This window comes from Arthrobacter sp. AQ5-05, from assembly GCF_003287975.1.
GTDB lineage: Bacteria > Actinomycetota > Actinomycetes > Actinomycetales > Micrococcaceae > Paeniglutamicibacter.
In genome coordinates this window covers 1-48,333 of record NZ_QMKQ01000027.1, presented here as the reverse complement: position 1 = coordinate 48,333, position 48,333 = coordinate 1, and the positions used below count along the sequence as shown (strand labels likewise).

Genomic DNA, 48,333 nt, shown 5'->3' with positions numbered 1-48,333 from the left:
GCCCGGAAATGGGGTGGGAAAGCCTGCCGCCAGTGGTCAAAACCGGTTGCCGCCGGTGGTCAGTTCAATTGCCGCTGGTGGTCAGCGGGGATTGCCGCCTACGGTCACTTTAGAACTTCCGCTGACACACTCAAGGAGACTCGCCTTTTCGGGTTCGACCCCGCGCCCTAATCGGTGGCGGTCGATGCTCCACGAGCGACCCTGCGATCAAGCCAACCTGGTGCATCGAGGATGCGGGATCATTTGGCAGCTGTCGTTGATGGAAGCGCCATGAGGCCGATCCGGTCCAGCGATCCGGTCGCACGATCCAGAAACCGGCTGAGTATTTGCTTCTGTGGAGCCAGCAATATTGCCAGTGGGGACCATCCCGGGAAAACGCGAGTATTTCCCGTGTGAGCCACGAATGGCATTGCTGGAGGCACTTGGCCGTCGACGGGTGGCCTTTCCCGTGCGGTGAGTCCGCAGCGCCGGCGATGGACCGCTTGCCCTGGACTATCCGATGGGCGTTTCAGGGCCCTGGGCATGTATGGCCGGTTCAATCCTGCCCGCGGTTTCTTGAGGCGAACCGGCGACTGTGTCCCGGCTTCCACGGCGAAGCGGTCATGGGACGGACATCCACAAACCCCTCTGGACCGATTCCGGAGGCTGGAACGTGCGAAAGAAGGTCGGCACCGTTCAGCATTGGTGGATGTCCCCGGCACCACGCCGGCGTTGGGGGACTTTCAAGTCATGGTCTGTTGATCCGGAACCGTCGGTCCACGGAGACACAGCCGGCATTGATCATTTTAGATGGCGATGATCATAGATCCGACAACGGCAGCGCGAACATGGACCAAGTCTTGCCCTGGAATGGGAAACCAGCTGGCGAGGCGGGGATGGACCAGCTGCTTCCGGGGCAAACCCCTTGTCGGCTCTGGGGCATTTGACTCCGAGCGCGACAGATACTCGCGGAGGACGAGTCGGTGAAACTCACTTGCAGCGGGTTGTCGGCGCAAGCCGCGGACGTTGGCCAAATTGTTCCGCACCTCGTATATGAACGAAGTGGAGCCCGGTTAGGCGGGAGTATCAAATACTCCAGATGTCGACGGTTCTCCTGGGTTCCTTTGATCTTCTGGAACCTTCCAGCTGCGGAACAATGTATCAGCATCGATTGTGATCGTAACCGGCTCGATCGTGGATGCTATCAAGGCATATGTGGAATTCTCTGGAGAGCTAAATAATAAACAAATGATTTACATTGTTTATACTTACGGGTTGTTCCAGTGTCCATCGTTGGGGACAACAACCTCACCCTGGTGGGAGGTAGGGGCTTAAAAAGCTCGGTGCAGCCATCCCGAGGGAGTGGCTGCACCGAGTGGACAGAAAAGTCGCGTGCCTTACAGGAAAGCTGCGAATTCCTTTTCCAGGACGGGCTTCGGCTTGGCGCCGATGGAGGTGGCAACGTGCTCGCCGCCCTGGAAGACGTAGACGGCCGGGATGCTGGTGATGCCGTACTTGGCGGCGATGGCCGGGTTGTCATCGACGTTGATCTTGACGACGTCGACCTTCTCGGCGTGCTCTGCGGCGATCTGCTCGAGGATCGGGGTCAACTGGCGGCACGGTCCGCACCACTCGGCCCAGAAATCGACGATGACCGGCTTGGTGGCCTCGAGGACCTCGGTCTGGAAAGTTGCGTCGGTGACGTCTTTGGTCTGGCTCATGGCCTGCACCTTTCGTAGAGGATCTCTTCCCCGTGCTGGGGATAGAAAATTAGTTGGAGACTGTAACTGCGTTTGCCGTTGCTGCGGCTTCGACATCGGCAAGGTAGTGCTCGACGTCCAGGGCCGCGGCGCAGCCCGAACCGGCGGCCGTGATGGCCTGGCGGTAGGAGGAGTCGATGACGTCGCCCGCGGCGAAGACGCCCGGCAGGCTGGTCTTCGAGGTGCGGCCCTCGACGGCGATGGTGCCCTCGTCCGTCAGGTCCAGGACGTCCTTGACGAGGTCGGTGCGCGGGTCGTTGCCGATGGCCACGAATATGCCGGTGACCGGGACGTCTTGGCGGGCGTCGGTCTTGAGGTTGCGCAGGGTCATGCCGGTGACCTTCTGTTCGCCGGTGATGCCGACGACCTCGGAGTCCCAGATGAATTCGATCTTCGGGTGTGCCAGGGCGCGGTCCGCCATGATCTTGGAGGCGCGCAGGGTGTCGCGGCGGTGCACCACGGTGACCTTGGAGGCGAACTTGGTCAGGAAGAGGGCTTCCTCCATGGCCGAGTCGCCACCGCCGATGACGGCGATTTCCTGGTCGCGGAAGAAGAAGCCGTCACAGGTCGCGCACCAGGAGACGCCGTGGCCGGCCAGGCGCTTCTCGTCGGGCAACCCGATCTCGCGGTAGGCGGAGCCGGTGGACAGGATCACGGCGTGGGCGCGGTACACGGTGCCGTCGCCCAGGGTGACGATCTTGATGTCCCCGGCCAGTTCGACGGCGGTGACGTCGTCAAAGAGGATCTCGGCGCCGAAGCGTTCGGCCTGCTTTTGCATATTGTCCATCAGGTCCGGGCCCATGATGCCCTCGGGGAAGCCCGGGAAGTTTTCCACGTCGGTGGTGTTCATGAGCTCGCCGCCGGCGGTCACCGAACCGGCGATGACCAGGGGCTTCATGTTGGCGCGGGCCGTGTAGACGGCAGCGGTGTAGCCTGCGGGGCCGGAACCGATGATGATGACGTTGCGGATGGCGTCTTGTGCTTCTGTGGCCACGGGTGTGCAAACCTTTCATAAGTGCGGTCTTGTTTCAAACACACCGCGGGGAAGAGGGGCTATGCGGCATAACAGCGAATGCCTTGGTGGTATTCCCGGCCCTGTCCGGCTAGGAGACGCGGAACTCGCCGATCTGCAGTCCGTACGGGCGTGAGGCGTTGGCTCCCGACGCGCGGCGCGGCAGCTCGGTGACGTTCAGGAAGACGTATTGTCCTTGGGCGCTGGCGCCGTCCTCGCCGCTGACCGGTACGGTGACCGTCGGACCCGTGAAGGAACCGCTGGAAACCATCTTGGCATCGGAAAGGTTGTTGGTCTTGCCCACGCGGATCTCGAAGGAACCGCCGGAGCCGTTGAGGCCCTCAAGCTGGATCTCGGAGATGTCGGACTGCTTCTTCAGCTCCACGATGAACACCATGTTGGAGGCCAGGCCGCCGAACTGTGGGGATGTGTAGGAATAGGACTTGTACAGGCTCGCCGGGTTGCCATCGATGGCCTTGGCCAGCGTGTCGTCGGTGTCCGAGTTGAGGTCCTGGTTTCCGGGGACCAGGCGCGTGATGTCCGCGATCTTCGGCTTGACCGCCTCGGCGCTGGGGGACTGCGAGGTCTCCCCGCTGCCACTGCCGGATTCGGAGGCGCTCTGCGTGGGGGTGCCGGTGGCCACGGGCGAAGGCTTGCCTCCGCCGAGGGTGTTGTAGGCGAAGACGACGGCCAGCACCAGGACGGCGCAGAGCAAGGCGCCGACCAACAGGCGCGTGGTCTTCTTGCCGCCCTCGCCGGCATCCTCGTCCTCGTAGTCGTCGGCAAGCGGCTCCGAATAGGACTGGGCCGCCACCGGGAAGCTGGAGGGCACGCGCTGGCCCGAATCGTCGACGGTGATGCCGCGGGACTTCTGCGCCGCGGCCAGGGCCGCCGCCGAGGTCACCACGGGCTCCTCGGCATGGCCCGGCTGCTCCATCCTGGTGACCTTGGGTGCGGGCTTGGCGACGGGCGGAGCCGGCGGAGTGACGGGCGCTGCCATGGTGGGGGCGGGGGCCTCCGGGGAGGGAACAACCGGGACCGCAGGCGACGGTGCCGAGGATGCGGGCACCGCGGGTGCCTGTTCGGTGCTCGAGCCCACCGTGGCGGGCGGCGCGACAGGCGCTGCTGCCGGGGGGACCTGCTTGCCGCGGGTGAAACGGCCCTTGATGTTGTTCAGCTTCTCGTTGAGGCTGATCTCCGGAAGCCTGTCCAGCATGGCCGGACGCTGCTCTTCCTGGGCACGCTGGTCCTCGTAGTACTCGGCGTCGTCCGCGTAGCTGGCTGGCTCCGAGGAGCGGGACACGCCAAAGATCTCGGTGCCCAGGGTGTCGGTGTAGAACGGCTCGACGTATGTCGAGTCGGCCTGGACCACCAGGTCAAGGAGGTCGGCCGGTTCTGCGAGGTTTGTCACCAGATAGGTGTTGCCCTCGGAAATGCCGAGGTCAAGAACCTGCACCGCGGCGTAACGTTCACCGGTGGCGATTTCGCGCGCGCTCGTGGCCAGCTGCGAGGCATTGGCCGTTGAACCGACGAGTATGCTCACCGGACGGTTGAGCACCTGGTCGATGCCACTGAGTACCTGGTCTCCGTCTGCCGAGGTCAAGACCGATTCGGTCACCTGGTAGCGGCCGCCAAGCACGGCGCCAGCGTCGATGGGCTGCGACACGATTCCCTCCCGGGATTACTTTGCGTTGCCGGCACCCTCATGGGTGCCCCGTTCCATGTTACCGGGCCGGGGATGGGATTTCGTGAAGAGCAAGCCCGATGTCGCCGGTGCGGCGGGCACGTGAAGCCCGCTTGCCAGGGCACCTAGCGCCGCAGCACAGGGATCCGGCGGGCGAGCGGGCCGAGGAAATTATCCAGCTCCTCGGAGCGGATCAGCCGCAGCAAGACGATGTAGACCACGGCCATGACGGAACCGACGACGGCAATCGAGATCATGGCCGAACCGATGGAACTCCATGCAAATCCCCAGCTGTATCCGCCCAGCAGCCACAGCACACCGGAGCCCGCCATACCCGAAAGTGCGGCCATCACACCGATCCGCACATAGCTGTCGATCACCTGGGCGACGCCGTAGTCCCCGTATCGGCGGACGACCAGAACGTGCGCGATCACCGCGGAGAGCACGTTGGTCGCCCCGTAGATCAGGGCCACGGCCCGGGCGATCTCCGTCGCGGGCAGGACCTGCACCGCACCGAAGGCCAGCACGACGCACAGCACGGCGATGACCGTTTGGATCAACATGGGCGTCTTGGTGTCCTCCTCGGCGAAGAAGACCCGGATCATGAAGAAGTGGATCGACTTGAATGGCAGCCCCAGCGTGGTGAGCAGCAGCAGCTGGCCGATGGCGGCGCCCTGCAGCATCGCGGTGGAGGAACTGCCGGCAAACAGCCGGCCCAGCGGCCCGGCCAGCACGATGAATGCCACCGTGGCAAAGACGATCGGCACGGCGGTGGTGCGCAATCCGCGGGAGAGCAACGGTGCGATGTCCCCGCGGCGCTTCTCGTGGAAGGCCTTGGTGAACTCGTTGAAGAGCATCGTGGCCAGGGTGAGGGCAAAGATCGAGTGTGGCAGCACCGTGATCAGCTGGGAGGTGTTCAGCGCCTGTTCGCCGGGAACATTGGCGCCACCGAAGGGCATGCCCTCACGGGCCTTGGTGGCGGCGGAGACGAACTTGGAGTTCACCAGCGAGGCGATGTTGCCGACCATCATCGAGCCCAGGGTCCAGGCGGCAAGCTTGCCCACGTGGCGCAGGCCCATGCCGCGCCAGGAAAAGTCCGGGCGCAGGTTCAGCCCGATGCGGCGCAGCGGCAGGAAGAGGGCCAGCGCCTGGACGAGGATGCCCAGGGTGGCTCCACCGGCCAGCAGGACCGTCTGGGAGGTCGTCCAGCCATCCAGCTGGTCGTTCCCGCCGCCGTAGGAGCCAAAGAGGACGATGAACGTGCCGATGGTGAGGATCTGCACCAGGTTGTTGGCCACCGGGGACCACATGTAGGCGGTGAAGCGGTTGTGGGCGTTGAGCACCTGGCCGATGACCGCATAGACGCCGTAGAAGAAGATCTGCGGCAGGCACCAGTACGCGAACGTGGTTCCCATGGCGATCATGGGTTCGGTCCAATCCAGGGTCAGCACCTTGATCAGCGGCCCGGCCATGGAAACGAGCAGCACCGTGGCCAGGCCCATCACCACGATGGTGAGGGTCACCAACTTGGAGGTGTACGCGGATCCGCGGTCGGAGGCCTTCGAGGCCTTGATGAGCTGGGGGACCAGCACCACGTTGAAGATGCCTCCGGCCAGCAGCATGAAGATGATCGTCGGGATGACGTTCGCCTTCTCGAAGATGTCGGCCATCGTGGTGCTCGAGCCGATGGCAACGGCCAGCAGCGCGGTGCGGATGAATCCGAGAATGCGGGAGACCATGGTGCCCGACGCCATCAGGGCGTATGCCTTGGACTGGCGTTGGGCCTGTTGCTCGGCCGGTGCCTGCGGGATCTTGGGTGGCGTGCCTGGGCGCGCGGGGTGCTTAGATACCTGGGACATAGTTGGGGAGTACTTCGCGCGCAAGATCGGCGATGCGCCGCTCATTGGGGAAGGACAGGCGTTTGCCTAGATCGAGCAGGGGAACCCAGGCCACGTCCACGGCTTCGTGGTCGGGGTCGTTTTCAATGGTCAGTTCGCCGCCCGTGGCACGCAGCAGGAAATGGTGCACGGTCTTGTGGACGCGGTAGTTGGTGACGGTGAACCAGTAGTCGACAGAGCCCAGCGGTGCCAGGATCTCCCCGGCGATCCCGGTTTCTTCCTCGATCTCGCGCACCGCGGCCTCTTCGTTGGTTTCCACGCCCTCGGGGTGTCCCTTGGGCAGGCACCATTCGAGCCGTCCGCCGCGGTTGTAACGGGCAATGATGGCCACCGGCAGGCTGGGAAGTGACGTGTCGATGACGACGCCGCCGGCCGAAACTTCCTCCACGGTGGGTAGCGGGTGGTGGCCGGGGCTCACCTGCGCCTGCGCATGCGCCATTGACGCAGTCAACGGCGTGCGCTTCGGGGCGCTGGGAACTGGATGGGCCATGGCAACCACTCTATCGGTTCCGCGGCGCTTAGTGGCTTGCCCCGCCCGGCCTCCGCGTGTTATTCGTGTCTTCGTTACGGGGCGGCGATGTGGCGGCGTGTGGAAGCTAACGCCGAATTGAAGTGGCCGGGATCATGGCACTATCCAGAAAGTCTGGCACCCTTAAAGAACTATGCAGCAACTACCGTCCCCCCAGGTTCTCACCGAACTATTGCCCCCCGTCATCTTTGAACTGGGACAGCGATTCGTCGACTCCGGTTTTGAACTCTCCCTGGTGGGAGGCCCGGTGCGGGACCTCTTTCTTGGCAGGGTGTCCCCGGACCTGGACTTCACCACCAGCGCCTCCCCTGATGAAACCCTGGCCGTGGTGGCCGGGTGGGCGGATGCCACCTGGGAAGTGGGACGCGCCTTCGGCACCATCGCCTTGCGCAAGGACCAGCACACCATCGAGGTGACGACCTACCGGGCCGACGCGTACGACCCGTCCTCGCGCAAGCCCATCGTGGCCTTCGGCGACAAACTCGAAGACGATTTGTACCGCCGCGACTTCACCATGAACGCCATGGCCCTTCGCCTGCCGGGCCTGGAGCTGGTGGACCCCTACAACGGGGCCGTCGACCTGGCCGCCGGCGAGGTCCACACACCCGGGGCGCCGTCGATGTCCTTCTCCGACGACCCGTTGCGCATGATGCGCGCGGCGCGTTTCGCCTCCCAGCTGGGGATCGACGTGGCTGCCGACGTGCGGGCCGCCATGTCGGAAATGGCCGAACGCATCAAGATCATCTCGGCCGAGCGGGTCAGGGACGAGCTGGTCAAGCTCATCAACGGCGCCAACCCGCGCGCGGGCATCGACCTGCTGGTGGACACCGGGCTGGCCGACATCGTGCTCCCGGAGGTCTCCGCCCTGCGCCTGGAGATCGACGAGCACCACCGCCACAAGGACGTCTACCAGCATTCCCTGACGGTGCTCGAACAGGCCATGGAACTGGAAAGCGATGCCGACGGACCGGTTCCCGGGCCCGACTTCGTGCTGCGCTTCGCGGCCCTGATGCATGACATCGGCAAGCCGGCGACCCGCAAGTTCGAGCCCAACGGGGCCGTCAGTTTCCGTCACCACGACGTGGTCGGCGCCAAACAGGTCAAGGCGCGAATGCGCGCCTTGCGCTTCGACAACGACTCCATCAAGGCCGTTGCCCGGTTGGTCGAGCTGCACATGCGCTTCTACGGATACGGCGATGCCGGATGGAGCGACTCGGCGGTGCGCCGCTACGTCCACGATGCCGGGGGCCTGCTGGAGCGCCTGCACCGGTTGACCCGTTCCGATGTCACCACCCGCAACCGCAAGAAGGCCGACCGGCTCAGCTTTGCCTACGACGATCTCGAGGCCCGCATTGTCGAGATCAGCGAGCAGGAGGAGATGGCGGCCGTTCGCCCGGACCTCGACGGGCAGCAGATCATGGAGTTGTTGGAGATCAAGCCCGGCCCGGTGGTGGGACGCGCCTACAACTTCCTGCTGGAACGCCGCCTGGACAACGGCCCGATCGACCGGGACGAAGCGGTATCCGTGCTTCGCGAGTGGTGGGCGCAGCAGCCGGAGTCAACCGGGCAGTAGTCCAATCAGATCCTCGAAGGGTCCCGTATCGGCGTGTCGAAAGAGACACGCCGATACGGGACCCTTTCCTTAAAGTTTTCCCAAATTGATGTGGCGCAATGTCGGATCGTTGTGTACAGTGGAACCTGTGATTGAGAAGTCTCAATGAGACATCGAGATCGAATAGACAATATTGGCGCCAGGTGTTTCTGGCATGTTCTTCCAGAAAAGGAGGTGGGAATGATGATTAATTCAATGAATTTCGACGGCTTCTATGTGCTCCGTCATGGCTTCGGCGGCTTTACCGCCCGAGCAACTTCCCCTGCCTCCGGAATGGCGCCCTGCTAGTACTTCCCTAGCTTTTCAAAGTTCCCGAGGCTGATGAGTCATTAATCGACCAAATCCTTGAGGAACTTTCATCATGTCTACCCAGATCACTTCGATCACCACCCAGGCTGCTCGCTCCGCCGAACTAATATTCGCCGGACCTGAAGCGTTGCATGCCCGCACCACTCGGCCGGCCGAACAGGCCGCCTTCCGCACCTCCAACAAGGTCGAGGGGAGGTAACCACCGTGGCTGCAAAAAACCGAAAGCCGAAGAACAAGGCTTGGCTTCAGACGCAGTTCAACCCGGACAACCGGGATCGTGAACTGCGTAACCACCTTCCGATGGACATGGTCTTCCGCGTGCGGTGAGTGAATTAGGATCGGGCATCCACAGCCGATCCGGAATTCAGCTCACTCACCGACACAGGAGCAAGACCCATGGAAACAACTGAAACCCACAGTGCAAAGCCCGCCGGCTTCACCGGCGGGCTTTGCCGATTAAACGGACGCTTCGCTTGGCTCTGTCGAATCGATGACCGTGCCCGGGTCCAACTGCGCACGCCAGTGGCGCAGGAACGCCAGCCCTGCATGGTCGTGAATGACATCGTCGTCCAGGCCAAGATCCCTGGCCGTGAGCACGGGGTATGGTTTCCCGGCAGGAATGCCATCACCCGGGCGTACATCCACGTGGCTGACCTCGTGCCCGTGCGCAGCCAGCCAATCGGCCATGGCATAGTCCGTGCGCGAATCGCCGACGGTGAACCACGCTGCGGGCACAATCCCGTCGGAGGCCAAGAGGTCCAGGGTGCGCCTGGCACCAAGGTCCTTGCCCAGTGCCACCGATTCGATGTCCGTGGAAATGATGGTTGGGTCCACCCGGTATTCGATCCCGTTGTTGGTGCCCGCCATGCTGACCTCGAGGCGCTCCACGCCAAGACCCAGGCGAGTCATCGCTTCCAGTGCGGCCGCGTCGAAGTCCGCCTGGACGCGCCGGTACTCGGTGTTGTCGGCGTCGATGTTTTGCTCCACCGAGACCATGGCGCGCTTGGTCTCGTCAAAAAACATGTGCGACCCAAAGGATGAAGCCACCAACTCCCGAATCTCATCCGAGTAGTGCCCCGGAACAGCGAGCTCGTGGTCGACATGCACCTCGCCGGCGCCTGTCGAATCGAAGGTGAACCAGGTGGCACCCTTCTCGCAAATCGCGTGGATCTTCAACGTCGAGGCCATTCCCGCCGCGATCATGGGTGCCATCACCTGCTGCTTGATGAAATCATCCGATCGCCCCGTGTTGAAGACAACGGGAATTCCGGAGACTGCAAGATCCAGAAGCAGCCCTATGATTTCCGGGGCGACGTCGCGGGTCACTGGCGAGGCGATCGGTCCGTCGACATCGAGAAGCAAGGCAAATGGCGGTGTTGTGGTCATGTTCTTCATTCTCCCATCGCACCGTTGCGGAACTGAATCACCGCAAATCCACCGACAGGCGGCCGCCATCGATGTTGCCCATGACCGGGATGCCGGTGGAGCGAGTCTGTTCCTGGCCAAGGAAAGAAACCCACACTGCTCGACACCCGGATCGTTGTTCCGGGGGAATTCTTCCTCTGGACGGATAGGGCAAGGCGCTCCGGTCCCCGAGAGGGAGCCGGAGGGACGTTGCCGGCTCCCTGTGCCGCGGACTGACGACAGGCCAAGGTCTCAGCGCCGGCAGCGAGGGAAACCATGTGGTTCTTGCTTTCGCCGACACGACGTCCGACCTACCGATGGGGGAGCGTTTCGAATAGGCCCCCACGGCCCCGCATTCAGGACGTTTACAGCGTTGCGGTGATAGCTTGAAGGGGAATCAAGGAAAACCAAAAACCTTGGTCTTCCTCATCCCCCGAACACCGGGAATCCAGATAGGGGACACACGATGACAGCGACGCCAGAAACCGACATGAGTGATCTAGCGATTGCCTCACGGGCCGTGCTCAAGCCCATTTCCGAGATCGCCGCGACCGCGGGGATCCCGGAGGACGCTCTCGAGGCCTACGGTCGGTACAAGGCAAAGGTCGATCCGGCACTCTTGACGGCACGCGGCGTCAAGCCAGGAAAAGTGGTCTTGGTCAGCGGCATTTCCCCGACCCCTGCCGGTGAAGGGAAATCCACCATGGTGGTGGGCCTGGGGGATGCGCTGGCCGCCACCGGAACCAAGACCATGATTGCCCTGCGCGAACCGTCCCTGGGTCCGATCTTCGGCATGAAGGGCGGAGCCACCGGCGGAGGCTATTCGCAGGTCCTGCCCATGGATGAAATCAACATGCATTTCACTGGGGACTTCCACGCCATCACCAGCGCCAACAACCTGTTGATGGCGTTGCTCGACAACCACCTGCACCAAGGCAATGCATTGGGCATTGACCCGCGACGCATCACGTTCAAGCGCGTCCTGGACATGAACGACCGCGCCCTGCGCAACATCGTCATCGGCCTTGGCGGCCCCACCGAGGGCGTCCCGCGCGAAACGGGATTCGAGATCACCGTGGCCTCGGAGGTTATGGCGGTCTTCTGCCTGGCCAACGGCCTCGAGGATCTGCGCGACCGCCTCGGACGCATGACCATCGGCTACACCTATGGCAAGGCCCCGGTCACGGTCGATGACCTCGGCGCAGCCGGAGCCATGGCCATGCTGCTCAAGGACGCGATCAAGCCCAACCTTGTCCAGACCATGGCCGGCACACCCGCTTTCATCCACGGAGGTCCGTTCGCCAACATCGCCCACGGCTGCAACTCCGTAATAGCCACCAACACCGCACGCTCGCTGGCCGACATCGTAGTCACCGAGGCCGGCTTCGGCGCAGACCTTGGCGCCGAAAAGTTCATGGACATCAAGGCCCGATATGCGGGTTGCGACCCCAACGCGGTCGTCCTGGTGGCCACCATCCGGGCACTGAAGATGCACGGGGGAGTGGCAAAGGACGGTCTCAAGGAAGAAAACGTCGAGGCCGTGCGCCTGGGCATGGCAAACCTCGCCCGGCACGCCTCAAACATCAAGAAGTTCGGGATCCAACCGGTCATCGGCCTGAACAAGTTCGTCACCGACACCGACGACGAACTCGCGGTTGTCACCGATTGGGCCGCCGCGAACGGCATCGAATGCGCCGTGGCCGATGTATGGGGCCAGGGCGGTGCGGGGGCCGAGGACCTGGCCGCCGCCGTCCTGCGCGCCATCGCGGCACCGAGCAACTTTGCCCCGCTCTACGAATTGGATCGGCCCGTCGAGGAAAAAATCCTGACAGTGGTCCGCGAGATCTACGGAGGAGACGGAGTCGAGTACTCGGCCGGGGCCATGCGGATGCTTGAACAAATCCACGCCAACGGGTGGGACAACCTTCCGGTGTGCATGGCCAAGACCCAATACTCGTTCTCCGACGACCCCAAGCTCCTGGGAGCCCCCGAGGGATTCACGCTGCAGGTCAGGGATCTCATCCCCAAGACCGGTGCCGGCTTCATCGTTGCAATCACCGGCACGATCATGACCATGCCGGGCCTTCCAAAAATCCCGGCCGCCATGCGCATGGACGTCGACGAAAACGGAAACGCAGTGGGCCTGTCATAGGGCGACGGCAGCGCAGGAACTGCGACGTGTCTTGAAACCGGCAAGAACGAGCTTGAATGCCAAAGCCACCACCTACGTGGTGGCTTCGGCATTTGGCCCCCGGGAGCGCGGGGCGTGAAGTGCCTAGCGTTCGATGTCGCCGCGGATGAAGGCCTCGACCTTTTCCTTGGCGATGTCGTCGTTGAACTGCTCCGGCGGGGACTTCATGAAGTAGGACGACGCCGAGACCAGCGGTCCGCCGATGCCACGGTCCAGGGCGATCTTGGCGGCACGCACGGCGTCGATGATGACACCGGCGGAGTTCGGGGAATCCCACACCTCGAGCTTGTACTCCAGGGACACCGGGGCGTCGCCGAAGTTGCGGCCCTCAAGGCGGACGAAGGCCCACTTGCGGTCATCGAGCCAGGCGACGTAGTCGGACGGGCCGATGTGCACGTCGTCCGCTTCCAGCTTGGCCGAGGTGTTGGAGGTGACGGCCTGGGTCTTGGAGATCTTCTTGGATTCCAGGCGGTCGCGCTCAAGCATGTTCTTGAAGTCCATGTTGCCGCCGACGTTCAGCTGGTAGGTGCGGTCCAGGACCACGCCGCGGTCCTCGAACAGCTTGGCCATCACCCGGTGGGTGATGGTGGCGCCGATCTGGGACTTGATGTCGTCGCCCACGATCGGGACACCTGCAGCGGTGAATTTGTCGGCCCACTCCTTGGTTCCGGCAATGAACACCGGCAGGGCGTTGACGAAACCCACGCCGGCGTCGATGCATGCCTGGGCGTAGAACTTGGCCGCTGCGTCGGATCCGACAGGCAGGTAGCAAACCAGCACGTCGACCTTGGCGTCCTTCAAGGCCGCAACCACGTCCACCGGCTCGGCGGAGGATTCGGTGATGGTCTCGCGGTAGTACTTGCCCAGGCCGTCAAGGGTGTGGCCGCGCTGCACGGTGATGCCCGTGGTGGCAACATCGGCGATCTTGATGGTGTTGTTCTCGGAAGCGAGGATGGCGTCGGCCAGATCCAGTCCGACCTTCTTCTCATCCACATCGAAGGCCGCAACGAATTGCACGTCGTTGACGTGGTATTTGCCAAACTGGACATGCATCAGTCCGGGAACGGTGGCCTGCGGGTCCGCGTCACGGTAGTACTGGACACCCTGGACCAACGACGTGGCACAGTTGCCCACGCCAACGATTGCAACCCGAATCGGATTTTCCGACACCTTTGTCTCCTCAAAATCAAAAACTTCCAAGCAGGGGAAGACCCGCCGCCCGGCACACTTTCAATGCTAAGTGAGAAGCCGTGCCGGTTATTCCCCAGGGGTGTCCCGCGAGGGTGAGGGCGGGCCCCGATCAGGTCCGGGAGCCCCGTTCGCTCAGCCAGCAACGCCGGATCCGCAACAGCATTGCCAATGCCGGACGCGGCAAGGTGGTGCGGACCCGCTGCCGGAAGGCAACCTCCTTCACCATTGCCAATTGCGCATCTGACGTGGTCAATGTCTGATTCATGGCGCGCTGCGCGTAATGGGCCATGGCCGAGGCGAACTCCGGGCCGCGACGGTGGAAGTAGTTCTCGCGCAACCACGCACGATTCGGAAAAGAAAAGTGCAACGAAGCCGCGTCATCTAGGGTTCCGAGCAGGCCCGAACCACGGAAAACCGAGTTGAGCATCGCATCATTGAGCCCGAAGTCGGTCAGCACCAACACCGGCAGCCCGCGGTCCACCGCCTCCAGGGCCGCTGTGGAGGAAACCGTCAGCAACGCGGAACCTGGAGCCAGCGATTTCTCCATGGGGCCGGTCACGAACTCCACATGCCCGTTCCCGATCTTCCCCGCGGCGACCAGTTCCTCCCACAAGCTGTCGTAGGGATGGGCCTCGAGGTGGGTCTGGGGCTCCCCGGCCCGGGCACGGAGCTTGACCAGGACCCGAACCGCCGGGTTCAGCCTCGCCACCTTCTCCAGGGCCAGCAGGATCTCCTGGCGCTCGGCACGCTGCACCGGGACCTTGGCCTGGGCCGCGAACACCACGGTGTCGATGGCGAATGGTGCCGGCTGCGGGAACCCCGCGGTCTTCAGGAACGGCAGCTTGGAGACCAGGACGTCGGGGCGGTGCCCGGATTCCGCCTCCGCCAGTTGCAGGAATTCGCGGGCCTCGGCATGGGAATGCACGATGAACGCATCTCCGCTGCGCCGATAGGCCCATCCCTTGGCGGTGGCCGGGTAGGCGACTCCGGGCAACGCCGAAATCAGTGCGGAGGGGCGCATCGCGTTGGCCCTCGAGCGCAGGAGCTTGGTGAAAAGCTCGCTGACCACCGGTCCGGTGGCCGCGGCAAAGATGATGTGCGCATCCAGCGAGCGGTAGTCCAAGGCGGCGCGCGGCAGCACCGGGATCTGCACGTCCTGGAAGCAGGTGCCCGAGGTGGCGGCGGCGACCTGGTCGGGCGTCGGCGCGATGGGAGTGCGCACCAGCACCACGCGGCGGTCCCATTCCGGGCCCAGGGCATCGAGCGTGGTGCAGGCGAGCTTGAGGTAGGAATCCGAGTCGGCCACCGCAACAATGCTGGGCCTGGCAACGGGTGTGTTCATGTGGGCAGCAGCTCCAGGGACGAGGACAGGTGGGAACGAAGTTCTTCCGTGGCGGCGGGGGTCCACCAGGCGCCGGGAACCTGCTTGCCGATGATCCGCACGCCCGATCCGCCCAGCAACAGCCGCAACGAGGGCAACGCGGTGGAGGGCAGGGCACGGACCACCTGGCCGCGGCGCAGGGCGCGCAGGCGCATCTCGATCGGGATGGTGTGCTCGCGCACCGCGATCTTCTGGTGCGCGGCCAGCAGACCCAGGAATTGGGGGGATTCGCGGCGGTGCGGGAAGTAGGCGACCGGCCCGTCGAGGGTCAGCGAATGCAGCCAGCGGAAGTACGGGTCCGGGTGGATCAGCCCGTCGGCGGCCATCGCGGAGCCGACCACCACTGTGGGTTCGGCGATCCGCTCGGCCACCGGCTGGGTGTTCAGCCACTCGAAACGGTGCGATTCCAGGTGCCCACCAAGCTCGCGGAACCTGCGTGCCACCCCCGGCTCCACCGGCAGGGCCGTGAAGACCAGCAGCCGAGAGGCCCGGGCCAGGGCGCGCAGCCGGTACCAGCTGGCTATCCCCAGCGCGCGGCGCGCCGGGTTGGGATTGGAGCGCGGGCGCACCAGAGCCGTCGGTTCGCTCGCCACCAGCGCCCGGATGAGCCCGAGCGTGGCCAGCCCGTCGTCGATGACCACGATTTCCTGCACCGCGATGTGGCCCAGCAGTGCGCGCTGGACCCGGCCCGAGTAGGCGTCCCCGGTCACCCAGCGCCGCGCGCCGGCCGATCCCGGGGCCGGGGGCACCTGGGTGGGGGGCGCGAACTCCACGCCCGCCGGTGCCCGGGCCATCAGCGTGGCCAGCGTGGCATCCAGCGTCGTGGTGCCCCCGCGCGGGTGGATGCGGCTGGAAGTGCCCAGCAGCCCGGCGCCGTGCGCCTCGATGGCGGAGAGCAGCTGCAGCGGGGACTCGACCCAGACCTCGGCGTGGCCGAAGCGGGGTCGGGCCACGCCGGAATCAGCCCGGTACTCAGCGGGATGCACGGGAGGCCCCCTCCTGCAGCGTGCGTGCCAGGCGCTGCAGCGAGCGGGTCCCGACGCGCAGCGCGCGGCGCTGCAGCCGGCTGCCCCAGTGGCGGCGGCGGCGCGGGTGCGCCCAATGCGGCGGAAGATCCAGTGCGGCCAGCCGGCGGCGCTTGAAGTGGGCGCCGAAGCGCGAGTAGTTCGCCTCCAGGAACTCGGCGGCGCCTTCGCGCAGCCCGGGCAGGTTCTCGTATTGCATGCAGTAGGCGACGGCTCCCAGCAGCGCGGTGAGCTCATCGTTTCCCTCGGCGTCCGCCGGGGCGTCGAGCCCGGCCACGAGCAGGGCGTCGACGATCGAGACGGGGATGCGGTTGGAGTTCTGGTAAGGGCTCAGCTCCTGCAGCAGCTCCGCGGTGCCCACGGCGATCACCGGGGTGCCAAGCATGTACCTGGCGCTGAGCAGGGCTGTGGAGAAGCAGGAGACCACCACCAGCGGCTTCATGAGCGTGATGACGGTTTCGGCCAGCAGGTCGGTGTCCAGGATCTCGAAGCCCAGGCCCAGGGATTCGGCGCGGGCCCGCAGCTGCAGCGCGGCGGTGGGCCCCGCGCTGGGGTGCGCCTTGAACACCACCGACGAGGCCCCGGCATCGCGGGCGGCCAGCAGCATCCGGTGGTGCAGCTCGAGTTCCGCGGCCGTATCGAGGATCCCCAACGACCCCAGGTACTGGCCCACCACCAGGGCGGCGTCCCTGGGCAGGGCGAGGCCGGCCGGCTCGACTGCGGCCGCCAGTTCGGTGAAGACCGCCGCCAGCGCCTCGAGCCCGAGCACCTTGCGTTGCACCGGGGTTTCGAGCAGCAGCATGGGCTCCAGGCCCGGGACCAGGTCGATGTGGATGGTTTCGCGCAGGCGCTGGAGCATCGCCACCGGCAGCTTGTTGCGCGTGGGGCCGTAGGACATCAGTCCGTCGGAGTGCACAGAGATCGGCGCGTCGAAGAAGATCCTCGCCAGCGCCTGGGCCGGATTCACCTGGATGGATTCAAGCACCAGCGACACCGGGCCCCGACCAAGGTCCCAGCGGTGGCGCAGCAGCTTCTCGAAGAGCGGCAGCTCCTCGTTCCGGGGATTGAATTGCCCGGGGCGGCGCGGCCACAGCAGTTCGCCCAGGTCCACCACGTCGTCAAAGCGCGCGGCCAGGAGCTCGAAGCCCGGGTTCTGCCGCAGTGGCGTGGTGATTTCGGGCAGCTGGCTGCCGTTGGCCAGCACCAGGATTCGGCGCTTGGCGGCCGGCAGCAGCCCGGCGTCGATCATGGCGGCCAGCGAGACGAGTTGGAAGTAGGTGGATGCCTGGACGAGTTGGATCATGAGCTTGCCTGCCTGGTGTTGGCCGCGGGGGTGAGCGGGGACAGTGCCTTGCGGCGCTTGGCGTCGAGTTGGGCCAGCCCGTCGTGCAGCAGCTCCGCCGGCAGTGCCGAAAGCCTCGCGGCGATGCCCGCGCGCAGGGCCTGGCGCAGCGACGGCGGCCAGGCGGAGGCACGGCCGAGGTGGTGGCAGGACACGGCAAGGAATTGCCGCAGCGCCTTCGGGGCGTGCACCAGGTGGGCCGGGTCTCCCAGCACCAACTCGAAGATGTCACCGAAGGCGGCCAGGAAGTCGAGCTGCCGGTCGTCGAAGACCTGGGTGAGGGAGCCGGGAAGCCCGCGGCGGTAGAAGATCCCCGGGGCGTTGAGCACCGCGTAGCTTTCGGCGCGCAATGCCAGTTGCCAGAACCACGGCCGGTCCTCGGCCGTGCGCAGCGCCTCGTTGAACCGCGGGGCCGCGGTTTCCAGCAGTCGGGCGCGGTACATGCCGGCCCATGAGTACGGGTAGTCGATCATGGTGGCGCTGTCGACGGGGGAGATGTCCGCGGCCGGGTCCAGGGCGATGTTCCGGTTGGCCTGCGGGGCGCGGTACAGGGCCCGGCTCCCGCCGGTGACCCGCACGTGGTCGCAGCGCACGAAGTCCACGCCCAGGTCCTCCAGGCCGCCGGCCAGCAGGGCAAGCTGTGTCGGGGCCATCCAATCGTCGGGGTCCAGGAAGGAGATGAATTCCCCGGTTGCCTGCGCAAGCCCGGTGTTGCGGGCCGCGGAGACCCCGCGATTGGCCGGGTGCGTGATGATCCGCAGCCCCGGAAGCTTCGAGGTGAATTCCCCGGCGATTGCAGCGGTGGCGTCGGTGGAGGCATCATCGATGACCAGGACCTCGAGCTCCCGGGCGCCCAGCTGCTGGCGTGCCAGCGAGGCCAGGGTGTCGCCAATGAAGTCCTGCTGGTTCATGGCCGGAACGATGACGCTGATGAGCCCGGGGATGCGGGCCTTGGCGGAGGGACGTGCGGCTGTGGAAGGCATGGGGATCTGGGGGTGGTCCTTAGGTCTGGAAAAGCTGGTTGGCGGCGTTTGGCCGCCTCATGCCGTGGGGGTGCCCGCCGGAAGGCGGACACCCCCACGGTCCTGAAACCATGCGGAAAAGATGACCGCTTAGGCGTCGACGCGGCGCAGGCGGCTCAGCGGTGCCAGCTCGCCCGGGAAGACGCGCTTGACGCCGTCGCCCATGGCGGATTCGAGGATGCGGATGTCGCGGATCAGTGCCTCGAAGCCCTTGGGCTCCAGCGAGGAAGCCTGGTCCGACCCCCACATGGTGCGGTCCAGGGTGATGTGGCGTTCGACGGTGACGGCGCCCAGGGCGACGGCGGCCAACGAGATCTGCAGGCCGCGTTCGTGGCCCGAGTAGCCGACGGGCACCTGGTAGCGCTCCTGCAGGGTGGTGATCATGCGCAGGTTGGCTTCTTCGGGAGGCAGCGGGTAGGTGGAGGTTGCGTGCATGATGACCAGGTTGGAAGTGCCGAGGGTTTCCACGGCCTTGTCGATCTGCTCGATGGTGGACATGCCGGTGGAGAGGATGATCGGCTTGCCGGTCTGCGCCAGGGCCGTCAGCAGCTCGATGTCGGTGACCGAGGCGGAGGCGACCTTGTGGGTCACCGCGCCCTGCTCTTCCATGAACTCGACCGAGGGGACGTCCCACGGGGAGGCGAAGGCGTGCAGGCCCTGCGCGGCGGCGTAACGGATCAGTTCCTTGTACTGGGCTGCATCGAATTCGACGCGGTAGCGGTAGTCCATGTAGGTCATGTCGCCCCACGGGGTCGAGCGGATCTTGTCGCGCATGTCCATCGGGGTGGAGATCTCCGGGGTGCGCTTCTGGAACTTCACGGCGTTGGCGCCGGCCTTGGCGGAGACGTCGATGAGCTGCTTGGCGATCTCCATGTCGCCGTTGTGGTTGATGCCGATCTCGCCGATGACGTAGACCTGCTGGCCGGTGCCCAGCAGCTGCTCGCCGATGGCTACGGGTGCGGTTTCGGTGGTGGTGATAGTCATGGGGACATGCCTTTCATGTGTTGCCGGACCGTTCGGGGATTGAATGGGTGAAGGTCTCGGTGAGGATTGGTGGAAAACTGTGGGGGCCTAGTGGGCCAGGGATGGTTCCAGTGGCCCTGATGCCGGGGCGGATGCAGCCACGGTGATGCCGGCCAGGATGAGGTCGGCCGCTTCGCGGACCGCGCCGTGGCCGCCGTTGGTGGAAAGCCGGTGCCGGGCCGCTGCATGGACCGATTCGCGAGCGTCGGCCACGGTCAGCGGCCAGCCGACCTGGCTCATGGCATCCAGGTCGTTCACGTCGTTGCCCAGGTAGGCGACGCGTGCCGGGTCCAGGCCGTGCCCGGCGATCCATTGGTTCAGCACGGTGGCCTTGTCCGCCACGGCTTGGGCGACGTCCACGCCGAGCTTGGCGGCCCGGGCGGTGACCACGGGGTTGGTTTCGGTGGAAAGGATCAGCAGGTGGATTCCTGCCTTCTTCAGCAGCGAGATGCCCATGCCGTCGGAACGGGAGACCCGCACCGCCTCGGTGCCGTCCTGGCTGAGGTAGGCGGTGTCTTCGGTGTGGACACCGTCGAAGTCGGTGACCAGTGCGTCCACGTCGATCCCTGCGGCTGGCGTGTTCCCTGAAAGCCGCCAGCGGGCCAATTCCAGGTCCGCCTCGGTGTCGATGTCGATGCCGTGTTCCTCGGGGACCCGGGCCAGGGCCAGGGACCCGAAGAAGCGATGCTCCGCCTCCAGGAACCCGGCGGTGTCCATGACGTAGAACGCCCCGGTTTCGCGGAAGCGCGGCTCGCGGTCCTGCCGGCGCGGACGCCGGGCGGCGTCGTGGCCGCTGGCATGGGCGGCGCCGGTCTCGTCGCAGCTCCAGTGGAACCCGTGGTCCGGGACCACCGCGAAGCTCACGTCCGCTGCTCCGCTGGCGACCGTGGTGATGGCCCCCTGCAGGTCCGCCGGGTCGATGACCGGCGAGGTGCATTGGATGAAGACGGTGATTTGGGGGAGTACGTCCAGGGTGCCCAGGGCGTGCAACAACACCGATTCGCTGCTTGCGGTATCACCGGCGATATCTGCCGGGCGGTCGATGACTGTCGCACCGTGGGCCAGGGCCTCGGCCTTGATCTCCGGGTGATCCGTGCTGACCACGACGTCGAGAACTGACGGCGTGGCAAATGCGGATTCAATGGCCCGTGCCAACAAGGTTTGGCCGCCGATCCTGCGCAGGTTTTTTAGCTTGATCCCCTTCGATCCTCCACGTGCCGGGATGATGACCAGGGTCTTTGCTTCACTGTTCGTGCTCACAACCAAAGACGCTATCGGCGCGAATCAACCAGCTGGCCGCATTTAGGTTAACGGCAGACGACAACTGCAAGGCCAGTGGGCGCGGGGCGGTTGGGCATGGACGTAGAGTGGCTCCATGAGTGGACTCGAGGACCGCATATCGCTGCGTGGCTTGGTGCTTTCCGATGCCGCCACCATGGCGCAATGGGCAGCGGACCCGGAGTTTTGCCGCGCCGCGGGATGGTCGACGGACCTGGAGCCGCGGGCCCACCTGGAGTTCCAGCGCAAGATCGTGCTCGATCCTCCGGCGGGCTTGGTGCGGCTCGGAGCCGAGTTTGCAGGTGGTCTGGTCGGCTACGTGGACCTTCACGGCAGCGAGCCGCGGCGCCGCGAGCTGGGGTTCTTGATCGGGGAACGCCGGCTGTGGGGCAGGGGACTGGGGCGCCGGGCCGCTGCCGCGGCCCTGGGCCACGGTTTTGTTCGGATGGGCCTGGATGAGATCTGGGCCGAGGCACTGGAAGCGAATGCGGGTTCGATGCGCATCTTGCTCGGACTCGGTTTCAGGTCCACCGGCACGGGGGACACGGATGAATACTTGGGTGTTCCCGGCGTGTACCGGCGCTTCGCACTTTCCGCCGGGGAGTGGGCCGCTGGAGACCGGGATATCGCGGGCGTACCTATGATGGAAGAACCGAATGTTCGTCGACAGCAAGGAAAAACGTGAGCGACAAAGTGCTGGCAGACCCGCTGGCCCTGGAGAACCAGGTCTGTTTTGCCCTGTCGCTGGCCTCGCGCAGCGTGATTGCTGCCTACCGGCCGGTCCTTGAGCCGCTGGGCCTGACCCACCCGCAGTACCTGGTCATGCTGACCTTGTGGGAACATGAACCGCTGTCGATCAAGGAGCTGAGTGCGCTTCTCCACCTGGACCCCGGGACACTTTCACCGCTGGTCAAGCGGATCGAGGCGCTGGGATACGTGCAACGCAGCCGCAGCGCCGCGGACGAGCGGATCCTGCAGGTCATTCTGACCGAGAAGGGCAGGGCCGCGCGCGAGCTGGCCCTCGAGATCCCGAAGGAAATGATGCAGCGCCTGGACATCGATCTCGAGGAACTCAACGCGCTCCACGGAACCATGAAGAAGCTCATTGACGCCGCCATGAGGTCCCAGCACTAGGCCATTTGTCTTGCCAGGGCCGGGATCCGGCCAATTAGTTGGTGCACCAATCATTCGAATACAATTGAAGGTGACAGCCGCACGTCCGCGGAGAATCCGTCACGCAGCAGCAGACCGGATCCCCACAGAAAGAGACTGAAAACCATGAGCGACAAGAGACTGCCCATCGTCAAGGACACCACCGGGCTGAGCCTCGTCTACCGCGCCTTGTGGCGCCTGCAGTTCGTGGGGTTCTTCTTCTTCGGCCCGGCCGAGCTTCCCCCGCACCGAGACCCGAAGGAAAAGCTGAAGCGCGAGCGTGCCCGGAAGGTCCTTGCTGCGCACGAAGCTGCCGGAACCCAGGCACCCGACGAGGTCATCGCCACCGCCAACCGCTGATCCGCGCAACCCACAGCGCGACGCATGGGAAACGCAACTTTGTGCATGCTTTGTTGATCCAGCACGGCAACAGCAACAACATCTCAAGAGCGGCCCGAAAACCCTTGAGCCGCCTGCGGAAAGCTTGGCGCAAGATTGCAAGAAAGATGTTCCCTTCCTTGTGGTTCGACCCGGAAAGTTGATCCTGCACCGGCCGCTGGGGCCGGCGCAGGACTTTTCGAGGATTGCACCATGAACAAGATGACAAAAGGCGCACTCGCAACCGGCCTTGGCGTGGCCCTGCTGCTTGGCGGAGGCGGAACACTCGCTGTCTGGAACAGCACGGTCGAAGCCAACGCCGGGAAGATCGTCACCGGCGACCTGGAGCTGACGGCGGGCCAGGGGACCTGGAGCAACGCTTCCGGCCAGACCATCGACCCCTCCACCTACAAGGTGGTACCGGGAGACCAGCTGCGCTTCTCCCAGCCCGTCACGGTGGAGCTCACGGGAGAACAGATGCGGGCCTCACTCACAGTTTCCGACAAACTCGCTTCCTCGGCCTCCTACCTGAGCGTGGCGAACCCGGTCCTCACCGATGTGCATGGCGCCACCGTTCCCGCGGAACTTGTCCCGGCATCCAGCGGCGTCTACACCGCCTCGGTGCTCGTGACGTTCCCGGCATCGACCACCGGCACCACGGGTGCCCACACAACCAACGACCTGGGCAAGATCGGCTTCAAGCTGGAGCAGAACGCCCCGACGAACCCCACTTCCTAGGCGACGAGGCAAATCCGGGTCGCCGGGAGACCGCCATGGGCACAAAAACCGCACTGAAAACCGGGGCGCTTCTGGCGGTCGCCGCCATCCTGGGGCTTGGCACCGTGCAGGGCACGCTGGCCGCCTGGAATGCGGCGGCAGCCTCGAAAACCCAGACCGTTGCCACCGCCCAATTCTCCCTGTCCATCAAGGCGGAGGGCGCCGCGGCGCAACAGCTGTCGGTATCCGGGCAAGAAGTATCGCTGCCCGGGACCACCGGCCTGCTGCCCGGAACTTCCCGCACCACGGCCCTGACGCTCACCAATACGTCCGACGCGGGCAGCGGGACGCTGGGGGCCGCGGTGCAGGTCGGGAGTCCGAGGGTTTCCGGGGCCCTGGCTGCTTACCTCGGCACCGACATCTACCGAGCCCAGGGCACCGATTGCTCGGTGGACGCCGCCCCAAGCCAGCTGGAGTTGGCCCAGGGCAAGAGTGCCGTGCTGTGCCTGCGGACCACGCTGGCCGGCAACGCGCCCGCAACGCTCGGGGGAGCGGGCGCGAAAATCACTTTTGCCCTGGGGGCCACGCAACACCCCTGATCCCCCAGCCACCAACGCAACGAGGTTCACGCCATGACCAGGCAGCCATCAGCATCCCGATCTTCTTCCGCTTCCGCGCCCCTGCGCCGGGCGGGAACCGCGACCAGCTTCATGCTGCTGGTGGCCGCGGCACTGGCCGCGCTGGTGCTCGTCGTGGTTCCGCTGCTGACCGGATCGCAGACCTACTCCGTGCTGACCAGCTCCATGAAGCCCAACTACGGCCCAGGGACGCTGCTGGTCGTCAATCCCGCACCCTATGGATCGCTGAAGGTGGGGGACGTGGTGACCTACCAGGTGGCATCGGGCCGTCCGGAGGTCATCACCCACCGCATCGTGTCCATCGCCGCAGACCAGGAAGGTCACCGGACGCTGGTGACCAAGGGAGACAACAACGATGTTGCCGACAAGCTGCCGGTCACCGAGGTGCAGGTCCGCGGAGAGCTGTCCTACGCCGTCCCGTATGCCGGGTTCGTGGCCAATTGGCTGGGCACCCAGAACCGCGGCGCGGTCGGCCGGATTGCCGCGGCGGGACTCATCGGATACGGGGTATTCACCATGTTCCGCGGATTGCGTGCCCGCCGGCGCGCGGCGACAGGCAACGCCGCATCCCTCGGCCCAGACAAGGTGTCGGCATGAGGGCCGGGCGCGTGCCGGGCCTGCGACTGGTGGCCATCGCATTTGCGGCGGCGGTGGTCCTGGGACTTGGTGCCACAGCCGCCCAGGCGCTCTGGTCGCTGGGGGGCACCGCCTCCACCGATGTCACAGCCGGCGCCTGGGCCCCGAAGGGTGTCGATGCCGCCACGGTGTCCTGCTCCCGGACGGATGGCAGCTCCTATTCGGACCTGACCCTGTCTTGGGCCGCGGTGGATGCCTCCGGATACTCGGTGAAGACGGTGCACAACGCGGTGGCCGTGGCCGAGACCACCTCGGCAACCACGGCCACGCTGCGCCTGCCGCGCACCTCGCTGCAGGGCAAGGACATGTTTGCCGTGAGCATCACGCCCAGCGCATCCGGGCTTGAGGGTCCCGCGGCCCGGATCGACGCCGTACTGACCAATGCGGCACAGGGTGCAAAGGTCGTGTGCACGCCGGCCAAGTAGCCGGCCGCCCGCACCGGGCTACGCGCCGATGTAGGCGGCCAGGTGCTTGCCGGTCAACGTGGAGCGATCCGCCACCAAATCGGCCGGGGTCCCCTCAAAGACGATGCTGCCGCCGTCGTGGCCGGCACCCGGGCCCAGGTCGATGATCCAGTCCGCGTGGGCCATGACCGCCTGGTGGTGTTCGATCACGATGACCGACTTGCCCGATTCGACCAAGCGGTCCAGCAGGCCCAGCAGTTGCCGGACGTCGGCCAGGTGCAGGCCCGTGGTCGGCTCGTCCAGGACGTAGATCCCGCCCTTCTCGCCCATGTGCGTGGCCAGTTTCAGGCGCTGGCGCTCGCCGCCGGAGAGCGTGGTCAGTGGCTGGCCCAGGCTCAGGTAGCCCAGGCCCACCTCGACCAGCCGGGTGATGATCTTGTGCGCGGCCGGCAGCTTCGCCTCTCCCTGCGCGAAGAACTCCTGCGCCTGGGACGCCGACATCGCCAGCACCTCGGAGATGTCCTTGCCGCCCAGGTGGTACTCCAGCACCATCGAATCGAAGCGCTTGCCCTCGCACTCCTCGCAGGTGCTTGAGACCCCGGCCATCATGCCCAGGTCGGTGTAGATGACCCCGGCGCCGTTGCAGGTGGGGCAGGCGCCCTCGGAGTTCGCACTGAACAATGCCGGGTTCACGCCGTTGGCCTTCGCAAACGCCTTGCGGATCGGCTCCAGCAACCCGGTGTAGGTTGCGGGGTTGGAACGGCGCGAGCCCTTGATCGCGCCCTGGTCCACCGTGATGACTCCCTCGGTCCCGGACACCGAGCCGCGGATCAGCGAGCTCTTTCCCGACCCGGCGACCCCGGTCAGCACCGTGAGCACGCCCAGCGGGATGTCCACGTCCACGTTCTTGAGGTTGTTGGTGTTCGCCCCGCGGACCTCGAGCGCTTCGGTGGAGGTGCGCACCCTCTCTTTCAGCGTCGCGCGGTCATCCAGGTGGCGCCCGGTGATGGTGTCACTGGCGCGCAGGCCTGCAACGGTGCCCTCATACATGAGCTGCCCGCCGGCGGATCCGGCCTTCGGGCCCAGGTCCACCACATGGTCGGCGATGGCGATGGTCTCGGGCTTGTGCTCGACGACCAGCACGGTGTTGCCCTTGTCGCGCAGGGCCAGCAGCAGCTCGTTCATCTTGTCGATGTCGTGCGGGTGCAGCCCGATGGTCGGCTCGTCGAAGACGTAGGTGACGTCGGTGAGCGAGGAGCCCAGGTGGCGGATCATCTTGGTGCGCTGCGCCTCGCCGCCCGAGAGCGTGCCCGAGGGACGTTCCAGGGAGAGGTAGCCCAGCCCGATGTCGACGAACGAGTCAAGGGTGTCCCCGAGCGCGTCCAGCATCGGGGCGACCGAGGGTTCGTTGAGCCCGCGCACCCAGGAAGCCAGGTCGCTGATCTGCAGGGCGCAGGCGTCCGCGATGGATTTGCCCTCGATCTTCGAAGTGCGGGCGTGCTCGGCCAGGCGCGTGCCGCCGCAGGCGGGGCAGGCGGTGAAGGTGACGGCGCGTTCCACGAAGGCGCGGATGTGCGGCTGCATGGCCTCGAGGTCCTTGGCCAGGTGCGACTTCTGCAGTTTCGGGATCACTCCCTCGTAGGTGAGGTTGATTCCCTCGACCTTGATCTTGGTGGGCTCGCGGTAGAGCAGGTCGTCGAGCTCCTGCTTGGTGAACTTGCCCAGCTTCTTGTCCATGTCGAAGAACCCGGAACCGGCAAAGATGCGCCCGTACCAGCCGTCCATGGAGTATCCCGGGACGGTCAGGGCGCCCTCGGCCAGGGACTTGGTGTCGTCGAAGAGCGCGGCGAGGTTGAAGCCATTGACCTTGCCGCGGCCCTCGCACTCGGGGCACATGCCGCCGGTGATGGAGAAGGAACGCCGTTCCTTGATCTTCTTCCCGCCCTTTTCCATGGTGACCGCACCGGCTCCGGAAACGGAGGGGACGTTGAAGGAGTAGGCCTGCGGGGAACCGATGTGCGGCTGCGCCAGCCGGGAGTAGACGATACGCAGCATCGCGTTGGCATCGGTCACGGTGCCGACCGTGGAACGCGGGTTGGCGCCCAGGCGTTCCTGGTCCACCAGGATCGCGGTGGTCAGCCCCTCGAGGGTGTCGACCTCGGGGCGGGCCAGGGTGGGCATGAAGCCCTGCACGAACGCGCTGTAGGTCTCGTTGATCATGCGCTGGGACTCGGCGGCAATGGTGCCGAAGACCAGCGAGGACTTCCCGGAGCCGGAGACACCGGTGAACACCGTCAGCCGGCGCTTGGGGATCTCGACGCTGATGTCCTTGAGGTTGTTCACCCGTGCCCCGCGCACACGGATCACCTCGTGGCTGTCCGCCGCATGCGTGGCCGCCGCCGCACTGGTCTTGGTCTCGCTGCTCATCAGTTCTCCATTTGCCGCCGGTCCCGCATCGCCGGAACCCCCGCTGCCTACATTAGTGCCCCGGCAGGTGCGCGGACTTCTTGAAAACCGCCCGATTCCCTTTCCCATGCCTGGCGCCAATTTTCGAAGGCGATTGCACCGAGTGGCAGAGGGCGTCTGCGCTGCGCCGGTGCGTCCGTAAGGGGAACGCTCTGTGGGAGGCCGAGAGGTTCGGAAGAACTCCTGGCGTGGGTTCTTGGGTAGTGTCAGCTCCGGTCCTGCGGTGAACGACGCAAACTATGGCAAGAACGGAAGGGGGCGGGCTAGTGATGAATACAGATCCATTACCAGCCCGCCCATGGGGGTTATTTTACTATTGTGGCCGTCTCAAGCTGTCCTACGGCCCGGTACTGCAGGTACTACCGGTGTTGCTGGTACTGCTGTGGTCGTCTCAAGCTGTCTGACGACCACGCCCTCCGGGTACTGCTCTACTGATCTACTGCTGGTATTGCTGCGGTCGTCTCAAGCTGTCCGACGACCGGGTACTGCTGGTACTGCTTTACTGCCGGGGTTGCTGGTACTGCTGTACTGCTGCGGTCGTCTCAAGCTGTCCGACGACCACGCCCTCCGGCTACTGCTGTACTGCATTTACTGCGGGTACTGCTTTATTGCCGGGGTTGCTGGTTCTGCTGTACTGCTGCGGTCGTCTCAAGCTGTCCGACGACCACGCCCTCCGGCTACTGCTGTACTGCCATTTACTGCGGGTACTGCTTTATTGCCGGGGTTGCTGGTTCTGCTGTACTGCTGCGGTCGTCTCAAGCTGTCCGACGACCACGCCCTCCGGCTACTGCTGTACTGCTGCGGCCGTCTCAAGCTGTCCGACGGCCGGTTACCACTGTGCGGGTTTCCCCCAAAAAGGAAGCAACTGCACCTTCCTCAATCGGGAGAGGTAAATCGCTATTCTCCCCGCATGCCAAGAAATATAGTAGTGCTTCCTGAGAAAATCAAATCCTCAAATTTCCCAGGGTCTGGTGGAAGAGTTGTACACCAAGGAACAGAGCTCGCTGGCCTACAGAACGCCCCAGCAGGGGTGCCCAGGGACGACCTGCAGCAGCGGCCCATTGCGTATTTCCGTTCCCTTACCATCAGGAACCCATTCTTTTGCTGCCGAAATCGGCGCAGTCCCGCAAGGGGCCTGTCCGATTTTCCACTTGTGAGCGTCCCGTAATCCGGTCGTTCACCGGAGCGCGTGCAGAGGGCTTCGGAATTTTACGAAACTGCATGGTTCCGCAGGCGTCATATTCCCGTCTACCGTGCCCGAGAAAAAGCCCGGTGATGCGGAGTCTAAACGCTGCACGCAAATTCATGGCCGGACTCCCGATCGCATACGCAAACGTATCCTCCAATGGCCGGGACGCGACTTCCCAGATGAATGCCCTTCGTTCCCTTGGGTTGCCACAGAAGAGGGCTTTCACCGAGCCAGGCCTCAGCGGTGCCAACAGGGCGCGGCCCGTTCCGCCGTCCGCAAGACCGATATGCGCACGGGAAGGATTGCCGGTTGGGGCGGCGTTCAATTTCCTTGGCGCAGCGATGCACACGAGTTCTGAGATTCAGTGCAGCCGCTTTCGGAAACGACGCCCGTTGTCCGCGGCACTTCGGCCCCGGCTCAAATGTGCGCCGCGGGGACAAAGTACCCTTGTGGGCCGCTGCGCGCGCGACTAGGTTCGGAACATGTCCGGTTCCACAAACCACCGCGCGGCCAAGCACCGGCCCAGGAGGGTTGGCGGGAACATGCTGCTGCGCCTGCTGCGTGTCCACCTGGCGCCCTACCGGAACCTGCTCATCGCGGTGGGCCTTTTCCAGGCAGCGCAGTCCATCGCCTCGCTCTACCTGCCCAGCCTGGTGGCGGACATCATCGACAATGGCGTGGCCGTGGGCAATGTGCAACACATCCTGTCCACCGGCATGCTCATGCTGGGGATCACGCTGGTGCAGGTGGCCTGCGCCATCGCCGCGGTCTACTTCGGGGCCAGGACGGCGATGTCGCTGGGCCGGGACCTGCGCGGGGCGATCTTCCACAAGGTCTCCGGGTTCTCCGAGCGCGAGGTCTCGAACTTCGGAGCACCGTCGCTGATCACCCGCACCACCAACGACGTGCAGCAGGTCCAGATGGTCGTGCTGATGACCTGCACGCTCTTCGTCGCCGCCCCGATCCTTGCCGTGGGCGGGGTCGTCATGGCCATGCAGCAGGACCTTGGCCTGTCGTGGCTGATGGCTGTTTCCGTGCCGGTGCTGCTGGTTGCCGTCGGGCTGGTCATCTCCCGGATGGTTCCGCTGTTCCGGCTCATGCAAAAACGCATCGATGTGGTGAACCGGGTGCTGCGCGAGCAGCTGACCGGCATCCGGGTGATCCGCGCGTTCGTGCGCGAGGAGGACGAAAAGGCCCGCTTTGCGGCGGCCAACCGGGAACTGACCGACGTGTCGCTGGGGGCCGGGCGGCTGCTGGCGCTGATGTTCCCCATCGTGATGATGGTGCTGAACGTCTCCAGCGTCGCGGTGATCTGGTTCGGCGGGCTGCGCGTGGCCTCGGGTGAGATGCAGGTCGGGGCGCTGGTCGCCTACCTCAGCTACCTGCTGCAGATCCTGATGGCGGTCATGATGGCAACCTTCATGGGGATGATGCTGCCGCGTGCCGCGGTCAGCGCGGACCGGATCGGCGAGGTGCTTGGCACCGAATCCTCGGTCAAGGCCGCCTATCCGGCCGTGCGCACGCTGCGGGAAATCGGGACCGTGGAATTCTCCGGGGTGTCCTTCTCCTACCCGGGCGCCGAGCAGCCGGTGCTGCACGACCTCGATTTCGCGGCGGCCCCCGGCCGGGTCACCGCCATCATCGGTTCCACGGGCTCGGGCAAGAGCACCCTGGTGAACCTGGTGCCGCGGCTCTTCGACGCCACCGCGGGGAAGGTGCTGGTGGACGGGGTCAACATCAGGGACCTGGAACCCGACCTGCTCTGGAGCAGGATCGGGCTCATCCCGCAAAAGCCCTACCTCTTTGCCGGCACGGTGGCCTCCAACCTGCGCTACGGCAAGCCCGATGCCACCGACGAGGAACTGTGGGAGGCTCTGGACATCGCCCAGGGGCGCGACTTCGTCGCGGCCATGGAGGGTGGCCTGGAAGCGGCGATCGCCCAGGGTGGCACCAACGTCTCCGGCGGCCAGCGCCAGCGACTGGCCATCGCCCGCGCGCTGGTGAAGGATCCGGAAATATACATCTTCGACGATTCGTTCTCCGCCCTGGATTCCTCCACCGACGCCCGGCTGCGCCTGGCGCTGAAGAAACACAGGTCTCAGGCGACGATGCTCATCGTGGCGCAGCGCGTGGCCACCATCCGCGATGCCGCGGCGATCATCGTGCTGGAGGGCGGGCACGTCGTGGGCCACGGCACCCACACCGAACTGCTGGAATCCTGCCCGACCTACGTGGAAATCGTCGAGTCCCAACTCACCGCGCAGGAGGCCTCATGAGCGAATCGACGGGCAAGAAGGCCACCGCCGAGCGCATGCCCGGCCCGCCACCGGCCCGTGGTCCGCGCTTCGGGCCGTCCATGCCCGCGGAAAAGGCCATGAACTTCCTCCCCTCGGCGAAGAAGCTGCTGCGCCGGCTGGCCCCGCACCGCCTGGGGCTGGCCGCGGTGCTTGTCCTGGGTGTGCTCAGCGTCGGCTTCAGCGTGCTGGGGCCAAAGCTCTTGGGCCAGGGCACCAACCTGATCTTCGAGGGCGTGATCTCCGCAAAGCTTCCTGCCGGTCTCACCCAGGACCAGGTCATCGAGGGGCTGCGTGCAAGGGGGGACAACTCGCAGGCCGACCTGCTCTCCGGGATGCACCTGACCCCGGGTGTTGGCGTGGACCTGCATGCGCTGGGTCTGGTGCTGCTCGGGGTGCTGGCGCTCTATGTCTTTTCCTCGCTGCTGGCCTGGCTGCAGGCCTACGTGCTCAACGAGGTGGTGCAGGGGACCATGTACCGGCTGCGCCAGGATGTGGAGGAGAAGATCAACCGGCTGCCGCTGGGCTACTACGACAAGATGCAGCGCGGCGAGCTGCTCTCGCGCGTCACCAACGACATCGACAACGTCGCCCAGTCGCTGCAGCAGACCTTCAGCCAGATGGTGACCTCGCTGCTGACCGTCATCGGCGTGCTGGTGATGATGCTGCTGGTCTCGCCGATCCTGACGGTGGTCGCCGCGGTGACCATCCCGCTGACCATCGTGATCACCGCGCAGGTGGCCAAGCGCTCGCAAAAGATGTTCGTCGCCCAGTGGAAGCACACCGGCGAACTAAACGCCGACATCGAGGAAAACTACACCGGCCACGCGCTGGTGAAGGTCTTTGGCCGGCAGCGCGAGACCAATGCGGTCTTCGACGCGAAGAACGACCAGCTCTACAAGGCCAGTTTCGGCGCCCAGTTCGTCTCCGGGATCATCCAGCCCTCGATGATGTTCGTGGGGAACCTGATCTACGTGGCCATCGCCGTGATCGGCGGGATGTTCGTGGCATCGGGCTCGATGCGGCTGGGGGACGTGCAGGCGTTCCTGCAGTACTCGCGCCAGTTCACCCAGCCGCTGACGCAGCTGGGCAGCATGGCCAACCTGGTCCAGTCGGGCATCGCCTCGGCCGAGCGCGTCTTCGACCTGCTTGAGGCGAAGGAGCAGTCCGCGGACCAGGTGCCCGCCCAAAGCCCTGGTCCGGGCGCCGGAAAGCTGGTCTTCGAGGACGTGTCCTTCAGCTACAGCCCCGGGGTCCCGCTGATCGAACACGTCTGCCTGGTTGCCGAACCGGGCCACACCATCGCCATCGTCGGGCACACCGGGGCCGGGAAGACCACGCTGGTGAACCTGATCATGCGCTTCTACGAGCTGGACTCCGGGCGCATCACCCTGGACGGGACGGACATCGCGACGATGACCCGCGATGACCTGCGCCGGCGCATGGGCATGGTGCTGCAGGACACCTGGCTTTTCGGCGGCACGATCCGCGAGAACATCGCCTACGGCCGGCCCGGGGCCACCGAGGAAGAGATCATCGCAGCAGCCACCGCAACCTATGTGGACAGGTTCGTTCGGTCTCTGCCCGAGGGCTACGACACGGTGCTCGCCGACGATGCCGAGAACGTCAGCGCGGGCGAGCGGCAGCTGATCACCATCGCCCGCGCCTTCCTGGCCAAACCCAGCGTGCTGATCCTGGACGAGGCCACCAGCTCGGTGGACACCCGCACCGAGGTGCTGGTGCAGCAGGCCATGGCCGCGCTGCGCAGCGACCGGACCAGCTTCGTGATCGCCCACCGGCTCTCCACGATCCGCGACGCGGACCTGATCCTGGTGATGGACGCCGGGCGGATCGTCGAACAGGGGTCCCACGCCGAGCTGCTGGCGGCCGGCGGCGCCTACTTCGAGCTCTACAACGCGCAATTCGCGCTGCCGGTGGACGAGGAGATCTAGCGGGAGTTTGCTTGCCAGCCACTCCCAATGTCGCATCACGCCTATTCAGGTATGGTTTATGCCACCCGCAAATGCAGGCCCCAGCTTTCTTCGGGGCCTGCTTGGCGAGCTCGAAGACCTCGGCAAGCCCTGCAGGGGTCTCGATCTCCTCGGTGAACATGCGCCGGGCCTCGGGCCGGTCGCCGGGCGAAGGGATGAGCCTGACGATTTCCTGGACGCTGGCCAGCCGTTCGAGGAGTTCGCGCACGCAGTGGCCTGTGTCGGCATGCTTGGCTTCGCGGCGCTGCAAGTGGACGGCCTGCAGGACCAAGAAGCGGGTGGAGTGTGGGTATGGATGCTGTGTTCGGTGCAGTGGTGCAAGGGCGAGAACGAGACGAAGTGCAGGTTCTTGAGTTGCCGGACTGTTACGCGTCGCAGTGGATGACCGCGAGTAGTCACCAGGCCTGACGACGAGGTGTTTGCTTCCAGATTTCCCTGTCGGCCCCTTGACGTTCTTCGTCGGCGGCGTCAGGCTGACGACAGACCCTTGTTCTTGGATTTCCGCCCGAGGACTTAAAAGACGAACGACCCGGTGCCAGTTTCTAAGGCCGCACCAGGTCGTTCTGACGCGAAATCGAGTCGCGCTCTGCTTACCGTAAGCCACGATCCGGCCACTGTCGAATATCAGCTCTCACGCCGTGAACTTGATTGCCCTCTTTGCCAGGGCTTGCTGCGGCCCTGGGGCTTCGGGGTGGCGCGGATCATCCGCTGCGGAACACCGGTGGAAAACCGCTGGTTCACCCCGCGCAGGGCCATTTGCTGCGGCTGCGAAGCCACCCATATTCTGTTGCCCGCCGAGTTTGCCTGCCGCCGGGCCGACCACATGGAAGTGCTTGCTGAGGCCGTGGAATTGAACGCCGTCGAGGGGCTGGGGCATCGGAAAATCGCTGCGAGGCTTGGGCGGCCCGAGAGCACGGTGCGGGACTGGATCCGCACTTTCAAGACCAACATCCCGGCCATCACCGAGGCCTTCACCGCCCGGGTGCACCGGGCGACCGCCGAGGCCCTGGGATTCTGGCCGGCACCCGCAAAGACCGCCATCGCCAATGCGTTGGGCATGCTGATGGCCCACGCCCGGGTCCTGTCCCACCTACACAGCACGGCCCGGGGCGTCGTGGTCACCCTGACGTGGCATTCCGCTGCCCTGTTTGCGCATGGGCCGTGGTTCTTCAGTGAGGTTGGGTGGCCCGAAAGATGCAACACCAGCCCGCCCTGCCGCTGAAGCGGTAAATGGGCGAAGGTGGGGTTCACGTGTCGTTTCCGGTTCCCAGGGGGCGGCACGGACCCGTGTTTCACCCCACCGGAAGGATCTTTTCGATGATGAGTGCCTCAACCCACCTACCCGCCGGGCTTGGTGCTGCCCCGCAGCCACCTGCCTCCGTCCCGCAGGTCCCCGCGGACGCCGCCGTATCGGAGCCGGCGCCTACGGGTTCCCCGGTACCGCAGAATCCGGCACCGCGGGCCACCACCGTGCTGATGCGCAAGGAACACCGCGAGAAGATCGCCCTCTTCCGATACCAGGTCATCCGGGCCGCGGCCGATGCGTCGTTGACCACCCGGCAACGTGGGCCACTGGTCCGGTCCCTGGCGCAGGTTGATCATCCGTGGCCGTTCGGTGGCACGCGCCGCTACTCCCGCGAGACCCTGGACCGCTGGATCGGGGCCTGGCAGTCACGCGGCTTCGACGGGCTGAAGCCCGACGAACGCGCCTCCACCCCGGTGACCGATTCGACCGTGCTGGCCCTGGCCGAATCTCTGAAGCGGGAGAAACCGCATCGGACCGCGGCTCAGGTCAAGAGGATCATCACCGAAGCCATGGGCACCGCCCCGTCGGAGACCACATTGCTGCGCCACTTCCGGTCCAAGGATATTTCCACCGGTGTTCGACCGCTTGCCACCGGCCGCTTCGAAAGTGACCATCCAAATGAAATTTGGGTGGGCGACGCCCTGCACGGGCCGAAGATCAACGGCAGGAAAACCTACCTGTTCGCGTTCCTGGATGACCATTCGAGGATGGTCACCGCCGCTCGCTGGGCCTTCGCCGAGGATGCCATCAGGCTGAGCGCGGTACTGCGCCCGGCCCTGCAGACCTACGGCATACCCGAGGTCGCCTACCTCGACAACGGCGGCGCAATGATTGACAAGTCCCTGTCCCGAACCTGCGCAAAACTCGGTATCAGGCTCGTGCACTCGGCCCCGTACCGGCCCCAGGGCCGCGGAAAGATCGAACGCTTCTTTTCGACTGTCACCAGCCAGTTCCTGGGAGAAATCACCGTCACCGATACGCCCATGCTCCCGGGCACCGACCCGGCGGCCGGCTCCCAGATCAGCTCCCTGAAGGAACTGAACACGCTGTTCACCGGATGGGTGAACATGGTCTATCACCACCAGCAACACAGCACCACCGGACAAACACCCCTGGCCCGGTGGGAAGCGGCCTGGGAACACCGGGAACCGGTGCGCAAATCCCTTGATGAGATCCGCGAGGCGTTCCTCTGGTCCGATGTCCGCACGGTGACCAAGACCGGGACGGTGTCCCTGCACTCGAACACCTACGAGGTCGATCCGCTGCTGGCCGGAACGAGGGTGGAATTGGTTTATGACCCCTTCGATCTGGACGGGAAGGTCACCGTGAACAACCACCACGGCCACCCGGCCGGGCAAGCAAAAGTCCTCAAGATCGGACGGCACGTGCATGCCAAGGTCACCAACGCCGCGCGGGACAACGACACGTCCACCAACATCAGCACCGGGATCAACTACCTGGATTTGGTCGCGACCCGGCACCGCGAATCCCTCACGGCCGCGCCGATCAGCTTCGCCGACATCCATGCGTGCACCGAGCAGAAAGCCGAGGCCATCCGATGAATACGATCTCCACGCTGCAAAGCCACTTCGGTTTCACCAGGCTTCCCTTTGGTCGTGCCATCCCGCCGGCGGCACTGACCCAGCACCCAGGGCACCGCGAAGCGGTTGCCCGCATCCGGTGGTGCATCGCCGAACGCCGCATAGGAGTGATCGCCGGTGAGGTCGGGGCCGGGAAGACGGTGGCGGCCCGGGCCGCCCTGGACCAGTTGGAACCATCCCGGCATCAGATCATCTATGTCCCGGATCCGACCATTGGCATCCGCGGGATCCGTTCGGCGATCGTCAGCGCCCTGGGTGCCACACCCTCCTTCTTCTCCGGGGCCCTGGCGGCCCAGGCCGCGTCCCTGCTTGCCGGGGAACTCGATGAGCGTTCCCGCCTGCCGGTCATCCTGATTGACGAAGCGCATTTGCTTTCGGTTGAGGACCTCGAAGCGTTGCGGATGTTGTCGAATGTTTCGATGGATACGGAGTCGCATTTCGCCTTGCTGCTGATCGGCCAGCCCACCCTGCGGCGGCAGTTGAAGATGGCGGTGCTCTCGGCTTTGGACCAGCGCATCGGAACCCGCTACACCATCGGTCCCATGAACGTGGAGGACACCACCGAATACATCAAGGGACACCTGGGGTTTGCCGGGCGGGCCGATCCGTTGTTTTCCGAGGACGCGATCAAGGTCATCCACCAGGCCTCGCGCGGCTATCCCCGCACGGTGAACAACCTGGCCCTGGCTGCGTTGATGGCAACCCGCTCGGCGCAGGGCGCGATCGTGGACCAATCCGCGGCGCAATCGGCGGTCAGTGAATTCACCGAGTAACCGCACCCGGCACCGGTGACGACCAGCCCGCCGCCTTGACGATGACGCCCCGCCAGATCGGTCCTGGCGGGGCGTTTCCCTGCTCGGTCCGTCGTCAAACGAGTTGGCGGCTTCGTCGTCAAATAACGCAGCGGTCAACACCGGACCCCGAATTCGGCATCGAGCCGGGACCGGTAGGCCTCCACCCGCTCACTGGAACTCCCACTCCCACCCAGTGCTTCCGGAGAGTCGAAGTTCAGCGCTCCCGGCTTCGCATGGACAGCCGGCACAATCCAACCCGACGCTTTCCAGGCCGGACCGCTTCACGTCCCGCGAACGGGTCTGCTTGTAATCAACGCAATTGATGGCGGCCCCGGAACCCAGGTCGCCGTTGGAGGTGGTTCGGCCTGTTGGGATGAAGGCGAGGAAGCGGCCAACGGCCCCGCCAAGTCCTGTGGCCGGGCCCGACCCGTGGCCCGGCCGAGGGAACAACGTCCCCGTGGTCCCGGCCGTTCGCCACGGAAGGCGGATTCGGCCGGGACCATGCGGTGCGATGGGAGACGCCAACCAGCTACTCCCAAAGTGCGAAATTGCTGGTTGCGCCAAGGCGCGCGCCTGGCCACGTTAATGCTGGGCGGGAGACATTCCCGTAACGCCCTGCGCTTCGTAGATGGCGGTGGATACCTTGTCCCGGAGACGGACGAATTCGGGTGCGGATCTCAGCTCTGCACCAAGCGGGGAACCGTTCTCGTCACTAATGTTGATCGTCTCGTCGAGGATGATGCGTCCAGGACGCGCACTCATCACCAGTACCCGCGTCCCGAGAAAAATTGCCTCCTCGACACTGTGCGTAATGAAGAAGACGGTCTTCTTTCTTTTTCGCCAGATTTGCAGCAGTTCAACCTGCATCCGTTCACGTGTCAGCGCATCCAGGGCGCCGAATGGCTCATCCATGAGGATGATCTCGGGGTCGTTGGCGAGAACGCGGGCAATCTGGCAGCGTTGCTGCATACCGCCGGAGAGCTCATAGGGCTTGCGGTCCATGAACTGCTCCAGCCCTACCATTTCCAGGTAGCGCTTCGCTTCGTCACGGCGAACGGAGGCCGGAATCTTCCGGAGCTTTAGCCCAAGTTCCACGTTCTTTCGCACGCTGAGCCAGGGATACAGGTTTGGCTGTTGGAAGACGACGCCGCGATCCTGTCCGGGTCCCGAGATTCTTTCCCCGCCGATGGTGACAGTGCCCTGGGTAGGGGTGAGAAACCCTGCAAGCATGTCCATGAGGGTGCTTTTGCCACAGCCTGACGGACCAACAATGCATACAAACTCGCCGGACTCGACAGTGATGGAGGTATCCGAGACCGCGTGCACAGTATCCCCGCTGTCGGTTGTGTAGCACTGGGAGATATTCTCGAGGACCACCCGACGTCCGGAGGGTACAGAGCCTGCAATGGGCCCGTTGGCCACCGCTGTCATTTGGTGCCCGCCTTGGAGATCGACGCGCCATAGAGCCCGTCGGTGTAGGCCTGTTCGTTGCCCACGGCCGAGATTTCACCCTCGCCGTGGAGGAACCCAGCTGTTTTATGGATGTCTCCTGCGAGCTTGCCGCCGAAGTACTCGGCACCGCCCTGCTCTTCCGCCGTCAAATACTTGTACCCCGTGAACTGTTTTTCGACCTCCTCAGGGGAGATTCCCAACTCGACTGCCACGGAGACCGCGGCGGCCTTCGGATCCTCGTTGATAAGTTCCACGGCGTAGTCCTGGCTCTTGGTCCACACATCCATGAAGCCAGGATTGGCTGATATGAAAGCAGTGGTGGCGCCCGCTGCATCGAACGTCGGGAACCCGGCTTCGGCAGTCTCACCGCTGCCTGTCACCACGGTCCCTTCCGCTTTGAGCTGCGTCAAGGTCGGGTCCCAGACCCAGGCGGCGTCAACCTCGCCGCTTTGCCACGCGCCGATCACCTTGTCGGGCGACAAATTGATGACCTTGACATCCTTGGCGGTATCCAGGCCCGCCTCCCTCAGGGCGTTGAGCAGACTGTAGTGGGCTGTGGAACTAAAGGGAACGGCGATCGTCCGGCCCTTTAGATCCGCAATTGACTTGACTGAGGTGTCCTTGGCGATGAGGGACTCTGCGGCTCCAATGACGTCATGGAGCCAAACCACCTTCATATCGATGTTCAATGTAGCTGAGAGCGCCTTCGTAGCGGGGCTCGATCCGATCAGCCCCAAATCGGCGGAGTTGGAACCGAAAGCCTGCACGACGTCTCCACCCGAGTCGTACTTGCTCCACGTAATTTTCGCATTGGGCATGCATGCTTCGAGAATTCCCTGGTCCTTGACGATCAGATCCCCGTTTGGAATGTGCTGATAGGCAATACGTGCTGTGGCAGTAATGGATTCATCGGGTGCAAACGGGCAGGTTGAGGTTCCGGCGGTGCGCTCCGACGCGCTGGCGCAGCCGGACAGGGCCATAGCCAGTAGGGCGACAACAGCGGCGGCGCTACGTGCTCCGGAAGGAAGCTTCGTCATGATGAGTCTTTCTGTTGAGGTGCGGGCGGTTCGAGTGCGGAAAGGGACGGTCATGCCTTGCCGTGCCACGGAACGAGGACGCGCCCGAGGTTCTTGATGAGGGCGTCCAGGGCGATGGCAGAGATGCCGATGACGATGATGCAGGCGATGGTCAGGGGTGTCTGCAGTTGGGTACCGGAAATGTACGCCAGCCCGCCGATACCCGGGATGCCGTTGTTTAGCTCGGCTGCCACTACGGTGGTCCACGCGAAGCCGACGGCAATGCGGATGCCGCTGAAGATTTCCGACAGGCTGGAAGGCAGGATGACGTTTGTCATGACTTGCCACCGGGACGCGCCCAGGGACTGTGCTGCGTGAATCCGGGCCTGCCGGATTCCGCCCACCCCGGAAATGGTGGCCATCGCAATCGGCGGGAACGCGGCGAGGAACAACAGCCAGATTTTCGAAACGTCTCCAATGCCGAACCAGACAATCAGCAAGCCAATGTAGCCCAGCGGTGGTAGCGAGCGAAGGAAGTTCAGGTACGGCTCAATGACCGTGTTGATGGGTTTTATCGTGCCCATGATGAAGCCCAGGGCCACGCCAAACACGATGGCCATGCCCACGCCGACGCCGATCCGCTGCAGGCTGGCGATCAAGTGCTCCCACATGAAGTAGTTCTGCTCGCCGCAGACGAGGCGTTCGACTCCAGCGGCTACGGGACGGCACGAGTTCGCCTGGACGGCGGCATGCCAGACAGCCCCGGGTGATGGCAGGAACAATGGTTTTACCAGGCCCGCAGCCGTTACGCCCCACCAAAGAATCAGGAAGGCTGCAAAAACCGCGAGGCGGATTGCCGTCTGTCGCCTCCGTGCGGTCCGTGCATGATTCCTTGACTTCTTGCCGGGGGTGGAAGTCCCCTGTTGATCATCGGGCGCGGTGATAACGATGGTGGACATGGAAGCCCTTCTAGGTCTGACGTCTCGAACGACCCAACAGAAGTGGCAGAGATCCCAAGCCCCATCGGATGTGAACGAGATCACGTTTGAGTGGTGGGATAAACGTAGCCAAGGTTTCGGAACGTGCATAGAACCAAGTGACGTACAAAAAAGGAGACCAGCCCGCCGGATTCGCTTAGGCTGCAAGCGCTAGTCGCACAGTCGGCGGCCCAAAAAACGGCATGCGGCAAGAACGCTCCTGGCTTTTGGGATCATGCCTCTGGTTGTTGCAAGGCGAATAGGGGATCGTTCGTGGAAGCGGCCTGCCCCGAGACGTGGACCTTCCCACGCGGGTGCGGTGCAGGGACTTCGTTCCACAGGGACGGGGCGAACTTGTCGAGGCCTCTTGGAAAGACGAGGATTCCGTGTTGTCCGTAGATCCGGAGGACATCGAACCGGACGGCATTCCGGGAACCAGGTGGAACCGGGCGGCGCTGACCGCGACGCAGGAACCGGCGGCGGTCGACGGCATCACCGGGCAGTTTGCCTACATGGACGCATATTGGCGCGCCGCCAGCGGGGAATCCTTCCCGATCGCGGACGGCATCAGCGATGCCCGGGTGGAGGTGGCCGTGGCCGGAGAGCCTCGCCAGGGTCTCCCTTCGACATCCCTACTATTCCGGTGGCCGACTTCGGCGCTCGTTGCGGGTGTTCGACGAGACGGGCCGCATCATGATCCACGGGTACGCCGGCATTCACCTGATGAAGGACCGGGCACCAACGACCTGCCTGGCATTGGGGAGGCGCACGGAGGCATGCTGGAGATCTAGGACGCAGAAACGTCTTTGCTGCCGGTGGGCCTGACCGCCAGCGCCCGGAAACCAAAGCCGTCCTGCCGGGCTTGTTCCCACTCCAGCTCAACGTCTTGTTCCGGTTTCAGCGACGCGATGCCGGGGATATCGACGACACGGTAATGCACCCAGCACCCGCCGGGGGGCCGAGCCGACAAGACCCCCTTCCCTCTTCGTCTGACCAGTTGCGAACCCTTCCCGGTGTTCCCATGCACTTGAGCCATGGCATGGGCCCGGGATGGCAACGGAACGGCGAGGTGCAACGAGAGCTTGCTGGGTCCGACTCGCAGGCACCCCGGGATTCCATGGGGGAACCTGTCGAACTTCTTGGTGGCACTTCCGGCCCGGCGATATGGTTGTGGGGCTTCATCCATGGCCGCACGATGCGCCCACAGCAGCAACCATGAGGAAACCATGACCAGCGCCGATTCCACAAGATCGAACGAAACCACTCTTCACCAGCGGATTTCCGAGGGGATCGCTCGGCACCGCGAGCGCGTGCTGGCCTTGGCGCAGGACATCCACGCCAACCCGGAACTCTCCTTCGCGGAGCACCGGGCTTCGGCATCCATTGCCGATCTCCTGGTCGGGGCCGGGTTCGACGTCGAGCGCGGGACCAGCGGCCTGCCCACCGCCTTCAGTGCGCGTATCGGTACCGGCGAGCTGACGGTGGCCCTCTGCGTGGAATACGATGCGCTTCCCGGCGTCGGGCATGCCTGCGGCCACAACCTGATTGCCGGCGCATCCGTTGCGGCTGCCCTGGCCCTGGCCCCGCTGGCCGACGAGCTGGGCATCACGCTCAAGGCCATCGGAACCCCGGCCGAGGAACACGGTGGAGGCAAGGCACTGATGCTTCAACGCGGCGCCTTCGACGGGGTGTCCCTGGCCCTGATGGTGCACCCGGTGCAGGACGGCACGTCCTACAACCCGGCCGGCACCTCCGCCCAGGCGGTGGGTCGCTACCGGGCCATCTTCACCGGGAAGGCCTCGCATGCCGCGGCCGCCCCGCACCTGGGCATCAACGCCGGGGATGCCGCGACCCTCGCGCAGGTCGCGATGGGGCTGCTGCGCCAGCAGATCCCCACCGACCACCGCATTGCGTCCTTCATCGCCGAGGGCGGGGTGGCCACCAACATCATCCCCGAGCGCACCGTGGTCGAGTTCGAGTGCCGCGCCTTCACGCTGCCCGAATACGAGGCGCTTCTTGTACGGGTGCGCAACTGCTTCGAGGGTGCCGCGCTGGCGACCGGGACCGGGCTGGAATTCGAGGAAACGGAGCCGCTGTACGAGCCGCTGCTGCAGGACGACGCGTTGGCCGCGCACTGGACCGCGGCCATGGAGTCCCTCGGCAAGGACGTCACGCCGGCTGCAGGGCTGGCCGGCGGGTCCACGGACATGGGCAACATCTCCCAGGTCATCCCGTCGCTGCACCCGTGGCTCTCGATCCCCGGTGCCGATTCCTCCATCCACTCGCACGCCTTCACCGCGCTGGCCGACACCGAGCAGGCGTACTCGGTGATGTTCGAGGCGGCCGTCGCGCTGGCCCGGACAGTGGCCGGTGCCGCGACCACTCCGGATGAGCGCGAGCGTTTCTGCGCGGCCGCCTACCGCCGCTAGATCCCGCCGGATTCGCCCCGGGGCGGGGTCGTGGTGTCGATCAAATCCTGCGGTTGCCCTTGTGTTGGCCGTTTCAGCCCAGTTCAGGCAGGCGCGAGAGCAACTCCTGCGCCGCGGCGGCGGGGTCCTCCGCCTCGGTGATGGCGCGGACCACCACGATGCGCGATGCCCCGGCCGCAACGACCTGCTCGACATTGCCCAGGTCGATCCCGCCGATGGCGAACCACGGCTTGTCCGTGCCCAGGGACGCGGCGTGCTCCACCATTTCCAGGCCGACCGCCGCACGCCCGGGCTTGGTCGGGGTGGCCCACAGCGGGCCGACGCAGAAGTAGTCGGTGTTCGCATCGGTGGCCGCCGCGGAAATCTGGACCGGATCGTGGCTGGAGAGCCCGACGATGACCGACGGGCCCACCAGGGACCTTGCGGCGGGCAGCGGGAGGTCCTTCTGGCCCACGTGGAACACCGGTGCACCGGAGAGCAGCGCCAAATCCGCACGGTCGTTGACCGAGAAGAGCTTCCCGGCATCCGCCGCAACCTCGCGCAGCACACCAAGCAATTCCAGCTCCTGCGCGGCATCCAGGGACTTGTCCCGCAGCTGGATGACGTCCACCCCGCCGGCATAGGCGGCGGCCAGGAAATCGGCGAAATCCCCGCGTTCCTTCCGTGCATCCGTGCACAGGTAGAGGCGGGCGGAGGCGATGCCCGGGGCGGTTAAGACGGCTGCGGTGTCATCTGTGGCGGTGATGTGGCTCATATCCCCTACACTAGCTTCTGTACCGCGGGAGCCAGGAATGCTGGCTGAGAGGGCGCCGATTGCGCCGACCGACAGACGCCACCCGAACACCGGGGGCGTGGAACCTGATCCGGCTAATACCGGCGTAGGGAAGGAGACCTCGATGTCGTGCACCGCGCCCGACCCCCTAGCTGCCCACGACTTGTCCACCGACGTTGCCGTCATCGGCGGTGGAATCATCGGACTGGGCATCGCCCTGGAAGCCCAGCGTGCCGGGCATCGCGTCACGCTCATCGACCCGGCCCCCGGAACCGGCGCGACCTTTGCCGCCGCCGGGATGCTGGCCCCGGTCAGCGAGCTGCACTACCAGGAAGAAAACCTGCTTCCTTTGACCCTGGCCTCCGCGGCGCTCTGGCCCGGTTTCATCCGGGCACTGGCCGACGACGGGTACCCGGAGACCGGGTTCCGCTTCACGCCCACGTTGGCCCTGGGCGCGGATGCCGCGGACCGCACGGCGCTTGCCGACCTGCGCGAGGCCCAAACCAGCCAGGGGCTCGACGTGGCGCAGCTGACCATTCGCGAGGCCCGGAAGCGCGAACCCCTGCTCTCCCCGAACCTTGGCGCCGCCCACCTGATCGCCCATGACCACCAGGTCGACCCCAGGGCAGTGGCAGCGTCCATCGAAGCCCGCTTGATTGCCGCCGCCGGGGCGGAGGGCCGGGGCGAGGACCAGACCGTGGTGCGCGCCCGGGTCACCGCACTGCTGCACGAGGACCCGGCCGACACGCGGTCCCGGATCTGCGGGGTGCTGCTGGATGACGGGCGCAGCGTCCACGCCCGCGAGGTCGTCATCGCCAACGGATTGGGTGCCGCAGGCCTTGGCGCCCTGCCCGAGGGGCTGGTGCTGCCGCTTCGCCCGGTGCACGGGGACATCCTGCGGTTGCGCGTCCCCGAGCACCTGCGCCCGCTGTGCACCGCCACGCTGCGCGGGGTGGTCCGCGGGCTGCCGGTCTACGTGGTTCCGCGCAACGACGGCACCGTGGTCATCGGCGCCAGCTCCCGCGAGGACTGCTCGGCCGGCGTCAATGCCGGAGCGGTGCACCAGTTGCTGCGCGACGCCCAGGTGCTGCTGCCCGCTGTCGCCGAGCTCGAACTCATCGAAACCACCGCCCGCGCCCGCCCCGGAACCCCGGACAACGCGCCGCTGCTGGGCCGCGTCGCGGCAAGCGACGGAACCGGGATACCCGGACTGATCATCGCCACCGGGTTCTTCCGACACGGCGTGCTGCTGGCCCCCATGGCCGCCCGCATCACCACCCAATTGCTGGCAGGGGTTTGCGATCCCGCCTGGGACCGCTTCCGCCCCGACCGTTTCTCGCCCGCACTGCAACCCCAGGAGATTCCATGAGCACCATCCAACTCAACGGCGCCACCCACCCGCTGGCCGCCGGCACCACGCTGTCCCAGCTGGTCGCAACCGTCACCGGCCGCGAGCTGCTTCCCACCGGCAAGCCCGCTGACGGCGGGCGCCTCGGCGTGGCCGTGGCCCGCAACTCCGGGATCGTCCCGCGCAGCCAGTGGTCGGCCACGGCACTTGAACTCCATGACGACATCGAGATCGTCACCGCCGTCCAGGGCGGCTGAACACACTCCCGTATTTGACCCCGACCCATTAGAAGGAATCGAAGCACCATGACCCAAACAATGCTTGAAACCGACCCGCTGGTCATCGACGGCATCCCCCTGGGCTCCCGGCTCATCATGGGCACCGGAGGGGCACCGAGCCTGGACGGGCTGGGCGCCGCACTCCTGGCCTCCGGCACCGAGCTGACCACGGTGGCCATGCGCCGCTACAGCGCGCCGGCCGCCGGTTCCACCGGCGGCACCAACCTCTTTGACCTGCTGCTGGAAAACAACATCCGCGTGCTGCCCAACACCGCCGGTTGCTTCACCGCCCGCGAGGCGCTGATGACCGCCGAGCTGGGACGCGAGGCCCTGGAAACAGACTGGGTCAAGCTCGAGGTGATTGCCGACGAGCACACCCTGCTGCCCGACGCCGTGGAGCTCGTGGAGGCCACCGAGGCGCTGGTGGCACGCGGCTTCAAGGTCTTCGCCTACACCAATGACGACCCGGTGCTCGCGCTGCGCCTCGAGCAGCTTGGGGCCGCGGCGGTCATGCCGCTGGGCGCCCCGATCGGCACCGGGCTGGGGATCCTGAACCCGCACAACATCGAATTGATCGTCTCGAGGGCCTCGGTGCCGGTCATCCTGGACGCCGGGATCGGCACGGCCTCCGATGCCGCGCTGGCCATGGAGCTGGGCTGCGATGCGGTGCTGCTCGCCTCGGCGGTGACCCGCGCCCAGGACCCGGTGGCCATGGCGCAGGCCTTTAGACATGCGGTCATTGGTGGAAGACTGGCGGCACAAGCAGGGCGCATCCCGAGGCGCACGCACGCCTTGGCATCCTCCGCCATGGAGGGACGCCCGGATCTGTAAGAACCGGAACTCGAAGGAGCACACCATGCCCGCAAAAGACGTTCTGACCACGGAACAAGTCCATGCCAACCTCACCGCACTGCCGCAGTGGCGCTACGGCCAGGGCGCGCTGCGCACCGCGCTGAAGTGCGAGTCCTCTGCCTCGGCGCTGGCATTGTTCGCCACCATCGGGGCCCTGGCGCAGGAAGCCAACCACCACCCGGATATCGACTGGCGCTACAACACGTTGTTCATCACGCTGACCTCGCACGACGCCGGCAGCAAGGTGACCGCGCGCGACGCGGCGCTGGCCCGCTCGATCTCCGCCGAGGCGACCAGCGCGGGGGCCGACGCGAAGCCCGAGCTCCTGCACACCGTGGAGATCGCCATCGACACCGAGGACGTGGATGCCATTTCGGAGTCCTGGCGTCTGGCCCTGGGCTACAAGCGCCAGGAGGACGGCAGCCTCGTCGATCCCTTCGGGCGCGGACCGGCCCTCTGGTTCCAGAAAACCACCACGCCCAACGCCAACCGCCTGCACCTGGACATCACCGTGCCCTTCAGTGAAAGCGCGCCGATCCTCGACGGGCTTCAAGCCACCGGAGCGAGCCTGGACCACGGGGCGGCACCCAGGTTCGTGGTGGCCACCGATGCCCAGGGAAACCGCTTCTGCGTCTGCACGGAAAAGGGCCGCGAGGCCGGCTGACGGTTGCATTGCCGCTTCGGGCAATGCTGGATATCCATTGATGTCCGCAAAATTGGTCATTGGCAGCGATGATCGATACCTTTCCATGCCCAAATGAAAATTCAATCCACATCGCTAACAATGTCCAGCAAGGTAGGTCCCATTGACACACGCACTTGTCGAAAACAGCATTCTTCCGTTGCCGCCGTTGGTGGAACCGGGACCGGCGCTGTCAGGGGAGGAGCTGGAACGCTACTCCCGCCATGCACTCATGCCCCAGATCGGGCTGGAGGGACAGCGCCGGCTGCGGAACGCCAAGGTGCTGGTCATCGGTGCCGGCGGCCTGGGATCGCCCGCGTTGCTGTATCTGGCGGCCGCCGGAGTGGGAACGCTGGGAATCATCGACGACGACACGGTGGAACTGAGCAACCTCCAGCGGCAGGTCATCCACGGGGTCAACGACATTGGCCGCACCAAGCTGGACTCGGCCCGCGACTCGATTACCGAGCTCAACCCGGGGGTGAACGTCGTGCTGCACCCGGTGCGCCTGGACTCCACCAACGCCCTGGAGATCTTCGCCGGCTACGACGTGATCCTGGATGGCGCGGACAACTTCGCCACGCGCTACCTCGTCAACGACGCCGCGGCACTGCTGGGCAAACCCTACGTGTGGGGTTCCATCCTGCGCTTTGACGGGCAGGTGAGCGTCTTTTGGGCCAAGCACGGGCCGAACTACCGCGACCTCTACCCGGAACCGCCGGCCGCGGGCACGGTTCCGTCCTGCGCCGAGGGCGGGGTCTTCGGAATGCTGTGCGCCTCGATCGGGGCGCTCATGGTCACCGAGGCCGTCAAGTTGATCACCGGGGTCGGAGAAACATTGCTGGGCAGGCTGTTGGTCTTCGACGCGCTTACTTCGCGCTGGCGCGAGCTGGGCATCGCCAAGGACCCGGAGGCGGAGCCGATCACCGAGCTGGTCGACTACGAGATCTTCTGCGGGCTCACCGCAAGCGAAGCCGAAGCGACCACGGACAATGCCCTGGTCTCCGTTGACGGGCTGGCCGAACGACTGGGCAGGCGGGAAACGGGGGAGGAGGACTTCGTGCTGCTTGATGTGCGCGAGCCGGTCGAGTTCGAGATCGCCCGTATCCCCGGGTCCGTGTTGGTTCCCCTGGCCGGCGTCAAGGACGGAACCGCGCTGGATCTGATTCCGCGGAATGTTCCACTGGTGGTGCACTGCAAGTCAGGCGTGCGATCGGGGCAGGCACTCGAAGCCCTGGCCGCGGCAGGCTACACCGACGTGGTGCACCTGGACGGCGGGATCGATGCCTGGCTGAAGGTGGAAACCCGGGTGCGGACCTAGGTTGGTTCCGGCTCGGCGCGCAGCACCGCAATATGGTCGGTGATCTTGCGTCGTTCGCCCTGCGTCCACCGCCTGGCCTGCATATCAAGGACGGCGCGCGCCTGGAGCCCATCCATGCCCAGGAGTTTCGCCACCGCGTCGTAGGCTTCGTCGTGGGTTTCAGCCGATTCAATGGCGGCGAACACCTCCTCGCGCCGCTCGATTGCCTGCACCATGGCTTCAAGGATGTGCAGCTCGGCGCGGGTCTTGTCGTGCGGGTCCTGTTCCATGTTGCCATCCTGCCACGGAACCGGCCCGTAACCGCAGGTCTGGTGTTGACCCGCGGAGGGGCACCAGACCTGCGGTTGCCGGCCTGTCGCGTTCGGCGACCCGGATCAGGCCAGGGTGGCGGTGTCGATCACGAAGCGGTAGTGCACATCCGAGGCGAGCACGCGCTCGTAGGCCTTGTTGATGTCCTGGGCCGCGATGACCTCCACATCGGCGGCGATCCGGTGCTCGGCACAGAAGTCGAGCATTTCCTGGGTCTCGCGGATGCCGCCGATCATCGACCCGGCAAACGAGCGCCGGCCGGTGATCAGCGAGAAGACATTGACCGGCAGCGGCTCGGCCGGGGCACCGACGTTGACCAGGGTGCCGTTAAGGGCTCTACGGATTTGAGCGTGGTGCGGGCGCCTTGACGCCGTAATCTTGTAGGCATCTTTCGGGGCTTCCCGCGTGCCTTGTCCCGGATAGACGTCAGGGCCTTCTTGAATGGTTATCGACCAAGAAAACCACAAGAAAGACCCTGACAGTGAACCATTCTATGGCTCTAATATTTCAAAATCGGTCATCCCCGCACCTCAGATTTTGTAATCAAACACCCGCGAACGAACATGGCTCTACGGATTTGAGCGTGGTGCGGGCGCCTTGACGCCGTAATCTTGTAGGCATCTTTCGGGGCTTCCCGCGTGCCTTGTCCCGGATAGACGTCAGGGCCTTCTTGAATGGTTATCGACCAAGA

Annotated in this window: 42 protein-coding genes and 1 pseudogene; 23 read left to right on the top strand and 20 right to left on the bottom strand. The window is 65.2% G+C overall.

Annotated features, from left to right (window positions below; translation table 11 throughout):
* Nucleotides 1–1,376 precede the first annotated feature (1,376 nt).
* The 5 genes from trxA to DQ353_RS17570 form a co-directional block, all read right to left on the bottom strand.
* Nucleotides 1,377–1,700, bottom strand: coding sequence for a thioredoxin (gene trxA, locus DQ353_RS17590; RefSeq protein WP_113764489.1), 324 nt, complete (start codon nt 1,698–1,700; stop codon nt 1,377–1,379).
* 49 nt (nt 1,701–1,749) lie between these two features.
* Nucleotides 1,750–2,733, bottom strand: a complete 984-nt coding sequence (gene trxB, locus DQ353_RS17585; protein ID WP_113764488.1) for a thioredoxin-disulfide reductase — start codon at nt 2,731–2,733, stop codon at nt 1,750–1,752.
* A gap of 109 nt (nt 2,734–2,842) precedes the next feature.
* The gene (locus tag DQ353_RS17580; RefSeq protein ID WP_113764487.1) at nt 2,843–4,417 is read right to left on the bottom strand and encodes a hypothetical protein; all 1,575 of its coding nucleotides are present in this window, start codon (nt 4,415–4,417) and stop codon (nt 2,843–2,845) included.
* A gap of 143 nt (nt 4,418–4,560) precedes the next feature.
* On the bottom strand, nt 4,561–6,294 hold the full coding sequence (gene murJ, locus DQ353_RS17575) for a murein biosynthesis integral membrane protein MurJ (RefSeq protein ID WP_286166882.1): 1,734 nt from the start codon (nt 6,292–6,294) through the stop codon (nt 4,561–4,563).
* Nucleotides 6,278–6,823, bottom strand: coding sequence for an NUDIX hydrolase (locus DQ353_RS17570; protein WP_181578475.1), 546 nt, complete (start codon nt 6,821–6,823; stop codon nt 6,278–6,280). Before DQ353_RS17570 ends, murJ begins: the two co-directional genes overlap by 17 nt.
* Before the next feature lie 172 nt (nt 6,824–6,995).
* On the opposite strand from DQ353_RS17570, the gene DQ353_RS17565 reads away from it, so the two are divergent.
* The gene (locus DQ353_RS17565) at nt 6,996–8,435 is read left to right on the top strand and encodes a CCA tRNA nucleotidyltransferase (protein ID WP_113764484.1); all 1,440 of its coding nucleotides are present in this window, start codon (nt 6,996–6,998) and stop codon (nt 8,433–8,435) included.
* 400 nt (nt 8,436–8,835) lie between these two features.
* The gene (locus DQ353_RS21820; RefSeq protein ID WP_181578474.1) at nt 8,836–8,982 is read left to right on the top strand and encodes a hypothetical protein; all 147 of its coding nucleotides are present in this window, start codon (nt 8,836–8,838) and stop codon (nt 8,980–8,982) included.
* Between the two features lie 257 nt (nt 8,983–9,239).
* On the opposite strand, the gene DQ353_RS17560 is transcribed toward DQ353_RS21820, so the two are convergent.
* Nucleotides 9,240–10,169: a Cof-type HAD-IIB family hydrolase gene (locus tag DQ353_RS17560; protein WP_286166881.1), complete on the bottom strand. Its 930-nt coding sequence runs from the start codon at nt 10,167–10,169 to the stop codon at nt 9,240–9,242.
* Between the two features lie 484 nt (nt 10,170–10,653).
* On the opposite strand from DQ353_RS17560, the gene DQ353_RS17555 reads away from it, so the two are divergent.
* Nucleotides 10,654–12,339, top strand: a complete 1,686-nt coding sequence (locus DQ353_RS17555) for a formate--tetrahydrofolate ligase (RefSeq protein ID WP_113764482.1) — start codon at nt 10,654–10,656, stop codon at nt 12,337–12,339.
* Between the two features lie 123 nt (nt 12,340–12,462).
* Here the strand turns inward: DQ353_RS17555 and DQ353_RS17550 are convergent, their stop codons facing one another.
* The 7 genes from DQ353_RS17550 to DQ353_RS17520 all read right to left on the bottom strand — a co-directional run bounded on the left by DQ353_RS17550 (nt 12,463) and on the right by DQ353_RS17520 (nt 20,622).
* Entirely contained in the window at nt 12,463–13,548 is a 1,086-nt protein-coding gene (locus tag DQ353_RS17550) for an inositol-3-phosphate synthase (RefSeq protein ID WP_113764481.1), read from the bottom strand.
* Nucleotides 13,549–13,678: 130 nt separating this feature from the next.
* Nucleotides 13,679–14,911: a DUF6716 putative glycosyltransferase gene (locus DQ353_RS17545; RefSeq protein WP_113764480.1), complete on the bottom strand. Its 1,233-nt coding sequence runs from the start codon at nt 14,909–14,911 to the stop codon at nt 13,679–13,681.
* The gene (locus DQ353_RS17540) at nt 14,908–15,936 is read right to left on the bottom strand and encodes a hypothetical protein (protein WP_113764479.1); all 1,029 of its coding nucleotides are present in this window, start codon (nt 15,934–15,936) and stop codon (nt 14,908–14,910) included. The genes DQ353_RS17545 and DQ353_RS17540 overlap by 4 nt, the downstream gene beginning before the upstream one ends.
* Nucleotides 15,923–17,278, bottom strand: a complete 1,356-nt coding sequence (locus tag DQ353_RS17535; RefSeq protein ID WP_113764478.1) for a polysialyltransferase family glycosyltransferase — start codon at nt 17,276–17,278, stop codon at nt 15,923–15,925. The genes DQ353_RS17540 and DQ353_RS17535 overlap by 14 nt, the downstream gene beginning before the upstream one ends.
* Nucleotides 17,275–18,300, bottom strand: coding sequence for a glycosyltransferase family 2 protein (locus tag DQ353_RS17530; RefSeq protein WP_113764477.1), 1,026 nt, complete (start codon nt 18,298–18,300; stop codon nt 17,275–17,277). Before DQ353_RS17530 ends, DQ353_RS17535 begins: the two co-directional genes overlap by 4 nt.
* Before the next feature lie 129 nt (nt 18,301–18,429).
* Nucleotides 18,430–19,323, bottom strand: coding sequence for an N-acetylneuraminate synthase family protein (locus tag DQ353_RS17525; protein ID WP_113764476.1), 894 nt, complete (start codon nt 19,321–19,323; stop codon nt 18,430–18,432).
* A gap of 87 nt (nt 19,324–19,410) precedes the next feature.
* Complete coding sequence (locus DQ353_RS17520; RefSeq protein WP_286166880.1) at nt 19,411–20,622, bottom strand: acylneuraminate cytidylyltransferase; 1,212 nt, start codon at nt 20,620–20,622, stop codon at nt 19,411–19,413.
* Between the two features lie 115 nt (nt 20,623–20,737).
* Here DQ353_RS17520 and DQ353_RS17515 point away from each other — a divergent pair, with 115 nt between their 5' ends.
* The 7 genes from DQ353_RS17515 to DQ353_RS17485 all read left to right on the top strand — a co-directional run bounded on the left by DQ353_RS17515 (nt 20,738) and on the right by DQ353_RS17485 (nt 24,586).
* Nucleotides 20,738–21,325: a GNAT family N-acetyltransferase gene (locus tag DQ353_RS17515; RefSeq protein WP_113764475.1), complete on the top strand. Its 588-nt coding sequence runs from the start codon at nt 20,738–20,740 to the stop codon at nt 21,323–21,325.
* Nucleotides 21,322–21,774, top strand: a complete 453-nt coding sequence (locus DQ353_RS17510; protein ID WP_113764474.1) for a MarR family winged helix-turn-helix transcriptional regulator — start codon at nt 21,322–21,324, stop codon at nt 21,772–21,774. The genes DQ353_RS17515 and DQ353_RS17510 overlap by 4 nt, the downstream gene beginning before the upstream one ends.
* 144 nt (nt 21,775–21,918) lie before the next feature.
* Nucleotides 21,919–22,152: a hypothetical protein gene (locus DQ353_RS17505; RefSeq protein WP_071213631.1), complete on the top strand. Its 234-nt coding sequence runs from the start codon at nt 21,919–21,921 to the stop codon at nt 22,150–22,152.
* 231 nt (nt 22,153–22,383) lie between these two features.
* Nucleotides 22,384–22,908 carry an alternate-type signal peptide domain-containing protein gene (locus tag DQ353_RS17500; protein ID WP_113764473.1) on the top strand — a complete coding sequence of 175 codons (525 nt, stop codon included), beginning with the start codon at nt 22,384–22,386 and terminating at the stop codon, nt 22,906–22,908.
* 35 nt (nt 22,909–22,943) lie between these two features.
* A complete protein-coding gene (locus DQ353_RS17495) occupies nt 22,944–23,486 on the top strand; it encodes a hypothetical protein (protein WP_113764472.1) in 543 nt (180 codons plus the stop codon).
* A gap of 33 nt (nt 23,487–23,519) precedes the next feature.
* Nucleotides 23,520–24,122 (top strand): signal peptidase I, encoded by a 603-nt coding sequence (locus tag DQ353_RS17490; RefSeq protein WP_113764471.1) that lies wholly within the window; start codon nt 23,520–23,522, stop codon nt 24,120–24,122.
* Nucleotides 24,119–24,586 (top strand): hypothetical protein, encoded by a 468-nt coding sequence (locus DQ353_RS17485; RefSeq protein WP_113764470.1) that lies wholly within the window; start codon nt 24,119–24,121, stop codon nt 24,584–24,586. The genes DQ353_RS17490 and DQ353_RS17485 overlap by 4 nt, the downstream gene beginning before the upstream one ends.
* 18 nt (nt 24,587–24,604) lie before the next feature.
* Here DQ353_RS17485 and DQ353_RS17480 read toward each other — a convergent pair whose 3' ends face one another.
* Nucleotides 24,605–26,992 carry an ATP-binding cassette domain-containing protein gene (locus DQ353_RS17480; protein WP_113764469.1) on the bottom strand — a complete coding sequence of 796 codons (2,388 nt, stop codon included), beginning with the start codon at nt 26,990–26,992 and terminating at the stop codon, nt 24,605–24,607.
* Between the two features lie 1,770 nt (nt 26,993–28,762).
* Here DQ353_RS17480 and DQ353_RS17475 point away from each other — a divergent pair.
* The 6 genes from DQ353_RS17475 to DQ353_RS17450 all read left to right on the top strand — a co-directional run bounded on the left by DQ353_RS17475 (nt 28,763) and on the right by DQ353_RS17450 (nt 36,185).
* Complete coding sequence (locus DQ353_RS17475) at nt 28,763–30,496, top strand: ABC transporter ATP-binding protein (protein WP_113764468.1); 1,734 nt, start codon at nt 28,763–28,765, stop codon at nt 30,494–30,496.
* Entirely contained in the window at nt 30,493–32,466 is a 1,974-nt protein-coding gene (locus DQ353_RS17470; RefSeq protein ID WP_113764467.1) for an ABC transporter ATP-binding protein, read from the top strand. Before DQ353_RS17475 ends, DQ353_RS17470 begins: the two co-directional genes overlap by 4 nt.
* 58 nt (nt 32,467–32,524) lie before the next feature.
* Complete coding sequence (locus DQ353_RS17465) at nt 32,525–32,890, top strand: hypothetical protein (protein WP_113764466.1); 366 nt, start codon at nt 32,525–32,527, stop codon at nt 32,888–32,890.
* A gap of 459 nt (nt 32,891–33,349) precedes the next feature.
* Complete coding sequence (locus DQ353_RS17460; RefSeq protein WP_220094052.1) at nt 33,350–33,727, top strand: helix-turn-helix domain-containing protein; 378 nt, start codon at nt 33,350–33,352, stop codon at nt 33,725–33,727.
* Nucleotides 33,728–33,825: 98 nt separating this feature from the next.
* Nucleotides 33,826–35,373, top strand: coding sequence for a DDE-type integrase/transposase/recombinase (locus DQ353_RS17455; RefSeq protein ID WP_181578472.1), 1,548 nt, complete (start codon nt 33,826–33,828; stop codon nt 35,371–35,373).
* A complete protein-coding gene (locus DQ353_RS17450) occupies nt 35,370–36,185 on the top strand; it encodes an ExeA family protein (protein ID WP_113764463.1) in 816 nt (271 codons plus the stop codon). The genes DQ353_RS17455 and DQ353_RS17450 overlap by 4 nt, the downstream gene beginning before the upstream one ends.
* 603 nt (nt 36,186–36,788) lie before the next feature.
* Here DQ353_RS17450 and DQ353_RS17445 read toward each other — a convergent pair.
* From DQ353_RS17445 to DQ353_RS17435, 3 genes are read right to left on the bottom strand one after another with little or no spacing between them, the layout of a single operon-like run.
* On the bottom strand, nt 36,789–37,637 hold the full coding sequence (locus tag DQ353_RS17445; protein ID WP_113764462.1) for an ABC transporter ATP-binding protein: 849 nt from the start codon (nt 37,635–37,637) through the stop codon (nt 36,789–36,791).
* Nucleotides 37,634–38,695: a taurine ABC transporter substrate-binding protein gene (locus tag DQ353_RS17440; RefSeq protein ID WP_113764461.1), complete on the bottom strand. Its 1,062-nt coding sequence runs from the start codon at nt 38,693–38,695 to the stop codon at nt 37,634–37,636. Before DQ353_RS17440 ends, DQ353_RS17445 begins: the two co-directional genes overlap by 4 nt.
* Before the next feature lie 50 nt (nt 38,696–38,745).
* Nucleotides 38,746–39,633, bottom strand: coding sequence for an ABC transporter permease (locus DQ353_RS17435; RefSeq protein WP_113764460.1), 888 nt, complete (start codon nt 39,631–39,633; stop codon nt 38,746–38,748).
* Between the two features lie 407 nt (nt 39,634–40,040).
* Here DQ353_RS17435 and DQ353_RS17430 point away from each other — a divergent pair, with 407 nt between their 5' ends.
* Nucleotides 40,041–40,442 carry a hypothetical protein gene (locus tag DQ353_RS17430; RefSeq protein ID WP_146755315.1) on the top strand — a complete coding sequence of 134 codons (402 nt, stop codon included), beginning with the start codon at nt 40,041–40,043 and terminating at the stop codon, nt 40,440–40,442.
* Nucleotides 40,443–40,877: 435 nt separating this feature from the next.
* Nucleotides 40,878–42,080, top strand: coding sequence for a M20 family metallopeptidase (locus DQ353_RS17420; RefSeq protein WP_113764458.1), 1,203 nt, complete (start codon nt 40,878–40,880; stop codon nt 42,078–42,080).
* Between the two features lie 73 nt (nt 42,081–42,153).
* Here DQ353_RS17420 and thiE read toward each other — a convergent pair whose 3' ends face one another.
* Nucleotides 42,154–42,834 carry a thiamine phosphate synthase gene (gene thiE, locus DQ353_RS17415; RefSeq protein ID WP_113764457.1) on the bottom strand — a complete coding sequence of 227 codons (681 nt, stop codon included), beginning with the start codon at nt 42,832–42,834 and terminating at the stop codon, nt 42,154–42,156.
* Between the two features lie 142 nt (nt 42,835–42,976).
* Here thiE and thiO point away from each other — a divergent pair, with 142 nt between their 5' ends.
* The 5 genes from thiO (at nt 42,977) to moeB (ending at nt 47,333) form a co-directional block, all read left to right on the top strand.
* Nucleotides 42,977–44,221, top strand: coding sequence for a glycine oxidase ThiO (gene thiO, locus DQ353_RS17410; RefSeq protein WP_113764490.1), 1,245 nt, complete (start codon nt 42,977–42,979; stop codon nt 44,219–44,221).
* A complete protein-coding gene (thiS, locus tag DQ353_RS17405) occupies nt 44,218–44,457 on the top strand; it encodes a sulfur carrier protein ThiS (RefSeq protein WP_113764456.1) in 240 nt (79 codons plus the stop codon). Before thiO ends, thiS begins: the two co-directional genes overlap by 4 nt.
* A gap of 48 nt (nt 44,458–44,505) precedes the next feature.
* Complete coding sequence (locus tag DQ353_RS17400) at nt 44,506–45,309, top strand: thiazole synthase (protein ID WP_113764455.1); 804 nt, start codon at nt 44,506–44,508, stop codon at nt 45,307–45,309.
* A gap of 25 nt (nt 45,310–45,334) precedes the next feature.
* On the top strand, nt 45,335–45,994 hold the full coding sequence (locus tag DQ353_RS17395; protein WP_113764454.1) for a 4a-hydroxytetrahydrobiopterin dehydratase: 660 nt from the start codon (nt 45,335–45,337) through the stop codon (nt 45,992–45,994).
* 142 nt (nt 45,995–46,136) lie between these two features.
* A complete protein-coding gene (gene moeB / locus DQ353_RS17390) occupies nt 46,137–47,333 on the top strand; it encodes a molybdopterin-synthase adenylyltransferase MoeB (protein ID WP_113764453.1) in 1,197 nt (398 codons plus the stop codon).
* Here the strand turns inward: moeB and DQ353_RS17385 are convergent.
* Both DQ353_RS17385 and DQ353_RS17380 read right to left on the bottom strand, forming a co-directional pair.
* A complete protein-coding gene (locus tag DQ353_RS17385) occupies nt 47,330–47,602 on the bottom strand; it encodes a DNA gyrase subunit A (RefSeq protein WP_113764452.1) in 273 nt (90 codons plus the stop codon). The two genes, moeB and DQ353_RS17385, sit on opposite strands and share 4 nt — an antisense overlap.
* 105 nt (nt 47,603–47,707) lie before the next feature.
* Nucleotides 47,708–47,974 (bottom strand): annotated as a pseudogene (locus DQ353_RS17380) (alcohol dehydrogenase); the annotation flags it as partial.
* Between the last annotated feature and the right edge of the window lie 359 nt (nt 47,975–48,333).

Excerpts from the sequence above, each read along its gene's own strand:
- thiS (WP_113764456.1), top strand. The coding sequence starts at position 44,218 with ATGAGCACCATCCAACTCAACGGCGCCACCCACCCGCTGGCCGCCGGC.
- DQ353_RS17490 (WP_113764471.1), top strand. The coding sequence starts at position 23,520 with ATGACCAGGCAGCCATCAGCATCCCGATCTTCTTCCGCTTCCGCGCCC.
- DQ353_RS17525 (WP_113764476.1), bottom strand. The coding sequence starts at position 19,323 with ATGACTATCACCACCACCGAAACCGCACCCGTAGCCATCGGCGAGCAG.
- DQ353_RS17505 (WP_071213631.1), top strand. The coding sequence starts at position 21,919 with ATGAGCGACAAGAGACTGCCCATCGTCAAGGACACCACCGGGCTGAGC.
- DQ353_RS17465 (WP_113764466.1), top strand. The coding sequence starts at position 32,525 with ATGCCACCCGCAAATGCAGGCCCCAGCTTTCTTCGGGGCCTGCTTGGC.
- DQ353_RS21820 (WP_181578474.1), top strand. The coding sequence starts at position 8,836 with ATGTCTACCCAGATCACTTCGATCACCACCCAGGCTGCTCGCTCCGCC.
- thiO (WP_113764490.1), top strand. The coding sequence starts at position 42,977 with ATGTCGTGCACCGCGCCCGACCCCCTAGCTGCCCACGACTTGTCCACC.
- DQ353_RS17445 (WP_113764462.1), bottom strand. The coding sequence starts at position 37,637 with ATGACAGCGGTGGCCAACGGGCCCATTGCAGGCTCTGTACCCTCCGGA.
- DQ353_RS17435 (WP_113764460.1), bottom strand. The coding sequence starts at position 39,633 with ATGTCCACCATCGTTATCACCGCGCCCGATGATCAACAGGGGACTTCC.
- trxA (WP_113764489.1), bottom strand. The coding sequence starts at position 1,700 with ATGAGCCAGACCAAAGACGTCACCGACGCAACTTTCCAGACCGAGGTC.
- DQ353_RS17475 (WP_113764468.1), top strand. The coding sequence starts at position 28,763 with ATGCTGCTGCGCCTGCTGCGTGTCCACCTGGCGCCCTACCGGAACCTG.
- DQ353_RS17485 (WP_113764470.1), top strand. The coding sequence starts at position 24,119 with ATGAGGGCCGGGCGCGTGCCGGGCCTGCGACTGGTGGCCATCGCATTT.
- DQ353_RS17450 (WP_113764463.1), top strand. The coding sequence starts at position 35,370 with ATGAATACGATCTCCACGCTGCAAAGCCACTTCGGTTTCACCAGGCTT.
- DQ353_RS17400 (WP_113764455.1), top strand. The coding sequence starts at position 44,506 with ATGACCCAAACAATGCTTGAAACCGACCCGCTGGTCATCGACGGCATC.
- DQ353_RS17565 (WP_113764484.1), top strand. The coding sequence starts at position 6,996 with ATGCAGCAACTACCGTCCCCCCAGGTTCTCACCGAACTATTGCCCCCC.
- DQ353_RS17385 (WP_113764452.1), bottom strand. The coding sequence starts at position 47,602 with ATGGAACAGGACCCGCACGACAAGACCCGCGCCGAGCTGCACATCCTT.
- DQ353_RS17515 (WP_113764475.1), top strand. The coding sequence starts at position 20,738 with ATGAGTGGACTCGAGGACCGCATATCGCTGCGTGGCTTGGTGCTTTCC.
- thiE (WP_113764457.1), bottom strand. The coding sequence starts at position 42,834 with ATGAGCCACATCACCGCCACAGATGACACCGCAGCCGTCTTAACCGCC.
- DQ353_RS17560 (WP_286166881.1), bottom strand. The coding sequence starts at position 10,169 with ATGACCACAACACCGCCATTTGCCTTGCTTCTCGATGTCGACGGACCG.
- DQ353_RS17555 (WP_113764482.1), top strand. The coding sequence starts at position 10,654 with ATGACAGCGACGCCAGAAACCGACATGAGTGATCTAGCGATTGCCTCA.
- DQ353_RS17570 (WP_181578475.1), bottom strand. The coding sequence starts at position 6,823 with ATGGCCCATCCAGTTCCCAGCGCCCCGAAGCGCACGCCGTTGACTGCG.
- DQ353_RS17545 (WP_113764480.1), bottom strand. The coding sequence starts at position 14,911 with ATGAACACACCCGTTGCCAGGCCCAGCATTGTTGCGGTGGCCGACTCG.
- DQ353_RS17480 (WP_113764469.1), bottom strand. The coding sequence starts at position 26,992 with ATGAGCAGCGAGACCAAGACCAGTGCGGCGGCGGCCACGCATGCGGCG.
- DQ353_RS17500 (WP_113764473.1), top strand. The coding sequence starts at position 22,384 with ATGAACAAGATGACAAAAGGCGCACTCGCAACCGGCCTTGGCGTGGCC.
- DQ353_RS17420 (WP_113764458.1), top strand. The coding sequence starts at position 40,878 with ATGACCAGCGCCGATTCCACAAGATCGAACGAAACCACTCTTCACCAG.
- DQ353_RS17440 (WP_113764461.1), bottom strand. The coding sequence starts at position 38,695 with ATGACGAAGCTTCCTTCCGGAGCACGTAGCGCCGCCGCTGTTGTCGCC.
- DQ353_RS17395 (WP_113764454.1), top strand. The coding sequence starts at position 45,335 with ATGCCCGCAAAAGACGTTCTGACCACGGAACAAGTCCATGCCAACCTC.
- DQ353_RS17495 (WP_113764472.1), top strand. The coding sequence starts at position 22,944 with ATGGGCACAAAAACCGCACTGAAAACCGGGGCGCTTCTGGCGGTCGCC.
- DQ353_RS17470 (WP_113764467.1), top strand. The coding sequence starts at position 30,493 with ATGAGCGAATCGACGGGCAAGAAGGCCACCGCCGAGCGCATGCCCGGC.
- murJ (WP_286166882.1), bottom strand. The coding sequence starts at position 6,294 with ATGTCCCAGGTATCTAAGCACCCCGCGCGCCCAGGCACGCCACCCAAG.
- DQ353_RS17530 (WP_113764477.1), bottom strand. The coding sequence starts at position 18,300 with ATGCCTTCCACAGCCGCACGTCCCTCCGCCAAGGCCCGCATCCCCGGG.
- DQ353_RS17455 (WP_181578472.1), top strand. The coding sequence starts at position 33,826 with ATGAGTGCCTCAACCCACCTACCCGCCGGGCTTGGTGCTGCCCCGCAG.
- DQ353_RS17535 (WP_113764478.1), bottom strand. The coding sequence starts at position 17,278 with ATGATCCAACTCGTCCAGGCATCCACCTACTTCCAACTCGTCTCGCTG.